This is a genomic window from Hydrogenophaga sp. (genome assembly GCF_026125825.1).
Lineage (GTDB): Bacteria > Pseudomonadota > Gammaproteobacteria > Burkholderiales > Burkholderiaceae_C > Hydrogenophaga.
Map to the genome: position 1 here is coordinate 1 of NZ_JAHCKK010000035.1, position 41,573 is coordinate 41,573.

39 protein-coding genes are annotated in these 41,573 nt (G+C 67.3%); 10 read left to right on the forward strand and 29 right to left on the reverse strand.

Annotated features, from left to right (window positions below; genetic code table 11):
* Window positions 1–230 (forward strand): hypothetical protein (locus tag KIT86_RS12980; RefSeq protein ID WP_297398970.1); only part of this gene is annotated, 230 nt, incomplete at its 5' end.
* Window positions 227–1,549: a fumarylacetoacetase gene (gene fahA, locus KIT86_RS12985; protein ID WP_297398971.1), complete on the forward strand. Its 1,323-nt coding sequence runs from the start codon at window positions 227–229 to the stop codon at window positions 1,547–1,549. The genes KIT86_RS12980 and fahA, both read left to right, overlap by 4 nt.
* 33 nt (window positions 1,550–1,582) lie before the next feature.
* Here the strand turns inward: fahA and KIT86_RS12990 are convergent, their stop codons facing one another.
* Window positions 1,583–2,272 (reverse strand): TerC family protein, encoded by a 690-nt coding sequence (locus KIT86_RS12990; RefSeq protein ID WP_297398972.1) that lies wholly within the window; start codon window positions 2,270–2,272, stop codon window positions 1,583–1,585.
* 209 nt (window positions 2,273–2,481) lie between these two features.
* Between KIT86_RS12990 and KIT86_RS12995 the strand changes: the two genes are divergently transcribed.
* Window positions 2,482–3,783 (forward strand): solute carrier family 23 protein, encoded by a 1,302-nt coding sequence (locus KIT86_RS12995; protein ID WP_297398975.1) that lies wholly within the window; start codon window positions 2,482–2,484, stop codon window positions 3,781–3,783.
* Between the two features lie 6 nt (window positions 3,784–3,789).
* On the opposite strand, the gene KIT86_RS13000 is transcribed toward KIT86_RS12995, so the two are convergent.
* Window positions 3,790–5,079, reverse strand: coding sequence for an AsmA-like C-terminal region-containing protein (locus KIT86_RS13000; protein WP_297398977.1), 1,290 nt, complete (start codon window positions 5,077–5,079; stop codon window positions 3,790–3,792).
* A 123-nt stretch (window positions 5,080–5,202) separates the two neighbouring features.
* Here KIT86_RS13000 and KIT86_RS13005 point away from each other — a divergent pair, with 123 nt between their 5' ends.
* Window positions 5,203–5,625: a hotdog fold thioesterase gene (locus tag KIT86_RS13005; RefSeq protein WP_297398979.1), complete on the forward strand. Its 423-nt coding sequence runs from the start codon at window positions 5,203–5,205 to the stop codon at window positions 5,623–5,625.
* A 12-nt stretch (window positions 5,626–5,637) separates the two neighbouring features.
* On the opposite strand, the gene KIT86_RS13010 is transcribed toward KIT86_RS13005, so the two are convergent.
* The 3 genes from KIT86_RS13010 to KIT86_RS13020 form a co-directional block, all read right to left on the reverse strand.
* Window positions 5,638–5,997, reverse strand: coding sequence for a hypothetical protein (locus KIT86_RS13010; RefSeq protein ID WP_297398981.1), 360 nt, complete (start codon window positions 5,995–5,997; stop codon window positions 5,638–5,640).
* Entirely contained in the window at window positions 5,994–6,560 is a 567-nt protein-coding gene (locus KIT86_RS13015; RefSeq protein WP_297398983.1) for a cob(I)yrinic acid a,c-diamide adenosyltransferase, read from the reverse strand. Before KIT86_RS13015 ends, KIT86_RS13010 begins: the two co-directional genes overlap by 4 nt.
* A gap of 279 nt (window positions 6,561–6,839) precedes the next feature.
* Window positions 6,840–8,687: a hypothetical protein gene (locus KIT86_RS13020; RefSeq protein ID WP_297398985.1), complete on the reverse strand. Its 1,848-nt coding sequence runs from the start codon at window positions 8,685–8,687 to the stop codon at window positions 6,840–6,842.
* Between the two features lie 239 nt (window positions 8,688–8,926).
* On the opposite strand from KIT86_RS13020, the gene KIT86_RS13025 reads away from it, so the two are divergent.
* Together KIT86_RS13025 and KIT86_RS13030 are read left to right on the forward strand one after the other, a co-directional pair.
* Window positions 8,927–9,154 (forward strand): hypothetical protein, encoded by a 228-nt coding sequence (locus KIT86_RS13025; protein ID WP_297398987.1) that lies wholly within the window; start codon window positions 8,927–8,929, stop codon window positions 9,152–9,154.
* A gap of 83 nt (window positions 9,155–9,237) precedes the next feature.
* Complete coding sequence (locus KIT86_RS13030) at window positions 9,238–10,662, forward strand: FAD-linked oxidase C-terminal domain-containing protein (protein WP_297398989.1); 1,425 nt, start codon at window positions 9,238–9,240, stop codon at window positions 10,660–10,662.
* Here KIT86_RS13030 and KIT86_RS13035 read toward each other — a convergent pair.
* From KIT86_RS13035 to mnmG, 10 genes are all read right to left on the reverse strand, one after another.
* Window positions 10,631–12,493, reverse strand: a complete 1,863-nt coding sequence (locus KIT86_RS13035; protein WP_297398991.1) for an ATP-binding protein — start codon at window positions 12,491–12,493, stop codon at window positions 10,631–10,633. The genes KIT86_RS13030 and KIT86_RS13035 overlap by 32 nt on opposite strands.
* 52 nt (window positions 12,494–12,545) lie before the next feature.
* On the reverse strand, window positions 12,546–13,232 hold the full coding sequence (locus KIT86_RS13040) for a response regulator transcription factor (protein ID WP_297398993.1): 687 nt from the start codon (window positions 13,230–13,232) through the stop codon (window positions 12,546–12,548).
* Window positions 13,233–13,444: 212 nt separating this feature from the next.
* A complete protein-coding gene (locus KIT86_RS13045) occupies window positions 13,445–14,263 on the reverse strand; it encodes a YbaY family lipoprotein (protein WP_297398995.1) in 819 nt (272 codons plus the stop codon).
* Between the two features lie 92 nt (window positions 14,264–14,355).
* Window positions 14,356–15,909, reverse strand: coding sequence for a methyl-accepting chemotaxis protein (locus KIT86_RS13050; RefSeq protein WP_297398997.1), 1,554 nt, complete (start codon window positions 15,907–15,909; stop codon window positions 14,356–14,358).
* 166 nt (window positions 15,910–16,075) lie between these two features.
* Window positions 16,076–17,005 (reverse strand): ParB/RepB/Spo0J family partition protein, encoded by a 930-nt coding sequence (locus KIT86_RS13055; RefSeq protein WP_297398999.1) that lies wholly within the window; start codon window positions 17,003–17,005, stop codon window positions 16,076–16,078.
* A 20-nt stretch (window positions 17,006–17,025) separates the two neighbouring features.
* Entirely contained in the window at window positions 17,026–17,565 is a 540-nt protein-coding gene (locus KIT86_RS13060; RefSeq protein ID WP_297399000.1) for an alpha/beta hydrolase, read from the reverse strand.
* Between the two features lie 17 nt (window positions 17,566–17,582).
* Window positions 17,583–18,353: an AAA family ATPase gene (locus tag KIT86_RS13065; protein WP_297399002.1), complete on the reverse strand. Its 771-nt coding sequence runs from the start codon at window positions 18,351–18,353 to the stop codon at window positions 17,583–17,585.
* Window positions 18,354–18,364: 11 nt separating this feature from the next.
* Window positions 18,365–18,979 carry a LysE family translocator gene (locus KIT86_RS13070; RefSeq protein ID WP_297399004.1) on the reverse strand — a complete coding sequence of 205 codons (615 nt, stop codon included), beginning with the start codon at window positions 18,977–18,979 and terminating at the stop codon, window positions 18,365–18,367.
* A gap of 61 nt (window positions 18,980–19,040) precedes the next feature.
* On the reverse strand, window positions 19,041–19,715 hold the full coding sequence (gene rsmG, locus KIT86_RS13075) for a 16S rRNA (guanine(527)-N(7))-methyltransferase RsmG (RefSeq protein ID WP_297399006.1): 675 nt from the start codon (window positions 19,713–19,715) through the stop codon (window positions 19,041–19,043).
* A complete protein-coding gene (mnmG, locus tag KIT86_RS13080) occupies window positions 19,712–21,694 on the reverse strand; it encodes a tRNA uridine-5-carboxymethylaminomethyl(34) synthesis enzyme MnmG (protein WP_297399008.1) in 1,983 nt (660 codons plus the stop codon). Before mnmG ends, rsmG begins: the two co-directional genes overlap by 4 nt.
* Before the next feature lie 137 nt (window positions 21,695–21,831).
* Here mnmG and KIT86_RS13085 point away from each other — a divergent pair, with 137 nt between their 5' ends.
* Window positions 21,832–22,419: an NADPH-dependent FMN reductase gene (locus KIT86_RS13085; protein WP_297399010.1), complete on the forward strand. Its 588-nt coding sequence runs from the start codon at window positions 21,832–21,834 to the stop codon at window positions 22,417–22,419.
* 31 nt (window positions 22,420–22,450) lie between these two features.
* Here the strand turns inward: KIT86_RS13085 and KIT86_RS13090 are convergent, their stop codons facing one another.
* From KIT86_RS13090 to mprF, 4 genes are all read right to left on the reverse strand, one after another.
* A complete protein-coding gene (locus KIT86_RS13090) occupies window positions 22,451–22,810 on the reverse strand; it encodes a hypothetical protein (protein ID WP_297399012.1) in 360 nt (119 codons plus the stop codon).
* A complete protein-coding gene (locus tag KIT86_RS13095; protein WP_297399014.1) occupies window positions 22,794–23,138 on the reverse strand; it encodes a hypothetical protein in 345 nt (114 codons plus the stop codon). Before KIT86_RS13095 ends, KIT86_RS13090 begins: the two co-directional genes overlap by 17 nt.
* Before the next feature lie 88 nt (window positions 23,139–23,226).
* Entirely contained in the window at window positions 23,227–24,621 is a 1,395-nt protein-coding gene (locus KIT86_RS13100) for an AcvB/VirJ family lysyl-phosphatidylglycerol hydrolase (RefSeq protein WP_297399016.1), read from the reverse strand.
* On the reverse strand, window positions 24,618–27,182 hold the full coding sequence (gene mprF, locus KIT86_RS13105; RefSeq protein ID WP_297399018.1) for a bifunctional lysylphosphatidylglycerol flippase/synthetase MprF: 2,565 nt from the start codon (window positions 27,180–27,182) through the stop codon (window positions 24,618–24,620). The genes KIT86_RS13100 and mprF overlap by 4 nt, the downstream gene beginning before the upstream one ends.
* A gap of 101 nt (window positions 27,183–27,283) precedes the next feature.
* Here mprF and KIT86_RS13110 point away from each other — a divergent pair, with 101 nt between their 5' ends.
* The 3 genes from KIT86_RS13110 (at window position 27,284) to KIT86_RS13120 (ending at window position 29,116) form a co-directional block, all read left to right on the forward strand.
* Entirely contained in the window at window positions 27,284–27,562 is a 279-nt protein-coding gene (locus KIT86_RS13110) for a YkgJ family cysteine cluster protein (RefSeq protein WP_297399020.1), read from the forward strand.
* Between the two features lie 79 nt (window positions 27,563–27,641).
* The gene (locus KIT86_RS13115; protein ID WP_297399022.1) at window positions 27,642–28,412 is read left to right on the forward strand and encodes a class II aldolase/adducin family protein; all 771 of its coding nucleotides are present in this window, start codon (window positions 27,642–27,644) and stop codon (window positions 28,410–28,412) included.
* A gap of 257 nt (window positions 28,413–28,669) precedes the next feature.
* Entirely contained in the window at window positions 28,670–29,116 is a 447-nt protein-coding gene (locus KIT86_RS13120; RefSeq protein WP_297399024.1) for an NYN domain-containing protein, read from the forward strand.
* Window positions 29,117–29,126: 10 nt separating this feature from the next.
* Here the strand turns inward: KIT86_RS13120 and KIT86_RS13125 are convergent, their stop codons facing one another.
* From KIT86_RS13125 to KIT86_RS13170, 10 genes are all read right to left on the reverse strand, one after another.
* Window positions 29,127–29,870 (reverse strand): hypothetical protein, encoded by a 744-nt coding sequence (locus tag KIT86_RS13125; protein WP_297399026.1) that lies wholly within the window; start codon window positions 29,868–29,870, stop codon window positions 29,127–29,129.
* Window positions 29,871–29,904: 34 nt separating this feature from the next.
* Window positions 29,905–31,248 carry a type III glutamate--ammonia ligase gene (gene glnT / locus KIT86_RS13130; protein WP_297399028.1) on the reverse strand — a complete coding sequence of 448 codons (1,344 nt, stop codon included), beginning with the start codon at window positions 31,246–31,248 and terminating at the stop codon, window positions 29,905–29,907.
* On the reverse strand, window positions 31,245–32,555 hold the full coding sequence (gabT, locus tag KIT86_RS13135) for a 4-aminobutyrate--2-oxoglutarate transaminase (protein ID WP_297399030.1): 1,311 nt from the start codon (window positions 32,553–32,555) through the stop codon (window positions 31,245–31,247). Before gabT ends, glnT begins: the two co-directional genes overlap by 4 nt.
* Window positions 32,556–32,566: 11 nt before the next feature.
* Window positions 32,567–34,036, reverse strand: coding sequence for an aldehyde dehydrogenase (locus tag KIT86_RS13140; RefSeq protein ID WP_297399031.1), 1,470 nt, complete (start codon window positions 34,034–34,036; stop codon window positions 32,567–32,569).
* 156 nt (window positions 34,037–34,192) lie between these two features.
* Window positions 34,193–35,029 carry an ABC transporter permease gene (locus KIT86_RS13145; protein WP_297399033.1) on the reverse strand — a complete coding sequence of 279 codons (837 nt, stop codon included), beginning with the start codon at window positions 35,027–35,029 and terminating at the stop codon, window positions 34,193–34,195.
* 13 nt (window positions 35,030–35,042) lie between these two features.
* Window positions 35,043–35,954 carry an ABC transporter permease gene (locus KIT86_RS13150; RefSeq protein ID WP_297399035.1) on the reverse strand — a complete coding sequence of 304 codons (912 nt, stop codon included), beginning with the start codon at window positions 35,952–35,954 and terminating at the stop codon, window positions 35,043–35,045.
* A 2-nt stretch (window positions 35,955–35,956) separates the two neighbouring features.
* Window positions 35,957–37,051 (reverse strand): polyamine ABC transporter ATP-binding protein, encoded by a 1,095-nt coding sequence (locus KIT86_RS13155; RefSeq protein ID WP_297399038.1) that lies wholly within the window; start codon window positions 37,049–37,051, stop codon window positions 35,957–35,959.
* A 98-nt stretch (window positions 37,052–37,149) separates the two neighbouring features.
* A complete protein-coding gene (locus KIT86_RS13160; RefSeq protein WP_297399040.1) occupies window positions 37,150–38,319 on the reverse strand; it encodes an extracellular solute-binding protein in 1,170 nt (389 codons plus the stop codon).
* 153 nt (window positions 38,320–38,472) lie between these two features.
* Window positions 38,473–39,912, reverse strand: a complete 1,440-nt coding sequence (locus KIT86_RS13165) for an aspartate aminotransferase family protein (RefSeq protein ID WP_297399042.1) — start codon at window positions 39,910–39,912, stop codon at window positions 38,473–38,475.
* A 20-nt stretch (window positions 39,913–39,932) separates the two neighbouring features.
* The gene (locus tag KIT86_RS13170) at window positions 39,933–41,300 is read right to left on the reverse strand and encodes a glutamine synthetase family protein (RefSeq protein ID WP_297399043.1); all 1,368 of its coding nucleotides are present in this window, start codon (window positions 41,298–41,300) and stop codon (window positions 39,933–39,935) included.
* Window positions 41,301–41,573: the final 273 nt, after the last annotated feature.

Here is a 41,573-nt window from a genome sequence, read left to right on the forward strand (position 1 = left end):
TGTTTCTCTACGCCGGATACTCCGCTGAGGCGGTGCGTCCGTTGCTTGACGAGCGTGATCCGGACGCGTTCTTCACCATCGGTGACGACGTGCTCTGGCGCGGACTGCGTCTGGACGCCGACACCATCCGCGAGACGCGGCTGCACTTCGTGGGCTCGTTCGGCTCCTGTTCGTTCGAGGAGCCGTCGCGGGAGCTCTCGCATCTCACGCTCCTGCCGTTCCTCTCTTGACGTTCGACGCGACGCTCGACCCGGCGCTCCGCAGCTGGCTCGAATCGGCCAACGCCCCGGGCACGGATTTCCCGATCCAGAACCTGCCCTTCGGCGTCTTTCGCCGCAAGGGCTCCGCCGAAGCCTTCCGGGGTGGCGTGGCCATCGGCGACCAGGTGATCGACCTGGCCGCCATCGCACGCGACAACGCGGTCTCCGGCCCGGCCTCCCAGGCCGTCAACGCCTGCACCAGCGACGCGCTCAATGACTTCCTGGCCTTGGGCCCGGGCGCCTGGCGCGCGCTGCGCCACGCGCTGTTCGACCTGCTCAAGACCGGCGCCAGCGGCCCCGGCGTGAACGCGTTGCGCGCCAGCCTCGTGCCGCAGGCCGAGGTGGAGATGCGCGTGCCCACGCGCATCGGCGACTACACCGACTTCTACACCTCCATCCACCACGCGCGCAACGTGGGCCGCGTGATGCGCCCGGACGACCCGCTCACGCCCAACTTCCAGTGGCTGCCGATCGCCTACCACGGCCGCGCCTCCAGTGTCGTGGTCAGCGGCACGGCGTTCCGCCGCCCGATGGGCCAGGCGATGGCGCCGGGCGCCACCGCGCCGGTCTACGGCCCGTGCCGCCGGCTCGACTACGAACTGGAAATGGGCTTCTACATCGGCCCGGGCAACGCCATGGGCCAGCCCATTCCGCTGGCCGAGGCAGAGCAGCACATCTTTGGCATGTGCCTGCTCAACGACTGGTCGGCGCGCGACCACCAGTTCTGGGAGATGGCGCCACTGGGCCCTTTCCTGGGCAAGAATTTCTGCACCACGGTCTCCCCCTGGATCGTCACGCTGGAAGCGCTCGCGCCCTACCGCGTGCCCTTCGCGCACCCGGCCGACGAGCCCCAGCCCCTGGCCTACCTGGACAGCGCGGCCAACAGCGAGCGCGGCGGTGTGGACGTGCAGCTCGAAGTGCGGCTGGAATCGCGCGAACACCGCGAACGCGGCATCGCCCCCGATCGCCTCTCGGCCACGAGCTTTCGCCATCAGTACTGGACCATCGCGCAGATGGTCGCGCAGCACAGCGTAGGCGGCTGCAACCTTCAGCCGGGCGACCTGCTGGGCACGGGCACCATCTCGGGCCCGACGCAGGCCGAGGCCGGCGCCATCGTGGAACTCAGCGTGGGTGGCACGCGCGACGTGCCGCTGCCGGGCATCGGCGCGCAGCGCCGCTTCCTGGAAGACGGCGACACCGTCATCCTGCGCGGCTGGTGCGAGAAGCCGGGCGCGGCGCGCATCGGCTTTGGCGAGAGCCGCGGCGAGGTTCTCCCCGCGATCGGTTGAGGCACCGCCGGGGCCGGGGCCTCAGCCCCCGGCTCAGGCCTGGGCCCTGCTGGCGGCGCGGGCCTGCATGAACTTGCCCAGACCCACCACCAGCACCGCACCCGTGGCCGCCGCCACGTAGTGCAGCCAGGGGTGGGCCATGGTGTAGCCCTGCATCAGGTGGTCGTTGACGACGGTTTCACCGCCAACCCAGCCGATCAGGGCGGCGCCCAGCGTCACGATGACGGGGAAACGCCCCATGAGCTTGATCATCAGCGTCGAGCCGAAGACCACCAGCGGAATGCTGATCGCCAGGCCCAGGATCAGCAGCACCATGTTGCCCTGCGCCGTCGCGGCCACGGCGATGACGTTGTCCAGGCTCATCACGAGGTCGGCGATCAGGATGGTGCGGATCGCAGCCATCATCGTGCCCGTGCCCTTGTGGTGCCCATCCTCGCCGTCTTCGTCGCCGCTGAGCAGCTGGTAGCCGATCCACAGCAGCAGCACGCCGCCGATGACCTGCAGGAACGACAGTTCCAGCAGCTTGGCGGCCACCACGGTGAGCACGATGCGCAGCACCACGGCCGCACCCGAGCCGAACAGGATGGCTTTGCGTTGCTGTTCGGCCGGCAGCGAGCGCGCCGCCAGGGCGATGACCACGGCGTTGTCGCCCGAGAGGATGATGTTGATCCAGATGATCTTCACCAGACCGACCCAGAAGTCGGCGGTGCTGAGGAATTCCATGGTGTCTCCAGCGTTTCAGGATTGAACGGTGAAGGCACTTTAGGAGCGAAAAACGGCCTGCGTCATTCGTGGTTCTGCGTAAAAGCCGCGCGCTTCGGGCTTGAAACTTAAGCGTGTTAAGTCTGGTGCGGCTGCGCGGCTTTGCGGGCACAATGCCTGCGGCGCGAGGGGCGCCTTTTTTCACAACACGACAACGAGGAGACCGTGCCATGGGCATGTTCAACTGGACGGAGAAATCAGCTTCCACGCTCAACCAGGGCGGCGTGATCGCGCCCGACGAGCGCCTGCCCTGGCCGCAGACGGCGGTGATGGGCGTGCAGCACCTGATCGCCATGTTCGGCGCCACGGTGCTCGCCCCCATCCTGATGGGCTTCGACCCCAACGTGGCCATCCTCATGAGTGGCATCGGCACGCTGATCTTCTTCCTCATCACCGGCGGCAAGGTGCCCAGCTACCTGGGCTCGAGCTTCGCCTTCATCGGCGTGGTGATCGCCGCCAGCGGCTACGCCGGCCCCGGTCCCAACGCCAACATCGGCGTGGCGCTGGGCGGCATCATCGCCTGCGGCCTGGTCTACACCCTCATCGGCGCCATCGTGCAGGCCGTGGGCACCGGCTGGATCGAGCGTTTCATGCCACCCGTGGTCACGGGCGCCGTGGTGGCGGTGATCGGCTTGAACCTGGCTGGCATCCCCATCAAGAACATGGCGCCCACCGGCTTCGACGCCTGGATGCAAGGCATCACCTTCGTCTGCGTGGCGCTGGTGGCCGTGTTCACCAGCGGCATGGTCCAGCGCCTGCTGATCCTCATGGGCCTGATCATCGCCAGCGTCATCTACGCGGTGCTCACCAATGGGCTGGGCATGGGCAAGCCGCTGGACCTCTCGGGCATCGCCAACGCCGCCTGGTTCGGCATGCCCGGCTTCAGCGCGCCCGTGTTCCAGATGAACGCCATGCTGCTGATCGCGCCCGTGGCCATCATCCTCGTGGCGGAGAACCTGGGCCACATCAAGGCCGTGACCGCCATGACCGGCCGCAACCTGGACAAGTACATGGGCCGCGCCTTCATCGGCGACGGCGTGGCCACCATGGTGGCCGGCAGCGCGGGGGGCACCGGCGTGACGACCTATGCCGAGAACATCGGCGTGATGGCCGCGACCAAGATCTATTCCACCGCGATCTTCCTGGTGGCCGGCCTCATGGCCGTGCTGCTGGGCTTCAGCCCCAAGTTCGGCGCGCTGATCCAGGCCATTCCCCTGGCTGTCATGGGTGGCGTGTCCATCGTGGTGTTCGGCCTCATCGCCATCGCCGGGGCGAAGATCTGGGTCGACAACAAGGTCGACTTCTCCGACAACAAGAACCTGCTGGTGGCGGCCATCACCCTCATCCTGGGCACGGGCGACTACACGCTGAAGTTCGGCGGCTTTGCGCTGGGGGGCATCGGAACGGCCACCTTCGGCGCGATCATCCTGTACGCCCTGCTCAACCGCGGCCGCGCCACGCCCAAGGCCTGAAGCCCGTCACCGGCGCGTGCGCTCGGGGGCGGCCTTGTCCGCCCCGACCTTCGGCGGCCCGCTCACGGCGCCGCCGATCTTCGAGCCGATGACCGTGCCGATGCCTGGCAGGATGGCCGTGCCGACCGCAGCACCGGCCAGCGACCCCCAGGCGATCTCCACCGCCGGCTCGCGCGTCGGGCCCTTTGCGGCAAAGGGGACGCTCACGATCCCGCCCCCGATGTCCAGCTGCCCCTGCGCATCGATCTGCTTGCGGTACAGCGTGGCCTTGCCCGTGGCGCTGTAATTGCCCGCCACGGCCTTGACCTCGGTGAACTCGGTCTTCATGCCCTGCTCGGTGTTGCGCGTGGCCATGACGCCGCTCAGACTGTCCAGCGGCGTCTGCCCGGCGCGGTCCTGGCCCAGGGTCTTGATGGCCTTGTCCAGGTCCAGACGCAGGATGCGGGCGCGCTCCACCTCCAGCACGCTGCGCGTGCGCAGCGAGCGAAACAGCTCGCCTGCCGTCTCCCCTTCAGCGCGCAGTTCCGTCTCGCCCGAGGCCAGGCCGCCGACGAAGGAGCGCCGGTGGAAGGCCGCCATCAGCGAAGCCACGTCCACCCCGCGCGGCGCGAGCTCACCCTGGAGCACCATGCGGCCATCGTCCGAGGTGGCCAGCCGCGCCTGGCCATTCGCCGATCCACCGCCAGCGCGCAGGCGCAGCTGGTAGCGGTGCGCTGCGCCGTCGGTCCGGCCATCGCGCCTGGCGTCCAGCGAGACCGGCGGCTCCACGCCGGGCCGACGGACCTGCACGCGGCCCGGCAGGCGGTCCTCGTCCAGATCGATCTCGCCCTCGTACACCACCGGCACACCGCTGTAGGAGATGTAGGTCACGTCGGTGAACACCACCGAACGCAGCACCACAGCGCCGCCCGCGCCACCTGCGCCACCGGGCGACCGGCCCCGGAAGGCGGTCAGCGCGTCGCGCGGCACCACGGCGCCGTCCACCTCCAGCCGGTCGATGACGAGCTGCCTGCGCAGCAAGGGCATGAGCTGGGGGCGGATCGCCAAGCGCCGCACCTCGATGGCCGGCGCTTGCCGGGTGCGTGCATCGAGCACCTCGACCTCCGGCACGCCAAGCACACGCCAGCGCACCGCGCCGACCGCCAGCTTCTGGCCCAGGCGGGCCTCGAATTCGGCCTCCAGCCGGCGCGCCAGCTCGGCATCGCTGGGCACGAGGGCCCACCCGACCACGCAGGCGGCCACCAGCAGCGCCGCGAGGGCGGCTGCGGCGAGGGCCCAGCGGCGTGCGAGAGTCATGAAGGGGTGTGCTCCAGCCTGCATGGTGTGGCCCCGCGCGGCCGCCGTCTGTAGGCATTCGCCGCCTTCTGCGCAGGAGCCGGCTGTCTCCTATAGTGACGCCACCATCACAGGAGCACGACCTTGCCCATCTGGAAAAAACCCATCTCCGTCGCCGAACTCACCGCCATCCACAAGGACACCGCCGTGCAGCACCTGGGCGTGGAGTTCCTGGAAGTCGGCGACGACTTCATCCGCGCCCGCGTGCCGGTGGACACCCGCACCCGCCAGCCTTATGGCCTGCTGCACGGCGGTGTGAGCGTGGTGCTGGCGGAAACGCTGGGCTCGTGCGGCGCGGCCTACAGCTGCCCCGAGGGACACCGCGCGGTCGGCCTGGACATCAACGCCAACCACCTCAAGGGCGCCACCAGCGGCTGGGTGAGCGGCATCACACGGCCGGTCCATATCGGCCGCACCACGCAGGTCTGGCAGATCGACCTGACGAACGACGCGGGCGAACTCACCTGCGTCTCGCGCATCACGATGGCGGTGCTGGCGCCGCGCTGAACCGCGCGCCGTTCAGCCGCGTTCGCAACGCCCCTGCGCCGTGGCCTGGCCCCGGAAATCGCTGGTCCAGGTCTGGGCGGCGGTGTCGATCTGGATGCGCTCGTTGTCGACCGCGGTGAGGATCACGGTCTCGCGCACCGCGAAGGTGTAGACCGGCACGCCGTCAATGTGCACCGAGCGCACGCGCTTCTTGTCGTAGCCAATGCGCACGGTGCGCGTCCAGGTGGTGCGCGCGGGCTGATAGGCCGCTTCGCACACCAGCGTCACCTCGGTCACCGTGTCGGCCTTCTTGCCCTTGCCCTGCGCAAGGGCGGGACCTGCCGCCGTGCAGGCCCAAGCCAGCGCCAGCCCCAGGCCCAAGGCGGCTCTCATGATGCGTCGGCCTTGGCCAGACGCTCACTTTTCCAGTAGACGTCGTCGCCGCCGTTCATGCGGTTGAGCACGCGCGCGAGCACGAACATCAGATCGCTCAGGCGGTTGAGGTACTGGCGCGGCGTTTCCTTCAATGTTTCGGCATGGCCCAGCGCGACCACGGCGCGTTCGGCGCGGCGCGCCACGGTGCGGCACACGTGGGCCTGGCTGGCCGCGCGGTTGCCGGCGGGCAGGATGAACTCCTGCAGCCGCGGCAGCGCCTCGTTGTGCGTGGCCAGCGCCTCGTCCAGCGCAAGCACGGCCTCGGGCTTGAGCAATTCGAAGCCTGGGATGGAAAGCTCGCCGCCCAGGTTGAAGAGCTGGTGCTGGATCTCCACCAACAGCTGGCGCACGCCGTCAGGCATGTCCTCGCACAGCAGCACGCCGATGTGCGAATTGAGCTCGTCCACGTCGCCCATGGCGTGCACGCGCAGGCTGTCCTTGGAAACGCGGGTGTTGTCGCCCAGCCCGGTGGTGCCGGCATCGCCGGTGCGGGTGGCGATCTGGGTGAGTCGGTTGCCCATGAAATGCCCTCTGAAACGAAGGGCAAAGCGCCCTTCCCATCGCCGATTGTGGGGGATTGACGGCGACCTGGTTGACCCGTGTTCGGGCGCGGTTCGGGCTCGTGATCACTTTGTCCAACTTGCGCCCGCTCGGCAGCTCATCTGAAAACGCTGCTCGCAAGAGCCGCCATCAATGGCTTGTACCTCTTAGCAAAATCCGACCCCAATACCTTTTTGAAACTTTCGAATTGAGGCGATTTTTCAAAAGACTTAAAACCTTCGAGCCAATACCTGCGGGTTTCAGGGCCGAATTTTTTTTGCCACCGCATCAACGAGTTCCAAATAACCCAAGAAAGCGGGCTTCATGTCCTTCTTGCCGCAATTTTTAGATGCATCTTGAAGCATTGCAAAAATGGCACTCGGATGGCTCATGACGTCCGAGCCAAAAACCCAATTTCTCATTTCTTCAGGATCAATCTCTGTATTGCCACCCTTTGTCAGGTGCGCTATGTTTTTATTGAGATTCTGAAGGGTGGCGGCGTCACCCTGAACCAGGGCCGTGTAGACATCATCCCCAGTGAACTCGGTCTTGCGTTGGCCGCAAAGGCTCTCAAGCACACCCGCTTTGCGCTTCACCTCGCCAAGACACGCCGGATAGGATTTGAGACACGCCAGCTCAGAGACATGCTTCAAGAACGCGGCTCCCTCGTCCAGGTCATCCAGGAAATCTTCCGGCCGCCTCAGCAACGCACCACATATCAGACCGTAGTCTCCTGTCGCAAGCTCCTGCTGCATTTTCCACAGCTCTTCGCCTCTCAACGGGTCTGTATTGAACACATAGTCGCTTTCCACGCGGTTGACAATCTCCTCCCAGGTGGTGGCGCTGTCAAGCACTTGGGTCAAATACCGCACATCCTCATCAGTGAATGAGAAATTTCGAAAAGCGGCTCTGATGGCTTCATCCTCAGGGGGAACGTGGAACACGTGGGAACGATTCACTCTATGGATGGCATTCAGCACCTGTTCGCTGTAGGTGATCTGTTTTTCCGGCAACTCCTTTACCACCATGTCCAACCCAGGTTGTTTTTCGTCGCTGTGGGGTACGACAGTGCTTTGAGGTGCCGTCTGTCTCCCCTCATCAACGGAAAACATGGCATGGCTTGCGTCAGCCAACTGCTGCAACAGATCACTTCGCATGTTGTTGACGCAACTCGCCTGCGTCTCTTCAGACAGATCGAGAAAGTCGTCGACAAACGCTTCCATGCGATCTTCAGGGAATGCTTCGTCTGGCTGGGCCATGCAATGCTCCAGCATCAACATCGTCAAGGCGCCGCATGCCTGCACCAAGTGGGCATGATCCTCCTGCAACCTCCGTTTCAAGATGGAGCCCTCGTAGCCCAGGCCTTCCATCACCGACGTCACGTTCTTCAGATACTCAGGGTTCGGCTGGGTATCCAGCAGCTTCACAGACACGGAGCCCCCACCCGTCGGGCGGGCAAAACCTCCAATGTAGTGACCGTTCAGATTGATGATGAGCGGTCGAACCTCTGTCAGGTTGTTCAGTTCCCGCGATAGTTGGTTCTTGAGTTCGTCACCTTCAATGGCATACACCACGATGGGCGCCGCATAGCTGCCCACGCCCTGATCCACAGCGACACCCCGACGGCAAAGAACGGAGGTGGACTGATTCATCTCTTCTTGAAGGATGGGTCTTTTGGGGTCCAACGGCGCATCGTCGGAGTCGAGTACCCCAGGTGGAAATTTGCCGCGAACCACAGCATCCAGGTCGCGCGCCGCGTCGCTATTTTTTCTTAGCAGCGCCTCGTCGCGCGCTAGACGAAGCAAAAACACAGGCGCGTTGTTGATCTGATCAGTGCTGCTATTCATCCACCAGTTGAAGGCCGCCGAACCGATTACCCTCCTCTGGTCTTGGCTGGTGTTGTCGTCATCCAGAGCCCGTCGCAGCGCCTGAGCGGCGGCATTCCCTTCTTCGCCACCACGGGCAACACTCGACACAACGGGTTTCCAAGCTTCTTCCGATGACCAGTAGTCCATTACTTCTCTCAATCCGGAAGTCAAAAGCGAGAGTATTCCGTGATCGTCGATTGTCAAATGGGACCTAGAAGACGCAGACATAGAGATGGTCATGAAGTGGCTTTCAAGGAAGGGGAAACGGTCATCTTGAAGGGCATGCGGGCCGCGCCGGGCACAGATTCACATGCCACGTGAACCACGGCACCAAGAACGAACATCGGCAACCGAATGCTGGGAAATGTGTCTGAGGCAAAGGTGTTTGGCAGAGCGAAACGGCAGGCAAAAGCGCTTGGCCTGGGCCGGTGATGCGGGCGTAATGCGGCTTCGTTCCCCGTTTCAAAGGAGTCACACCGATGTCCCGTTTTCGTCTCCAGTCCCCGCTCTCCATCTCGGACTTCGAGAAGCGCAGCGTGCAGCTGATGGCCGCCTGCGCCCTGGGGCTGGCCGGTCTCTCCAGCGTGCAGGTCGCGCCGCCCACGCGCCACGCCCTCAGTGTCTTCACCCCGTCCTTGCGCCAGGCCGAGGCACCGCGTCCCGTGAGGCTCAACCACAGCACCGCGCTGCTGCCCATCCGCCGCTGAGGGCGGGGCGCCGGGGGCCGCACAAGGCGGCTCCCAAGGCTTAAACTGGCCGGCTGCACACCCCGCCGCCGGAGACAAGCCCCATGAACGCCCCCACCGCCCTGAGCCACCTCACGCCCGAAGTCCACCAGCGCACCGCACCGGCCGAATTCCTCACGGACCTGCAGGCCCGTTTTGGCGCGCAATGCTCGACCGCCCTGGTGGTGCGCGAGCAGCATGGGCGCGACGAGTCGGTGTACGAGGTGCCGCCCCCCGTGGCGGTGGTGTTCGCCGAAAGCACGCAGGACGTGGCCGATGCCGTGAAACTGGCCGCGCGGCACCGCATGCCGGTGATTCCGTTCGGCGTGGGCTCTTCGCTCGAAGGCCACCTGCTGGCCGTGCAAGGCGGCATCAGCATCGATGTGAGTCGCATGAACGCGGTGCTGTCCATCAACGCCGAAGACCTCACCGTGACCGTGCAACCCGGCGTGACGCGTAAGGCGCTCAACGAGGCGGTGAAAAGCGAAGGCCTGTTCTTCCCGATCGACCCGGGCGCCGACGCCTCCATCGGCGGCATGTCGGCCACGCGCGCCTCCGGAACCAACGCGGTGCGCTACGGCACCATGCGCGAGAACGTGCTGGCACTCGAGGTGGTCACCGCCAGCGGCGAGGTCATCCGCACCGGCACGCGCGCAAAAAAGAGCAGCGCCGGCTACGACCTCACGCGCCTGATGGTCGGCAGCGAAGGCACGCTGGGCGTGATGACCGAGATCACGCTCAGGCTCTACCCGCTGCCCGAGGCCATCTCGGCCGCGACCTGCTCATTCCCCACCATTGAAGCCGCGGTGCGCACCGTGATCCAGGTGATCCAGCTGGGCGTGCCGATCGCGCGCTGCGAGCTGATCGACCACAACACCGTCCGCATGGTCAACGCGCACAGCAAGCTGGGCCTGCGCGAGGAAAACATGCTGCTCATGGAATTCCACGGATCGCCCGCGAGCGTGAAGGAGCAGGCCGAGACGGTGCAGGAGATTGCAAGCGAATTTGGTGGCAACGCCTTTGAATGGGCCGACACGCCCGAGGAGCGCACACGCCTGTGGACCGCGCGGCACAACGCCTATTTCGCGGCGATCCAGAGCAAGCCGGGCTGCCGCGCGATCTCCACCGACACCTGCGTGCCCATCAGCCGGCTGGCCGACTGCCTGCTCGACTCCGTGGCCGAAGCCGACGCGGCCGGCCTGCCCTACTTCCTGGTTGGCCACGTGGGCGACGGCAACTTCCACTTCGGCTACCTGATCGACCCCAGCAAACCCGAAGAACACACGCTGGCCGAGGAACTCAACCACAAGCTGGTGGCGCGCGCGCTGAGCCTCGAAGGCACCTGCACCGGCGAACACGGCGTCGGCCTGCACAAGATGGACTTTCTGTTGACCGAGGCCGGCGCCGGTGCGGTCGACATGATGCGCACCATCAAGCGCGCGCTCGACCCGGACAACATCATGAACCCGGGGAAGATTTTCGCGCTCTGACGGGGGTCCCTCGATAGCGCGCCGCACACGCCTCGGTGCGCTCTGTCAGCGACACCCCCACCGCCGTCCCCTTGCCGAACACGCTTGTGAGCACGGTCGATTGCCCCAACAGGGTGGCGATGCGCTTGACGCTGTACAGGCCCAGGCCCATCCCTTCGGGCACGCGCTCCAGCTCGCCACCGCGCTGGAAGGCCTCGAAGCAGCGCGCGGCGTCGGCCTCGCTCATGCCGATGCCGGTGTCGATCACCATGAGCCACAGTCGCCCCTGCCGGCGCCGGTAGCCGATGAGGATGCGACCGCCTTCGTCGGTGTAGCGCAAGGCATTGGACAGCAGGTTGCGCGCCATGCGCTGCAGCAGCTGAACATCGGTGCGCACGAACCGCTCCACCCGCTGGTACCGCAGGGTGATGAGCCTGGACTTCGTCCACTGCCGGAATTCGTGCACCACCGGATCGATGACCGCATCGAGGCGCACCACCTTGAGGTCGGGCGTGGGTTGTTTGCTCAAGCTCAACTGCTGCATGCTGAGCATGAAGTCGTTGACGCAGCGCATCGCCTCGTCGATGCCCTGCAGGAGCCGCTCGTGCTCGCGCAAGGGCGCGTGGCGCAGGGCCTGCGCATACAGATTCACACTTTGCAGCGGTTGCAGCAGATCGTGCTGCGCGGCGGCGTAGAGCAGGCTTCGATCCCGCGCCCGCACAACGCTGGCGCGCAGCAGGTTGCGCTTGCGCAGAATCTGCACGCTGACAGCGCAGCCCAGCAAGGAAGCCACCAGCGAGCCCTGCACGAAGTTCGAGATCAGGGTGACGTGAATGGGCAGTTCGATCAGCCGGTAGAGCACGTACAGCAGGCCCGAGAACGCGTAGACCCCCCACACGCCCAAGAACAGCAGGCGGTGCACCTCCGGGCGACGCAGGGCATGGCGCAAGGCCAGGACCATCATGGCGAAGGCATAGAGGGTCCCGCCCATCACGAGCATCCGGCGCGAGGTGTGGGGCCACAGGAAGGCCAGCAAAGGCACGATCACCAGCCAGAGCCACGCGCCCACCCGAAGCAGGCGGTCGGCCACCGGGTCATCGGCAGGCGTGTCCAGGAACACCCGGGCATGCAGCGCACTCAGCCCGAGCAGGCCGACGTACCCGGCCCAGCCCAGCCAGCCGGCCTGCCATCGGTCGAGCCAGGGCAGCAGGTGATGCATCGCGCCCGAGACCCACATGGCCCCCAGCATCTCGCAGGCGGCCATGGCCAGGAACAGGGGCAGCGAGCGGTCCGCCGCCACCGGGATCAGCGTCAGCACGTACAGCACCACGACGAGGGGCACGGCCAGCACCAGGCCAATCCACAAGTGCAGCCTTCCCTGCGTCAGCAAGAAGGCGTCGTTGCGCACCGCGAACAGCGGGAAGCGCATCAGGTTGTAGCCATCGAGCCGCAGCATCGCGTTGACCGCCTGCCCTCCCTGCAGCTTCAGGCGCCACGCCGGGTAGAGCAGCCCTGCAGAGGGCGCGAGGGGCGGCCGGTTTTCAAGCTGCGGTACCTCCACCCATTGCCCCTGGTCGTCCTGAATCCACAAGCGCACTTCGTCCTGCGTCGGCACTTCGTAGGTGAGCAGCCAGGCCTGGGGCTGGGGGTCGGGGTTGCTGAGGGTGAGTCTGGCCCAGTAGGGGTAGGGCAGCCACTTGCCAAAGGCATGGTTGGCATGCGGCAGCGGGGCCGCCTCGCCCGCCGCGACGCGCCCGTCCACCTGCGCGGGGGTGAGCTCGCCGTTCGGGTCGGCCACGGTCTGCAGGGCCGCCCACAGGGGCACGCGATCCGCGCCAGGGTCCAGAGGCATCGCCGCCAAAGGCGCGTGCGCCCCCAGCCAGACCACCAGGAGGGCAAGCCGTTTAAACCAGCGTGCCATTGGCTCTGGCCCAGGCGATGTACACGCTCGACGCCTGGGTCCGGTTCTGCACCCCCAGTCGCAGAAAGATGACCCTCAAATGGCTGCGGACCGTGTGTGCGCCAATCTTCAGCCGCAAGCCGATCTCTCGATCGCGGTATCCGCTGGCCGCTTCCGCCAGCACGTCCCGCTGGCGCCTCGTGAGCTGTGCAATGGGATGCGGAGCGCCGGGCGGCGATACGAGGGCGGTTGTCCGCCCCTTTTTCAGCGGCAGCAGGAAGGGCTTGATGGCCTGGGTGAAGTTCTGCGGCAGCGCCGACTTGGAAACGAAGGCGTGCGCGCCCAGCGCCAGGGCAGCCCGCTCGGTCGCGTGGTCGTCACAGGCGCTGAACACCACGATGGGCGTGCCGGGCACCGCGTCGCGCAGGGCACGCAAGGTGTCCAGCCCCTTCGAGTCCGGCAAATGAAGGTCCGTGATGATCAAGCCGGGCGGCTCGCTTCGACGCAGCCGTTGTTTCGCCTGCATCAGGGAGCTCACGGTCGCGATGCAATCGACCGCATGGGCATGCGTGTGCAAGGCGGCCAAGCCGGCCTTGATCGACCGGATCATCATCGGATGGTCCTCGACCACGAGAATTTCAAAGAGAGCCGACTTGCAGGCTCGTGTATCGGGCGTGAATGGCGAACCCATGGTGGATGTCCTCCCTCGGTTCTTGAATGGTTCGTCGCGGCACACCAACGAAGGCGTGCCGGCGCTCAAGAACGGTCAACCGCGCAATCTATTTCGGAGCGCGCAAGGCAGAGCACATGACGCACGAACTTGCTTCCTGCATCACCGAAGGACTTTGTTCAGGGCACGAATCAACGCACCGGCGCACCGAGTGCGTACCCCCGGGGGTTCGATCAGGGGCTTGAGGGCGCCGCGCGCGCCTCCAGCACCGCCACCTGCGCGCCCAGCCGGTCGAGCAGGCGCAGGCGCGGGCCTTGCATCGCCCACTGTTCGGTGGTCGCCAGCGCGAACATGAAAGCGCGTTCGCGCTCCATGTCGGCGGAGCACACCTGCAACTCGCGGCGCGGGCCACGCATCATCTGCAGGGCCTGCCCGTTCAGGGTGTAGGTGCCGATGAGTTCGTTGCAACCGCCCGAGCCGGTCACGCGGTGGCCGTCGCTGTTCAAGACGAAGTACGGCGCCTTGCCCGGGTCTTGCGCGGGCAGCGGCTGGCCGTCGAGCGACACCAGCACCCAGCGCACGTTCTCGATCCGGGGCGCGGCGGGCTGAGCGCGGTTGTCGACCGGGCGCAGCAGCACGTCGGCATGGGTCTGGCCTGAATGGCCGAGCACGAGGTAGGCACTGTCGGTGACGTACAAGGCCTTGCCGTCCACCAGGATCTCGGCGCGCACCGAGTAGCTGCCCTTCTCCTGCACCCGCCGCTTCTCCACCGGCAGGCTGAAGCGCAGAGGCTGCGGGCCACTGGCGGGGCCGGCGAAGTGGGCCAGCGTGACGGAGCTGCCATCGGCGCGGGACACATCGGCCACCGACACGTCAAGCAGTGCGTTCGGCGGCAAGGCGACCGTCCCTTCAAAGCGGGCCGTGCCGGTGACGATGTGGGACGGCGGGTTGGTGACGGGCGTGCCGCAGGCCGAGAGCAGCAGGCCAGAGGCCAAGGCGCCCAGCAAGGGGCGGCGGGACACGCACTGGCCAAGGGGGTTCGGAATCGTCATCGGGAAGCTCCTGGAAATGGGGAGGTGTGGGGGACAGCCACCCCATTGTCCCCAGAAGTGCCCGCTGTGCCTGTGAAAGCCTGCAACCGGGCTCAGGCCGCGCCCAGGCGGAACACCGCCACCGCCCTCACCAAATCTTCGGCCTGTTGCCGCAGACTCGTGGCCGAGGCGGACATCTGCTCGACCAGCGCGGCGTTCTGCTGCGTGGTCTGGTCCATCTGCAGCACGGCCTCGCCCACCTGAGACACCCCGGCGCTCTGCTCGGTGCTGGCGCTGCTGATCTCGCCCACCAGGTCCGAGACGCGGCGGATGCCGCCCACCACCTCCTTCATGGTGGTGCCGGCCTGGTCGGCCAGCCTGACGCCGCGCTCCACGCGCTCCACGCTCTCGCCGATCAGACCCTTGATTTCTTTCGCCGCCTGCGCCGAACGCTGGGCCAGGCTGCGCACCTCGCCCGCCACCACCGCGAAGCCCCGGCCCTGCTCGCCGGCGCGTGCCGCTTCCACCGCCGCGTTCAGCGCCAGGATGTTGGTCTGGAAGGCGATGCCGTCGATCACGGCGATGATGTCGGCAATCTTGCGCGAGCTGTTCTCGATGCCTTTCATGGTGTCGACCACCTGATCCACCACCTCGCCGCCCTGCTGGGCCACCGTGGAGGCGCCCTGCGCGAGTTGGTTGGCGGTGCGCGCATGTTCCGCGTTCTGGGTCACGGTGCTGCCCAGCTGCTCCATCGACGCCGAGGTCTGCTCCAGCGCGCTGGCCTGGCTTTCGGTGCGGTGCGACAGATCGCTGTTGCCCGAGGCAATCTCCGCGCTGCCGCTGGACACGGCCTCCGCTGCTTGGCGCACCGCGCGCACGGACAGCGCCAGCCGCTCGGTCATGGCGCGCAGCTTGGCCAGGGCGCTGTGCGTGTCGCCCTCGCGCACCCGCATCGTCACGCCCAGATCGCCCGACGCCACAGCGTCGGCGATGCGCTTGAGTTCATCGGGATCCGCGCCCAGGGAACGCACCACTTTTCTCAGGTAGGCCGCCAGACCGGCCAGCCCCAGTGCGACCAGCACCACGCTGACCACCACGATGTGGCGATCGAGCGTTGAAAGGCTCTCGATCTCGTTGATGCGATACGCCAGCCGCTCGCCCTGGCGCCTCTTCTCCTGGGCCAGTGGCGCCAGCAGGGCATTGCGCGCGGGAATGGTTTGGTCCACGAGGAAGGCGAAGGCCTCTTCCTTCCGGCCCTCCTGGATGAGCTTCACGTTGGCCTCGCCGATGCGCCAGAACTCGGTCATCAGCGCCGGCAGGGGCGCAAAGGCCTGTCGCCCCGCGTCGTCGATCATGCCCTCGCCGAACACCTTGAGGGCATCGAGCAGCAGGCGCTTCTTCTCGCCGATGTCGGCCAGCGTGGCGCTGAGCTCCTGGGCGTTGCGCGAGAGGATCGCGTGGCGCACCTGCAACGAGGTGCGCGTGACGTTGAGCTCCAGCTCGGCGATGAGCTGCAGCTGGGGCACGTTGGTCTCGTTGATGCGGTTGGCCGCTGTGACCACCCGGCCCATCATGACCCAGACCGTGGCCGCCACGGTCAGCAGCAACACCACGAGCGTGGCGTTGATGAGCAGCAACCGCTGCCCCAGATTCAAGCGTTGCGACATGGGTACCTCCTCAGATAGCCCAGATCGAGAGGCCACTTCCAAAGCAAGGCGCCAACGCCGCCAGACCGGGCTTGCTCAGGTTATGCGGCTGTCAAGCAGCGCAGTGCGGCGAAAAGCCGGGGAAAACGGGGCCGTTTCTCCCCGCGCAGAGCCCCGGGCGCCGGGGTCAGTGCGCCGTCGAGCCGCGCAGGCGGTCGATGATGCCGTTGAGGGCTTCCAGCGAGCCGAACTGGATCACCACCTCGCCCATGTCCTCGAAGCGGCCGTGGCGCTTGACGCGCTTCTTGACCCGGACCTCGACGTCCGCCGTCAGCAGGTCGGCCAGCTCCTCCTCCACCCGGCGGATGTCGCGCGACTTTTCCTTCTTGAGCTTCTGCGGCGCCAGCGCGAATTCGGCGCCCAGCTTCTTCACCAGGCCCTCGGCCTCGCGCACCGACATCTTCCTCGCCGCGATCTGGTTGCCCGCGGTGATCTGGTGCGCCTTGTCCAGGGCCAGCAGCGCGCGCGCGTGGCCCATGTCAAGGTCGCCCGCCATCAGCATCGTCTGCACCGGCTCGGCCAGCTGCAGCAGGCGCAGCAGGTTGCTCGCGGCACTCCGCGAACGCCCCACGGCCTGGGCAGCCTGCTCGTGAGTGAGTCCAAACTCCTTCACCAGACGTTGCAGGCCATGCGCCTCTTCCAAGGGGTTGAGGTCCTCGCGCTGGATGTTCTCGATCAGCGCCATGGCGGCGGCGGACTCGTTGGGCACGTCGCGCACCAGCACCGGCACGCTGTCCAGCCCGGCCAGCTTGGAAGCGCGAAAGCGCCGCTCGCCGGCAATGATTTCGTATTTGCCGGCATTCGGGCCGTCGGCCAGCTGACGCACGAGGATGGGCTGCATCACACCCTGGACCTTGATGGACTCCGCCAACTCGTACAGCGCGCCCTCGTCCATGCGCGTGCGCGGCTGGTACATGCCCGCCACCAGCTCCGTCACGGGCAGGTTGCTCGGTGCGCCCTCGGCAGCCGCCGGAGCAGGGGCACCGCCCTCTTCCACTTTGGGGCCCAGCAGGGCTTCGAGTCCGCGGCCGAGGCCCTTGGGTTTCTTGGTGACCATGGGTCTTCTTCTTTCGGAAATCAGAGGTTCATGAGTTCGGCCAGCACGGCATGGCCAGCCGGCCAGTCGCCCAGGCCGGATTCGGCGTTGATGTGGCCGGCTTCGCCCAGGTCGACGAAGCGCGAGCCCCAGGCCAGGGCAAAGGCCTGGGCCCGCTCGAAACTGCAATAAGGGTCGTTGCGGCTGCCCACCAGCACGCTGGGGAACGGCAGGCGCTGCATCGCAATGGGCGACCAGCTCGGCAACACCGGGCGCATCTCTTCCCGCTCGGCATCACCCGGCGCCACCAGCAACGCGGCCTTCACGCGATCGGTGTTCTTCGAATGCGATGCCCAGGCCGCCGTGTGCAGGCAGCCCAGGCTGTGGGCCACCAGCACGGCGGGCTCGTCGCAACCGAGCAGCACCTCTTCCAGGCGGGCGATCCAGTCGCCGCGCTTGGGGTGCATCCAATCGTGCTGCTCCACCCGACGGTAGCCATGGCTGGCCTCCCAGCGGCTCTGCCAATGCCCGGGGCCGCTGTTCTGCCAACCGGGCAGGAGGAGGATGTGATGTGGTTTCACGTGAAACATCCCTCCGTTCAGAGCTTGCCGATGCGCGCAACCATCTCCTGCGCAAAGGCCACGAAGGCCTGGCTCCCGCGCGCGGCCGGATCGAACACCACCCCGGGCAACCCGTAGCTCGGGGCCTCCGCCAGGCGCACGTTGCGTGGGATCACGGTGTCGAACACCTTGTCGCCAAAGTGCGCCTTGAGCTGGTCGCTCACCTGCTGCTGCAGTGTGATGCGGGGGTCGAACATCACGCGCAACAGCCCGATGATGGCCAGGTCCTTGTTCAGGTTGGCATGCACCTGCTTGATGGTATTGACGAGGTCGGTCAGGCCCTCCAGCGCGAAGTACTCGCACTGCATGGGCACGATCACCCCGTGCGCCGCGCACAGACCGTTGAGGGTGAGCATGGACAGGCTGGGCGGGCAATCGATCAGCACGAAATCGTAGGCGTCGCCCACCTCGGCCAGGGCGGTCTTCAGGCGCTTCTCGCGCCGCTCCACCTCCACCAGCTCGACCTCGGCCCCGGCCAGCTCGCGGTTGGCGCCGAGCACGTGGTAGCCGCACTTCTCCGAATACACCGCCGCCTCGGCCACCGAGGCCGACTCCAGCAGCACGTCGTACACCGAGAGCGCCATCTGCCGTTTGTCCACGCCCGAGCCCATGGTCGCGTTGCCCTGGGGGTCCAGGTCCACCATCAGCACCCGCTGGCCCACCTTGGCCAGGCCGGCGGCGAGGTTGACGGTGGTGGTGGTCTTGCCCACCCCACCCTTCTGATTCGCCACACAAAAGATTTTCGCCATGGTGCTGCTTCTTATTTGGAGAGGGCCAGCTTGATGCCAAAGCCGATGAGGAAGACACCCGCCAGCTTCTCCAGCGTGCGACCGATGACGGGGTTGGCGCGCAGGCGCGCGGCCAGGAAGTGGGTCAGCAGCACGGCCACCAGGCCATACAGGAAGGTCAGAACGGCCACGGTGGCCGCCATGGCGCCGAAGGTGACCAGCCCCTGGTGCCGGACCGGATCCACGAACAGCGGGAAGAAGGCCATGTAGAACACGATGGCCTTGGGATTGAGCAGGGTGATGAAGGCAGCCTGCTGGAAGTATTGTCGCGGGCGGATATGAAGCACCGGGGCGTCGCCCGGTTGGGCGGTCAGCATCTTCCAGCCCAGCCACGCCAGGTAGGCCGCGCCCACCCACTGCACCGCACTGAACGCCGCCGGGTAGGCGGCCAGCAAGGCCGCCACGCCGGCCACGGCCAGCCACATCAGCACCTGGTCACCCGCGATCACGCCGAAGGTGGCGGCCAGCCCTCCACGCACCCCACCCTTGCTGGTGGACGTGATCAGCGCCAGGTTCCCCGGCCCGGGAATGAGCAAGAAAAGGACGATGGCGGCCACGAAAGCGCCGTAATCTGCGATGCCGAACATGGAAGAACCCCGAGAAGTGGAGGGTCGAGTTTAAGCGCCCGCCACGCGCTCGCTGTGATGTTCAGGCAACAGCGGCAGGGCCGGGGCGCATCCAGACAATGCAGCGCTCGGCGTCCAGCCCGGGCACCTGCAACTGTTCCACGTGAAACACATCCACGCCGGGGGTGGCCAGGCTCAGGGCTTCGAGCTCATCCGCCGGGTGCTTGCCCTTCATGGCCATCCAGAGCCCCCCTTCGACCAGGGCGCCCCGCGACCAGTTGGTGAAATCGACCAGCGAGGCAAAGGCACGCGAACACACCACGTCGTAGCCCTGGCCCGAGAGCGCATTGAGGCGCTCCACCCGCGCGTGCAGACCCCGCAGGTTGGGCAGCTTGAGGGTGGCCGCCGCCTGCTGGATGAAGGCGGCCTTCTTGGCCACCGTGTCCACACAGGTCACCTCAATCTGCGGGCAGGCGATGGCAATGACCACACCCGGCAGGCCGCCGCCCGACCCCACGTCCAGCAGCTGAAGCGCCCTGCCCTGCGTCTGCCGTTGCAGCGGGCCGATGGCCGCCAGGCTGTCGAGCAGGTGGTGCGTCATCATCTCGGCCGGGTCGCGCACCGCCGTGAGGTTGTAGACCTTGTTCCACTTCTGGAGCAGGCCCAGGTAGTCCAGCAGCAGGTCGACCTGGCGCGCATCCAGGTCGAGGCGAAGCGTCTGCAGGCCAGCCTGCAAGGTGGTGCGCAAGTCGCTCATGCCGCTGCGTCGGCCGAAGAGGTGTTGGCGGGCAGCGTGGCAAAGCCCTTGAAGCCGCCCTTTTTCAGGTGGATCAGCAGCAGCGAGATGCTGGCCGGCGTGATGCCCGAGATGCGGGATGCCTGGCCCAGGGTTTCGGGCCGGTGCTTGGCCAACTTCTGCCGCGCCTCGAACGACAGCGCCGTCACCTGCAGGTAGTCCAGGTCGGCCGGCAGACGCAGGCCCTCGTAGTGGGCAGCCCGCTCCACCTCGTTCTTCTGGCGGTCGATGTAGCCCGAGTACTTGGCCGCGATCTCCAGCTGCTCCACCACCGGCTCCAGCAACTCGGCCAGTGTTTCACGTGAAACCTCGGCCGCCGCGTACTTGCCGCCATCCATGCCCACGAGGTCCGTGTAGGCCACACCGGGCCGGCGCAGCAGGTCAAACAGGTTGTGCTCGTGCTCGATGGCCTTGCCCAGCACCCGCTCGCTCTCCTCGGCCGGCAGGTTGCGTGGGTTCACCCAGGTGGTCTTCAGGCGCTCTGTTTCACGTGAAACCGCGTCGCGCTTGCGGCAGAAGGCGTCCCACTGCGCGTCGCCCACCAGGCCCAGGCGGCGGCCGGCTTCGGTCAGGCGCATGTCGGCGTTGTCCTCGCGCAGCTGCAGGCGGAACTCGGCGCGGCTCGTGAACATGCGGTAGGGCTCGGTCACGCCCTGCGTCACCAGATCGTCCACCAGCACGCCCAGGTAAGCCTCGTCGCGCCGCGGCAGCCAGGCCGCTTCGCCCCGGCATTGCAGCGCGGCGTTGAGCCCGGCGAACAGGCCCTGTGCCGCGGCCTCCTCGTAGCCCGTGGTGCCGTTGATCTGGCCGGCGAAAAACAGGCCCTGGATCTGCTTGGTCTCGAAGCTGTTTTTGAGCGAGCGAGGGTCGAAGTAGTCGTACTCGATGGCGTAGCCCGGGCGCAGAATGTGCGCGTTCTCCAGCCCCGGCATGCTGCGCACCAGCGCGTACTGGATGTCGAAGGGCAGACTGGTCGAGATGCCGTTGGGGTAGACCTCGTGCGTGGTCAGGCCCTCGGGCTCCAGGAAAATCTGGTGGCTGTCCTTGTCCGCGAAGCGGTTGATCTTGTCTTCCACGCTCGGGCAGTAGCGCGGGCCCACGCCCTCGATCTTCCCGGTGAACATGGGGCTGCGGTCGAAGCCCGAGCGGATGATGTCGTGCGTGCGCTCGTTGGTGTGCGTGATCCAGCACGGCACCTGCTGCGGGTGCATCGCCGTGCTGCCCATGAAGCTGAACACCGGCACCGGGCGGTCCGCGTTCATGCCGCCGGGCACGCCGTCGCCAGGCTGCTCGGTGCACTTGGTGTAGTCGATGCTGCGGCCGTCCAGGCGCGGCGGCGTGCCGGTCTTCAGGCGGCCTTGGGGCAGTTGCAACTCTTTCAGGCGGGCCGAGAGCGACACCGCCGGTGGGTCGCCCGCCCGGCCAGCCGCGTAGTTGTTCAGGCCAACATGGATCTTGCCGTCCAGAAAGGTGCCCGCCGTCAACACCACCGTGCGGCCCCGGAAGCGGATGCCCACTTGCGTCACCGCCCCCACCACCCGGTCACCCTCGACCATGAGGTCATCCACCGCCTGCTGGAACAGCCAGAGGTTGGGCTGGTTTTCCAACGTGCGGCGGATCGCGGCCTTGTAGAGCACCCGATCGGCCTGGGCCCGGGTGGCGCGCACGGCCGGGCCTTTGGAACTGTTGAGAATGCGGAACTGGATGCCGCCCTCGTCGGTGGCCAGCGCCATCGCGCCGCCCAATGCATCCACCTCTTTCACCAGATGCCCCTTGCCGATGCCGCCGATCGACGGGTTGCAGCTCATCTGGCCCAGGGTCTCGATGTTGTGCGTGAGCAGCAGCGTGGCGCAGCCCATGCGCGCGGCGGCCAGCGCGGCTTCGGTGCCGGCGTGCCCGCCGCCAACGACGATCACATCAAATTCCTGTGGGTACAACATGGTGCTTCTTCCGGAGAAATGCAGGCCCGGTGCGCCCGGGCAACCTGCGATTGTCCCACCGTTGAGGATTTCCTGCCCCCGCCACCCTCGCCCAGAACGCAGGAATGCTGCGCGGTGCCGGTGCCAGAATCCGGGCCATGAGCACCCTCCCTCCCCTCCTCGTCTTCGCGGGCAGCACCCGCGCCCAGTCCCACAACCGCCGCCTGGCGCAAGTCGCCGCCGACATCGCGCGCGCGGCCGGCGCGCCGGTCACCCACATCGAGCTGGCCGACTTCGACCTGCCGATCTACAACGCCGACCTGGAGGCGCGCGGCACGCCCGCCGCCGCGATCCGCCTCAAGGAACTCTTCCACGCCCACCCAGCCTGGGTGATCTGCTCGCCCGAGTACAACGGCAGCTACACCGGCCTGCTCAAGAACACCATCGACTGGGTCTCCAGCCCCGTCAAGGCCGACCCCGCGTGGAGCGACGGCCTCACGCCCTTTGCGGGCAAGGTTGTGGGCCTGCTGAGCGCGTCTCCGGGCGGCCTGGGTGGGCTCAGAAGCTTGTCCCACCTCAGTCCGTTGCTATTGAATCTGCAGTGCTGGTTGACCCCGAAGCAGTTTGCGCTGGCGCGCGCGGGCGAGGCGTTTGACGCGAATGGGCAGCTGGACGGACCAGCCCGCCAAGGCGTGCAGGCGGTGGTCGACCAGGCCATCTGGGCAGCGCAGCGCCTGGCGACCTGAACGGAGGACACCTGCGCGGTCAACGGGGCATTCAACGCCCGCGTTTGCGCCCAAGGAAGTGGTCGCCCTCACTGCGGTCAGCCGTGCCCCTGGCCAAGCCCTGCGCATCCTGAGGCCAGACCACGCCCAGCCGCGCCATCAGCACCTCGGCGTGTTGAAGACAGTGGCAGGCCCGCGCCACCGGCAGCAAAGTGAGCAGCACGCCGGCGATGTGCACCAACACGCTGTTGAAGTACGGCGCATTGCGCGTGCTGTGCACTCGGTCCACCAGCCCGATCGCACGGTGCAGCGCGAGCCCTTCCATGTCGGCGGCCCTGGCGGTCGACACCAGACGCCGCGGTTGCGCGATGGGATCACCTTGCGGGTCCCCCGCATCAACGACCGCCAACATGCCGTCCAACTGCCCGCGCCCCGGTGAGGGGTGAGGGCACGTCTTCGCGCCGGCGCAGAAAGTTCAACCTCGGTGCGAACGCCGTCAGCGTCGTCAAGACATGGGGACGCATCCGCCGGATGACGTGACCTCTGAGTTGCGCCATGCAACGGTCCACGCCCTCCTGGTCCGCCGTGTTCAGCCTGTCCTGCACGGCCTCCAACACCTGGGTCAGCGGCGTCAATGGCGGAAAAGACGCCTCGAGAATGCGGCACTGGATGGCGATGCCTCTCACAGCGTCACCCGCGTTCACCCGCTCCTTGGCCACAAGCCTGGGCAGCTGCGACACGGACTCCCTCCAAAAAGGGGGCGTGGAATTCACGGCCAGCTCCTTTCGAAAAGGAGCTCAGTGACCCGAGCGAGCCCAGGGGTTCGACTCAGCGCGTGCGCCGCAAAATCTCGTCGGCCAGCTTCTGGTACTCGCCGTTGAAGTGGTGATCGCCCGGCAGCGGCACCGGCGTCACCTGCGTGGCGGGCACGCGCGGGCAAATGGTGTCGCGGTCGTTGGTGCCGTAGACGCACAGCGTGTCGGCCGCCGCGAGCTTCTGCAATTCGGGCTTGAGCGGCAGGCCACCGCTGTCGCGCTTGACCCAGTTGCTCAGGCGGAATTCAAACGACGCCTTCTCGCCCGGTCCGATCAGCACCGTGTGCGCCACCAGCCCGCGCGAACTCGCCGGCAGGCGCGACACCGCGAACGGGAGCACGTCCGCCCCTTGCGAATAGCCGATCAGCAGCGCCCGGCTCTTCTTCCATTGCACGGCGAAGCTGCGCAGCACACGGTCCAGATCCTTGGCCAGGCCCTCGGGCGTGCGCGCCGTCCAGAAGTAGCGCAGCGAGTCCAGCCCCACCACCGGCACGCCCGCCGCAGCGAACTTCGCGGCCAGGTCCTTGTCGATGCCGGCCCAGCCGCCGTCGCCCGAGAGCAGCACGGCAAAGGTGTCGGAGGTGCCGCTGGAGGGCACAGGCACCAGGGGCAGGTCGGCCACACCCGTGTCCGGCGCGAGCGTCGCCACGGCGGGCGCGCGGCTGAGCTGCCGCTGCGCCTCCAGCAGCGCCGGCGTGGCATCCGCACCCACCACGTTCACCAGCTGGGCACCCCGCACCTGCGCCACAAAATCCTGTGCCGTCGCCAGCGTGCAGGCTTTGTCTTCACCGTCCCGCAGCACCGTCCAGGGCGCGTGCAGCTGCGGCGACGGCAGCAGCGTCAGTGCCGCCTTGTCGGCCCGGCGCGTGAAGTGCACGCCCTCGCCCTTGCACAGCGGCCGCTTCACCGCCAGCGTCGGGCAAAAACCCATCGAAACCGCACCGCCGAAGGTCTGGTCCGGCGCCTGCGCGAGCATCGCGTAGGCCAGCGTGCCGCCCTGCCCCTCGCCCACCAGCAGCGGCGGGAAATAGGCCGGCAGGCGCGCGTAGCCCTGCAGGAAGTGCGAAAGGTTTTCCAGGTCGCCGTCGGGCAGCAGGCAGTCGCCGCCGTCCTTGGTGAGCGCGGCCAGCAGGCGCGGCGTGTGGATGCCGGCCACCAGCGCGCCCTGCGCGGCCAGGGCCTGCGCTTGGGCGGCCAGCGCGGGCGTCCAGCCGCCCTCGCCCGAGAGGAACAGCACGAAGGACTTCGCCTCGCCGGGCGGCCGGTACAGCGTGAGGTTCTTGAAGCTGCCGTGCGACAAGGTCTCGGCGGAGGAGGCTTTGGCCGGGGCCTGTGCGAGCGCCACCGCGCCCGGCCCTGCGAGGGCCGCCAGCAGGCAGGCCATGAAAATCGAGCTCTTGGTCTTCATTTGGAAATCACCCGGCGCAAACCCCCCGCGATCAGCGCGGCCACGTCGGCAAGGATGAAAAATGGCGCGAACCCGCCCGGCGACGCCAGGTAGCGCGGCTCCCACACCGGATCGAACTTCTCCTTGAACGCCCGCAGGCCCTGGAAGTTGTAGAAGTTCTCGCCGTGGTTGAACAGCAGCCGCCCCAGGCGGTGCCAGTTGGGCGCCAGCGGGTGCTGCGCCATGCCTGAGAGCGGCACCATGCCCAGGTTGAACCGCTGGTAACTCTGCGCCTGGAAATGCAGGATCGTCTGCGCGAACAGGAAATCCATCGCGCTGCGGGGCGCGTCCGGCAACTGGCGCATCAGGTCCACGCTGGCCTCCAGCTTCAGGTCGGTGCGCAGCAGCGTGGCGAAAGCCACGATGCGCTCGCCCTGGCGCACCACCGCCACCGGCTGGCGCAGCACATAGTCGCGCCGGAACGCCCCCAGCGAAAACGCCTTCTCCGCTGTGTTGTGCTCACTCAGCCAGGCGTCCGAGATCGCCTGCAGCTCGGGGTACACCTCCAGCACCCGTTCCGGCACCAGCACCTCGAAGCTCAGGCCATCGCGCTGCGCGCGCGACACCCCATGGCGCAGGTTCGCGCGCGCCTTGCCCTGCAGGCTGAACGTGGGCAGGTCCACCAGCGCGCACTCACCCAGCTTGTGCACGCGCAGGCCCGCGTCCAGGTACACCGGCAGGCCCTCGGGGCGCACCTGGTAAAACGCCGCGCGCCCACCCGATTCGCGCGCCTGCTCCACGAAGCGCCACACCAGCTCGGCCCACTCGCTCACCGGCCCCACCGGGTCGTACAGCGCCACCCACGAGCGACCGCGCCGGCCGAACATGATGAAGGTGCGCTGCGTGTCCGACACCATCAGGCTCTTGTCACCCATCATCACCAGCCCGGCACCCGCCGAGGGCTGGGCGCGCACGATGCGCGCGGCCTGCTCCAGCGCGCCGCTGTCGGGTTTCACCAGCACCGCCTGCGGCCGGCGCAGCAGCTGGCTCAGCGCCACCGCCAGCGTGATCAGGCACACGGCCACCAGGGCGCGCAGCGAACGCGGCGCGTAGCCGTCGAACTCGAACTGCCACCAGACCTGGTTCACGTAGTCCACGTCGCGGTACACGAAAAACAGCAGCGCCGTGACCGCCAGCACCACGGCCGCCACCGCCGCCAGCCAGCCCCAGGTGAAGGCCTGGGAGAACAGCGCCGCGCGCCGGTTGAACTGCTTGCGCGACAAGGCCAGTGCGCTCGCCAGCACCACCAGCAGCACCGCCTCCGACACCGCGATCCCCTTGGGCAGGCACAGCACCAGGCTTACCAGGGCCAGCCCCAGACCGGCCCACCAGGAGGCGTCCAGCCGCAGGAACATGCCGCGCGCCACGAACAGCAGCGCCAGCCCCGCAATGCTGCCCAGGAAGTGCGCCGCCTCCACCACCGGCAGCGGCATGTACCGCGAGAGCAATTCGGTCGCGTCGTCCGTGGCTGGCGTCACGCCCGAGACCAGCAGCACCACGCCCACCACCCAGGTGAAGGCCGACAGCAGCAAGGGCGAGAGGCTCGCCGCGGCCTTCACCACCGGCGTGGCCGCACCGCGCTGCCACTCCGACGCGGCCAGCATCGCGACCGCCAGCGCCAGCGGCACCAGGTGGTAGACCACCCGGAACATCACCAGCGCGGCCGCCAGCTGGTGGGGAGGCACGTGGTGGCCCAGCGCCAGCAGCATCACCGCCTCGAACACGCCCAGGCCCGCCGGCACATGGCTGATCACACCCAGCGCGATCGCCAGCGCAAAGAAACCCACGAAGGCCGGAAACGCGATCGCACCCGCCGGCAGCAGAAACCACAGCGCGGCCGCAGCGGCCACCACATCCGCGGCCGAAATCAGCAACTGCTGCAGCGCCAGCGAAGCGCTTGGCAGGCGCAGCACCACGCCGCGCAGCACCGTCTCGCCACCCCGCTGACAAAACCCGATGAACGCCCCCGCCGCCAGCAACACCGCCACCGCCACCCCGCGCAACAGGCCCGGCGGCGTACCGAACACCGCCTGCACCGTGCCCGCGCCCCACACCAGCGCGCCCGCGCCCACCACCACGATGCCGATGCCGAAACCGAAGGCGTTGAACACGATGGCGCGCGAGACCAGCCCCGCCTCCAGCCCCGCCGCCCCGTACAGCCGCATGCGCACCGCGCCACCGGTCAGCACGCCCAGACCGATGGTGTTGGACAGCGCGTAGGCGATGAACGCCGTCTTGGCCACCACGCGCTGGGGCAGCTGCGCGCCCGCGTAGGCCAGGGCCGTGCGGTCGTAGAAAGTCAGCGCGAAATAGCTGGCCGCCGTGGCCAGCATCGACAGCCCGAGCGCCGTGGCCGGTGTGGCCCGCACCGCGTCCACAATCTCGCCATAGCTCAGCTCCGTCATGAGCTTGTGGCTCGCCTGCACCAGCAGCGTGCCCAGCAGCACGGCCAGCGCCGCATACACCCAAAAGCGCCACTGGCTCAGGCGGGAAACCAGGGTTTCGGGAGTGGCGGTGGTCACAGGCATGAAGGGGATGAACGCGTTCCAGTCACAAGGCAGCGCCACAGGCGCCATGCCAGTGAACCAGTGTAAGCCCCGACGCCAAGGCGACAATCACCGCCATGCGCTCCCCTGACTCCGCCATGGCCTGCCGGCCTGGCTGCGCCGCCTGCTGCACCGCGCCTTCCATCAGCAGCCCCATGCCCGGCCTGCCCCATGGCAAGCCGGCGGGCATGCCCTGCCCGCACCTCGACGCCGCGCTGCGCTGCCGCCTCTTCGGCCTGCCCGAGCGCCCGGCCGTCTGCGGCTCGCTCGCGCCGGCGGCCGACATGTGCGGCGATGGCCGCGAACACGCCATGGCCTGGCTCACGCGGCTGGAGCGCGCCACGCAGCCTGTCTGATGCGCCTGTCCTCGCAGCGACAAGCGCCGCCGGCGCCTCGGGCCTACAGTGGGGCAGACGCATCACCGGAGACCCCACCATGCACATCCCCTCCCTGAAAGAAGTCGTCAGCGCCGAGGAATGGGCCCTGCGCTGCGACCTGGCCGCCTGCTACCGCCTCGTTGCCGCCTACGGCTGGAGCGACCTCGTCTTCACCCACATCAGCGCCAAGCTGCCCGACAGCGTCACCGGGGGCGAACACCAGTTCCTCATCAACCCCTACGGCCTCATGTTCGACGAGATCACCGCCAGCAGCCTGGTCAAGGTCGACATGGCCTGCAACAAGCTGCACGACTCGCCCTTCCCCGTCAACCCGGCCGGCTTCGTGATCCACAGCGCCGTGCACGAAGCGCGGCCCGAGGCCGGTTGCGTGCTGCACACCCACACGCGCGCCGGCGTGGGCGTGAGCGCGCAGAAGGCCGGCATCCTGCCCATCAGCCAGCAGAGCACTTTCGTGCTGGCCTCGCTGGCGTACCACGACTACGAGGGCGTGGCCTTCCGCCCCGAAGAGAAACCGCGCCTGCAGGCCGACCTGGGCACGGCCAACTACCTCGTCCTGCGCAACCACGGCCTGCTCACCGTGGGCCGCACCATCGCCGATGCCTTCCTCGCGATGTACACCTTCGAGAACACCTGCCGCATCCAGATCGACGCGCTGGCCGGCGGCAGTGAACTCACGCAGGTCGACCCGCGCATCCTCGCCGGCATGGCCGACGTGATGCGCATCGCCACCGCCGGCCAGGGCGCACAGCTCGCGTGGCCGGCGCTGCTGCGCAAAGTCGAAAAGCTCGACCCCAGTTACAAGACCTGAAGCTCGCCTATACTGCCTTCTTCGTACATTTGTGCGAACAGGATTGGCGTCCTGCAAGAGTTACTCTGTGAGAGGCTGCAACGCAAACGCGTTGCGGCTTTTCGCTCGTCTGTGCTGCCTGTTTCTATGGTGGTCCAGGCGGGGAGACGCGAGTCTCGCCGGCATTGAGTAACTCTTCCGGTACGCCAACCTGCTTGGGCCACCGCCACCCCACAAGGGAGGCGGTGACATCACCAGCCAAAGCAACAGGAAGGCACATGCAAACAGCTCCCTTCGTGGCCACGCGGCGACCTCGCCTGGCCCTGCTCATCGACGCCGAGAACTTCAGCGCCCGCAAGGCCCTGCGGCTCATGGGCCACGTCGCCGACCGCGGCGACGCCATCATCCGCCGCGCTTACGCCGACTGGACCAGCCCCCGGCAACTGGCCTGGCGCAAGATGCTGCACGTGCTGGCCATCCGCCCCATGCAGCAGTTCCACTACGCCCACCAGAAGAACGCCTCGGACGCCGCGCTCATCATGGATGCCATGGAACTCAAGACACAGAGCCCCCGGCTGGACGGCATCTGCATCGCCTCGTGCGACAGCGACTTCACCGGCATCGCCGGGCGGCTCCGCGAAGCCGGCATCGCGGTCTACGGCTTTGGCCAACGCGATGCGTCACCGGCCTTCGTATCCGCTTGCAACCACTTCGTGTTTCTGTAGGGCAGCGCGTTCAGGCGGAAGCGACGAAGGCGGCCATGCCCTCCAGCACCGTGCGCAGGCGCATCAGTTCACGCGAGCCATCCAGCCGTTTTGACCACGCCGCCATGCGCGAGACGCGCTGCAGGCGCGGCAGCAGGTGGGCGATGAAGGCGCGCAGCGCCGGCCCACCCGTGCCGCCCTGCTCGTACGCCCGCAGCACGGCCAGCACCGCGCCCGGCCCCAGCGGTTGCAGGTAGCGCGCCAGCGAGAGCAGCATCTGCAGCACGTCGTAGACCTGCACCGTCTCCAGCGCCATGCCCGGGCGCAGGCGCTCCTCGAAGTCCAGCCGCGCAAAGCGCTGTCCGTCCCAGGTGGTGTTGCGCAGCTGGGCGCCACCGTGCCAGTGGCCCCGCGCGTGGAAGGCCGCGAGGTCGGCGCTGGCCGCGCCCATCAGCGGCAGGCGCTCGGCCTCGGGCAGGCGGTGCAGCTGCAAGTCCACCGTCTCGCCAATGTCGCCGGTGGTGAGCGCAAAGCCGTCGAAAGCCAGCACCGGGGGCACGTGCTCGCCGGCCGCCGCGAGGGCCACGAGGCGCTCGTGCTCGTAGGCGAGCAGCGCCCGGGCGTCGGTCTGGCGCACCGCGCGCCAGGGCACGGGCACGTCCACGAAATGCGCGAACACCCAGATGCCCAGCGACTTGGACCAGCTGCGCAGCGGCCGGTCAGCGGTCTTGGTCCAGGTCTTGGCGGGGGGGGTGGTCGGTTCGGGCAGGCTCACAAGGGCGCGATTATCCCGAAACCGGTCGCGCCGGCTAGGGCGCGTCGGCGTAGCGCTGCCGTTCCCAGTCGGTCACCTGCTGGCTCCAGGCGGCCCATTCGTCGTGCTTGAGCGCCAGGAACTCGGCGCAGAAGGCCGGGCCCACGGCCTCGCGCAGGGCCGCGTCTGCCGCCAGGGCATCGAGCGCGGCCAGCAGGTCGCGCGGTAGGCGCTGGGGCAACGGGTTACCCACGGCGTGGCGCTCGTACAGGTCGTCCTCGCAGGGTGCCACCGGTGGCAGCGCCCGATCGATGCCCGAGAGGCCTGCAGCCAGCGTGGCGGCGATGGCCACATAGACGTTGCACGCCGGGTCGGGCAGGCGCCATTCCATGCGCCCGGCCACACCGCGCACGAGGCAGGTGCGGTTGTTGTCGCCCAGCGCCTTCCACACCGGCGACCAGGTGGTGCCCGAGGCACTGCGGCTCGCCGCCAGGCGTTTGTAGCTGTTGACGGTGGGTGCGCAGAGCGCGGCCAGCGCATCGGCGTGGTGCAGCAGGCCGGCGGCAAAGCGCTGCCCGGTCTCGCTCAGGCCGAGCGTGCCGGCCGGGTCGGCCATCACGGGCCGGCCTTGCGCGTCGGTCAGGCTCAGGTGGAAATGCAAGCCGCTGCCAGGGGCGTGCGCCAGCGGCTTGGGCATGGTGGAAAACACCGCGCCATGCTGGCGCGCCACGGCTTGCGCGGCGAGCTTGAAGAGCTGGTAGCGGTCGGCGGCGGCGAGCGCGTCGTCGTGCCGGTAGTTGATCTCGTATTGCCCGCTGGCGTCTTCGTGGTCGATCTGCTCGAGCTGGAAGCCCAGGGCGTCCAGCGTCTGGCGCATGTCGTTCAGAAAGCCGAAGTTGCGGCCGATGGCCTGCAGGTCGTAGGAGGGCTTGGCGAGCCTGTCCTCGCCGTCGGCCACGCGCCACTGGCCCTGTGCGTCGCGGTTCAGCAGAAAGAACTCGGGCTCGATGCCGACCCACAGCGTCCAGCCCCGCTCGGCCTGGAGGCGCGCGACCTGGCGCTGCAACACCTGGCGCGGGCAGGTGTCCAGCGGCGCGCCGCCGGCAAAGCCATCGCACACCGCGTGCGCCACACCGGGCATGAAGGGCAAGGGCCGCAGGCTTTCAGGCCGCACGCGGCCCATGTACTCGCTGCGCGCGCCCATGCGCGGCAGGCCGGTGCCGGCGATGCTGGGGCCGGAGAAACCGGCGCCCTGCTCCACCGCCTGCGCCAGGCGCTCCAGCGGCACGAGCTTGCCCTTGGGCGCGCCCAGGAGGTCGGTGAAGGTGGCGAGCACCGAGTGGATGCCCTGCGCGCGCAGGACCGCCACGCGCTCGTCCAGCGTGGCCGCCTGGCTCAAGCGAGCACCTCGGCGAGCGCGGCATCGAACGCGGCCAGGCCCTCGGCGAACACGCTGTCTTCGATGGTGAGCGGAAACAGGAAGCGGATCACGTTGCCGTACACGCCGCAGGTGAGCAGCAGCAGGCCGCGCTTCAAGGCCGCCATCTGCACTTTCTTCGTGGTGTCGGCGTCGGGCGCGCCGGTGGCCGGGTCGATGAATTCGCAGGCCACCATGGCGCCCAGGCCGCGCACGTCGCCCATGCGCGTGGGGTGGGCCTGGCGCTGCGCGAGCAGGTGGTCCATGAGCTGGTCGCCGAGTTTGCGCGCGCGCGCGGGCAGCTGCTCCTCTTCCATCACGTCCAGCACGGCGAGCGAGGCCGCGATGGCCAGCGGGTTGCCCGCATAGGTGCCGCCCAGGCCGCCGGGTGCCGGGCCGTCCATGACGGCGGCCTTGCCGCTGACGGCCGAGAGCGTGGTGCCGCCAGCCATGCTCTTGGCCATGGTCATGAGGTCGGGGCTCACACCGAAATGCTCCATGGCGAACATCCTGCCGGTGCGCGCAAAGCCGGTCTGCACCTCGTCGGCCACCAGCAGGATGCCGTGCTGGTCGCACAGCGCGCGCAGCCACTGCACGGCCTCTTTCTGGATCACGTTGAACCCGCCCTCGCCCTGCACCGGCTCGAACACAATGGCCGCCACGCGCGAGGGCTCGATGTCGCACTTGAAGAGCTGCTCCATGGCGTGCTGTGTGTCGGCGAGCGAGGCGCCCTGGGCCGGGAATGGCACGTGGTAGATCTCGGGCGGGAACGGGCCGAAGCCGGCCTTGTAGGGCTGGACCTTGCCGGTGAGTGCCACCGAGAACATGCTGCGGCCATGGAACGCGCCGCCAAAGGCGATGACGCCGCTGCGCCCGGTGGCCGAGCGCGCGATCTTCATCGCGTTCTCGATCGCCTCGGCGCCGGTGGAGAAGAAGGCGGTCTTCACCGGCCCGTCGATCGGCACCAGCGCGTTGATGCGCTCGGCCAGTGCCACGTATTCGGTGTAGGGCACGACCTGGTAGCAGCTGTGCGTGAAGCGCTGCAGCTGTGCGGCGATGGCGGCCTGCACCTTGGGATGCACATGGCCGGTGTTGAGCACCGCGATGCCGCCGGCGAAATCGATGAAGCGGCGGCCCTCGATGTCCCAGAACTCGGCGTTCTTGGCCTTCTGAATGAAGAAATCGCCGAACACGCCCACGCCGCGCGGCGTGGCGGCCTGGCGGCGCGCGTGCCAGCTGGCGTTGGTGTGCGGGGCGTTCAGGTTCTCGGCTTTCTGCGGTGCGTTCATGTCGGGTCTCCTCAGAGGGGGCTGTCGATCCGGATCCAGGTCGTCTTGGTTTCGGTGTACTTGTCGAAAGCGTGCAGCGACTTGTCGCGGCCCACGCCGCTTTGCTTGAAGCCGCCGAAGGGCACGGTGATGTCGTCCTCGTCGTACTGGTTCACGTGCACCGTGCCTGCGCGCAGCGCGCGGGCCACGCCGTGCGCCTTGTTGATGTCGCGCGTCCACACCGCCGCCTGCAGGCCGTAGATGTTGCTGTTGGCCTGCCTGACCACGTCGGCCGCGTCGGTGAACGACAGCACCGAGAGCACCGGGCCGAAGATTTCCTCGCGCGCGATGGTCATGGTGTTGGTCACGCCGTCGAAGATGGTGGGCTGCACGTACAGCCCGCCCTTCACCGGCTCCACCGCCGCGCCCCCCGCGATCAGCTTGGCGCCCTCCTGCTGGCCGCTGTCGATGTAGCGCAGCACGGTGTCGAGCTGCGTGCGGTCCACGATGGCGCCCATCACGGTGCTTTTCTCCAGCGGGTTGCCCGGCTGGTACTGCGGCACCAGCTTGAGCGCCTTCTCCAGGAAGGCCTCCTTGATGGAGGCCTCGACAAACAGGCGCGAGGGCGCGTTGCAACTCTCGCCCTGGTTGAAGAAGATGCTGCCCACAGCGGCCTCCACCGCCTTGTCGAGATCGGGGCAATCGGCGAACACGATGTTGGGCGACTTGCCGCCCAGCTCGGTCCAGGCGCGCTTCAAGTTGCTCTGCCCGGCCATCACATGGATCTGCTTGCCCACGCGCGTGCTGCCGGTGAAAGCGATGCAATCCACGTCCATGTGCAACGCCAGGGGGCTGCCGGCCTCGGCGCCGTAGCCTGGCACCACGTTGAACACCCCGGGCGGGATGCCGGCGGCCAGCGCCAGCTCGGCCAGGCGCAGCGCGGTCAGGGGCGATTTTTCGCTCGGCTTGAGCACCACCGAATTGCCCGCCGCGAGCGCGGGCGCGATCTTCCAGGCCGCCATGATCATGGGGTAGTTCCAGGGCACGATCACGCCCACCACGCCCACCGGCTCGCGCGTGATCAGCGCCAGCGCCGTGCTGGCCGTGGGCGCGATCTCGTCGTACACCTTGTCCACCGCCTCGCCGTACCAGCGGATGCAGTTGGCCGCGCTGTTCACGTCCACGCTGCGCGCGTACTTCACCGGCTTGCCCATGTCCAGGGTTTCGGTCAGCGCCAGTTCGTCGGCGTGGGCGATGAGCTGTTCGGCGAACTTGATCATCACGCGCTTGCGCTGCGCGGGCGCCATGCCGCTCCAGCGGCGGTCCTCGAAGGCCGCGCGGGCGGCGGCCACGGCGGCGTCGATGTCGGCCTCGCCGCAGCGCGCCACGGCGGTGAGCAGGCGGCCGTCCACGGGGGAGAGGCAGTCAAAGGTCTGGCCATCGCGCGCGGCGATGCGCTCGCCGTTGATGAAGGCGCGGCCGTCGAAAGAAAGGTCGGTCATGGGGTGGGTTCCGGAGTCACAGAGCCAAAGATTGGCCCCATGCTACGCCCGAAACGCGGCGGATTGCGTATCCACTTTCCCGAAGCGGCAACGATCCACCCCCCTCGGGCAAGGCAGGAACACCGAGCAACGGCAGGAGGCCCGGTGCCCGCCCGATCAGCTCTTGAGCGCCGCCGCGATCTCCCGCTCGCGCCGCCGCGTGGAGCGCGCCACCCAGATCGCGTAGCTCACGATCACGAGGGTCACCGTCACGATCAGCAGCGTGGCCGCGGCGTAGATGGTCGGGTTGATGCCGCGCCGCGCGTAGCCGAAGATCACCTGCGGCAGCGTGTTCACGCCGGGGCCGGAGAGGAATTCGGAGATCACCACGTCGTCGAACGAGAGCGTGAAGGCCAGCAGGAAGGCCGCGAGCAGGGCCTGGAAGATGTTGGGCAGCGTGATGAGGAAGAACACCTGGTGCGGCCTGGCGCCCAGGTCCATGGCGGCGTCCTCGATCGAGCGGTCCATCTCCAGCAGGCGCGACTGGATCACCACCACCCCGTAGGCCATGCCCAGCAGCGTGTGGCCCAGGATGATGGTGAGCATGCCGCGCTGGGGCCAGCCAAACAGGTTCTGCGCGCCCACGGCCAGCAGCAGCAGCGACAGGCCGATGATCACCTCGGGCATCACCAGGGGCGCATTCACCATGCCGCTGAAGATGGTGCGGCCCAGGAAGCGCCGGTAGCGCACCAGCACGAAGGCCGCGAAGGTGGCCAGCACGGCCGAGAGCAGGCCGGTGATGGCCGCCACCTTGAGCGAGAGCCAGAAGCCCTCGACGATCTTGGTGTCGCGCGTGAGCGCCTCGTACCAGCGCAGCGAGAAGCCGGTGAAGCGCGCGTCCTGGCGGGTGCTGTTGAACGAGAACACGATCATGAACACCAGCGGCAGGTAGAGGAACGCGTAGACCAGCGTGAGCCAGAACTTGCCAAAGTGCTTTTCAAGGACTTGTTTCATGGTCCGGCCTCCTTCAGCGCTTCTCGGCGGAATCGGCACTGTAGTGGTAGTACAGCGCCAGCGGGATCACGATCAACGCGATCATCACCACGGCCAGCGCGGTCGCGCGTGGCCAGTCGTTGGCGGTGAACATCTCGTCCCACACCACGCGCCCGATCATGAGGTTCTCCGGGCCGCCCAGCAGCGAGGGAATCACGAACTCACCCACGCAGGGGATGAACACCAGCATGAAGCCGGCGATGATGCCGGCCTTGGACAGCGGCACCGTGATCAGCCAGAAGGCCTTGAACGGCGAGGTGCCGAGGTCGTAGGCGGCCTCCAGCAGGCGGAAGTCCATCTTCACCAGGTTGGCGTAGAGCGGCAGGATCATGAACGGCAGGTACACGTAGGTCATGCCGATCAGCATGGACACGTTGGTGTACAGCATGGGAATGGGCTCGCTGGTCAGGCCGATCGACATCAGCAGCCGGTTGAGCACGCCCTGGTCGGCCAGGATGCCTTTCCACGCATAGACGCGCAGCAAAAACGAGGTCCAGAACGGCAGCATCACCATCAGCAGCAGCGCCGGGCGCACGCTGGCGGGCGAGCGCGCGATGAAATAGGCGAAGGGGTAGCCGATGACCAGGCACAGAATCGCGGTGCACAGCGCGTACCAGATCGACCGCAGGTAGGCGTCGATGTAGAGCGTGCGAAACAGCGGTGCGCCCTCTTCCGTGCGGAAGATGGCGAGGTAGTTCTCGTACTTCAGGCTCAAGATGCCGCTCACGGGGTCCCAGATGGGCTTGAACGGGCTGATGTCGCCGCCCATGTCCACGAAGCTGATGTACAGCAGGATCAGGAAGGGCAGGAAGAAGAACAGGATCAGCCAGCCATAGGGCACGCCGATCACGAAGCGCTTGCCGGGGACGGGGATGTTCGTGGCCATGGTCAGTCCCTCAGCACCACGCCGGCGCGGTCGTCCCACCAGAAGTACACGTCGTCTTCCCAGGTGATGTCGGAGAGGTCGTGGCGCGAGGTGTTGGCCTCGGTCACCTTGACCTTGGTGCCATCGGTGGCGAGCACGATGTAGGTGTTGTAGGAGCCGAAGTAGGCGATTTCCTTGACCTTGCCGGTGAAGAGGTTGGGCCCGGCGCCTTCGGGACGGCGCTTGCCGATCTCGATCTTCTCGGGCCGCACCGCGATGGCCACCGGCATGTTGAGCGTCCCGCTCACGCCGTGGCCGACCTGGATCTCGCCGATGCCGGTGGTGGCCGCGCAGCGGTCGGCCTCGTCCACGCTGAGCCGGCCTTCGAACAGGTTGACGTTGCCGATGAAGTCGGCCACGAAACGGTTGCTCGGGTGTTCGTAGATTTCTTCGGGTGTGCCGACCTGCAGCACACGGCCCTTGCTCATGATGGCGATGCGGCTGGCCATGGTCATGGCCTCTTCCTGGTCGTGCGTGACCATCACCACCGTCACGCCCACCTTCTCGATGATGTTGACCAGCTCGAACTGCGTCTGCTCGCGCAGCTTCTTGTCCAGCGCGCCCAGCGGCTCGTCGAGCAGCAGCAGCTTGGGCCGCTTGGCCAGGCTGCGCGCCAGCGCCACGCGCTGCTGCTGGCCGCCCGAGAGCTGGTGCGGCTTGCGCTTGGCGTAGGGCGTGAGCTGCACCAGGGCGAGCATCTCGTCGGTGCGCTGCTGCACCTCGGCTCTGGGCAGGCCCTCGCGCTTGAGGCCAAAGGCCACGTTCTCCCAGATGTCCAGGTGCGGGAACAGCGCGTAGGACTGGAACATCATGTTGACCGGGCGGTCGTAGGGCGGCATGGCCGCCACGTCCTGGCCGCCGAGCAGGATGCGCCCGGAGGTGGGCTTCTCGAAGCCCGCGAGCATGCGCAGCAGGGTGGACTTGCCGCAGCCCGAACTGCCCAGCAGCGCGAAGATCTCGCCCTTGCCGATCGATAGCGACACCTCGTCGACCGCGACCGCTTCGTCAAAGCGTTTGACCAGTTTCTCGGTCACCAGAAAACCCGTTGTGTCTGCCATGTGAATGTCCGTTTCTTCTTCGCTGGACCAACAAAAAAAGAGCCGCTCAACCGGTGAGGATGAGCGGCCCTTCTACCTGAGTAAGGGAACGGTGGTGCTTACTTGCCGCGTTTGAAGGCGTTGTAGGTTTCGTTGACGACGCCGGAGACATCGTTGGAGAAACCGCCGGTGGGGATCAGGCGCGCGGTGTCTTCCGGACCCAGGAAGATGGTCTTGTTGCCCTTGACCTCGTCCTTGATGTCGGCCAGCGCGGCCTTGTTGCCGGTGGGGTAGTTCAGCTCGTTGGCCATGGCGGCGGCGTTGGCCGCGCGCAGGTAGAAGTCCATGAAGACGTGCGCGTTGTTCACGTGCTTGGCGTCCTTGGGGATGGCCATGGTGTCGATGAAGACCAGGCCACCGCCGGTGGGCAGCAGGGGCACGATCTCGTCCTTGCCACCGGTTTCCTTCACGCGGCCCGCAGCGATGTTGATGTCGCCCGACCAGCCGATGAAGGCGCAGGCCTTGCCGCCGGCGATGTCGTCGATCATGGTGCTGGAGAACAGGCGCACGTCCTTGCGCACCTTCTTGAGCATCTCACCGGCGAGCTTGAAGTCTTCCGGGTTCTCGCTGTAGGCCGGCTTGCCGACATAGTGCAGCGCCACCGGCAGGATCTCGCTGGGCGAATCCAGGTAGGCAATGCCGCAGGACTTGAGCTTGCTGGAGTACTCGGGCTTGAAGACCAGGTCCCAGGCGTTCTCGGGCATGGGCATGCCGCCCAGCGCCTTCTCGACCTTCTGCTTGTTGATGCCCACGGTGGTGAAGCCCCAGGCCCAGGGCACCAGGAACTTGTTGTCCGGGTCCACGCCAGCGATCTTGGCCATGAAGTCGGTGTCGAGGTTGCCGTAGTTCTTCAGCTTGCTCTTGTCGATCGGCTGGTACAGGCCGCCGTCGATCTGCTTCTTGGCGAAACCGGCGGTGGGGATCACGATGTCGTAACCCGAATTGCCGGCCACCAGCTTGGCGTGCAGCGCCTCGTTGTTCTCGAAGGTGTCGTAGTTCACCTTGACGCCATATTCCTTCTCGAAGTCGGCGATCAGGCTCTCGGTGATGTAGTCGGGCCAGTTGTAGACGTTGAGAACCTTCTCATCGTCCAGCACCGGGCCGGCCGGCGCAGCGGGGGCGGCGGCCACCGGCGCGGGCGCCGCAGGAGCGGCCACGGGCTCCTCTTTCTTGCCACAGGCGGCCAGCAGAATCGCCGACATCGCCAGAACCAGGACTTGCTTTTTCATGGTGTTGCTCACTCCAAGGAGGTAATTGACCGAAAGAACTCAACCGGGTGGGGCTGCAAAGTGCCTGAAAGCGCTAGCAATTTCCAGACCCGACACCGAACGGCGCCACCAGGCGGAGGCTGGCGGAATATCCGGAAAACATTCTAGGGCCTGTCAAGCCAGCAGGCCCTCGGCGCGCAACTCTTCCAGCGTCGCGTCCAGGCAGCGGTGGATAAGGTCCATCATCTCGTCGACCTGGGCGCGCGTCATCACCAGCGGCGGCGCGATGATCATGCGGTCGCCCACGGCGCGCATGATGAGGCCGTTGCGGAAGCAGTGCGCCCGGCAGCGCATGCCCACGCCCAGCGCCTCGTCGAACATCTGCTTCTTGCCCTTGTCTTTCACCAATACCAGGCCGGCGACAAAACCGCAGGTCTGGGCCGCGCCCACCAGCGGGTGGTCTTCCAGCGCCTCGAAGCGCTCGGCCAGGTAGGGGCCGGTGTCGTCGCGCACGCGCTCGACCAGTTTTTCGCGCTCCATGAGCTCGATGTTGGCCAGTGCCACCGCGCAGGCCACGGGATGGCCGCTGTAGGTGTAGCCGTGGTTGAACTCGCCGCCCTTGTCGATCAGCACCTTGGCCACGCGGTCACCCACCATCACGCCGCCCAGCGGGATGTAGCCGCTGGTCACGCCCTTGGCAAAGGTGATCAGGTCGGGCCGGTAGCCGAATTTCTCGTAGGCGAACCAGTGGCCCAGCCGGCCAAAGGCGCAGATCACTTCGTCGGAAATCAGCAGGATGCCGTGCTTGTCCACGATGCGCTGGATCTCGGGCCAGTAGGTGGAAGGCGGGATGATCACGCCGCCCGCGCCCTGCACCGGCTCGGCGATGAAGGCCGCCACCTTGTCGGCGCCGATGGAGAGGATCTTCTCTTCCAGCCAGCGCGCCGCGCGCAGGCCGAAGTCGGCCTCGGTCTCGCCGGGGTTGGCGTTCTCGAAGAAGTGCGGCTGCTCGATGTGCACGATGTCGGGGATCGGCAGGTCCCCCTGGGCGTGCATGCCGCTCATGCCGCCGAGCGAGGCGCCGGCCATGGTGCTGCCGTGGTACGCGTTATGGCGGCTGATGATCACCTTGCGCTGCGGCTGGCCCAGCAGGTCCCAGTAGCGGCGCACCATGCGCACGTTGGTGTCGTTGCTCTCGCTGCCGCTGCTGGAGAAGAAGACGTGCTCGAACTTGCGGCCCCGCACCTCGGGGGCGAGCTGCGCCAGCTTGGCCGCCAGCTGCACCGCCGGCACGTTGGTGGTCTGGAAGAAGCTGTTGTAGAAGGGCAGCGTCATCATCTGCTGGTAGGCGGCGTCGGCCAGCTCCTTGCGGCCGTAGCCGGCGTTGACGCACCACAGCCCGCTCATGGCGTCGAGGATCTTCGCGCCCTCGGAGTCCCAGATGTAGATGTTGTCGGCGCGCGTGATCACGCGCGAGCCGCGCGTGGCCAGATCGCCGTGGTCGGTGAAGGGGTGGATGAAGTGCGCGCTGTCCAGCGCCTGAAGGGCCTTGGTGTCCAGCTGCTCGGCGCGGCGGACCAGGGCGGGCGGGGCGATGAGGGTCGAGGTGTTCATGCGGATCTCTTCTTTCAAACTCAGACGTGCAGCAACAGGTGTTCACGTTCCCAAGGCGAAATCACCTTCATGAACTCGTCGAACTCCAGCTCCTTGATCTCGGTGTAGATGGTGATGAACTCCTTGCCCAGCACGTCGTGCAAGTCGGTCTCGCGGCGCAGCCAGTCCAGGGCTTCGCCCAGGCTGCGCGGCAGCGAGTAGGGCGAGAGGTAGGCGTCGCCCTTCATCTCGGGCTTGGGCTTGATCTTGTTTTTCAGGCCGAGGTAGCCGCAGGCCAGCGTCATGGCCATCGCCACATAGGGGTTGGCGTCGGCTCCGATCACGCGGTTTTCCACGCGCCGCGCCTCGGGGCTGGAGATCGGCGAACGGATGCCCACCGTGCGGTTGTCGTGGCCCCATTCGATGTTGATCGGCGCGGCCGTGTGGCGCGAGAGGCGGCGGTAGCTGTTCACGTAGGGCGCCACCAGCACCATGGCCGCCGGGATGTAGCGCTGCAGGCCGCCGATGTAGTGGAAGAACGATTCCGAGGGCGTGCCGTCCGGGTTGCTGAAGATGTTCTTGCCCGTGGCCTTGTTCAGGATGCTCTGGTGCACGTGCATGGCCGAGCCGGGCTCGCCCGCGATCGGCTTGGCCATGAAGGTGGCGTACATGTCGTGCCGCAGCGCGGACTCGCGCACCGTGCGCTTGAAGAAGAACACCTCGTCGGCCAGGCCCAGCGGGTGGGCGTGGAAGAAGTTGATCTCCATCTGGCCCGCGCCGGCCTCGTGGATCAGCGTGTCCACGTTGAGTTTCATCTTGTCGCAGTAGTCGTAGATCTCCTCGAACAGCGGGTCGAACTCGTTGACCGCGTCGATGCTGTACGACTGGCGCGAGGTCTCGGCCCGGCCGCTGCGCCCGATGGGGGCCTTGAGCAGCGTGTTCGGGTCGGTGTTGCGCGCGGTCAGGTAGAACTCCAGTTCGGGCGCCACCACCGGGTCCAGGCCCTCGGCGTCGAAGAGGTCGCACACATGGCGCAGCACGCTGCGCGGCGCAAACGGCACCAGCTTGCCGGCATGGTCGAAGCAGTCGTGGATGACCTGCGCCGTCGGGTCGGTGGCCCAGGGCACGATGCGCGCGGTGGTCGGGTCCGGGCGCAGCTGCATGTCGCGGTCGGTCGGCTCGATCACGTCGTAGTACGGCCCGCTGGCCGGAAACTCCCCCGTCACCCCCATGGCCACGATGCCCTGGGGCAGTCGCATGCCCCGGTCTTCGGTGAACTTCTCACGCGGCAGGATCTTGCCGCGCGCCACGCCGGTGAGGTCGGGCACGAGGCACTCGATCTCCGTCACGCGTCGTTCGTCGAACCACTGTTCCAGGTCGGCGAATGTAAATTTGCTCTTGTCCACGATGGTCTGCCTGTGTGAGTCTCTCGGGTGTCTCTCGGGTGTCTGGGGTGCGGCCACCTTGCGGTGGCCTGGCGCCGGCGCGCGGCCAGGCGCGAGCTTCGACCCGATCAATCCGGGACTCTCTCCGGCACCCGGCGCTGGTCCCGAAAGCGCCGGCACGCCGCGCCGAACGCGCGCAACAGCTTCATCGACAGCGGGTTCTCCGCGGCTTTCCACTCGGGGTGCCATTGCAGGCACAGGTTGAAGCCGATCGCCTCGGGCATCGAGAAGGCCTCG

Coding starts and splice junctions, on each gene's coding strand:
- KIT86_RS12990 (WP_297398972.1), bottom strand. CDS start 2,272: ATGGAATTCCTCAGCACCGCCGACTTCTGGGTCGGTCTGGTGAAGATC.
- KIT86_RS12995 (WP_297398975.1), top strand. CDS start 2,482: ATGGGCATGTTCAACTGGACGGAGAAATCAGCTTCCACGCTCAACCAG.
- KIT86_RS13000 (WP_297398977.1), bottom strand. CDS start 5,079: ATGACTCTCGCACGCCGCTGGGCCCTCGCCGCAGCCGCCCTCGCGGCG.
- KIT86_RS13010 (WP_297398981.1), bottom strand. CDS start 5,997: ATGAGAGCCGCCTTGGGCCTGGGGCTGGCGCTGGCTTGGGCCTGCACG.
- KIT86_RS13015 (WP_297398983.1), bottom strand. CDS start 6,560: ATGGGCAACCGACTCACCCAGATCGCCACCCGCACCGGCGATGCCGGC.
- KIT86_RS13020 (WP_297398985.1), bottom strand. CDS start 8,687: ATGACCATCTCTATGTCTGCGTCTTCTAGGTCCCATTTGACAATCGAC.
- KIT86_RS13025 (WP_297398987.1), top strand. CDS start 8,927: ATGTCCCGTTTTCGTCTCCAGTCCCCGCTCTCCATCTCGGACTTCGAG.
- KIT86_RS13030 (WP_297398989.1), top strand. CDS start 9,238: ATGAACGCCCCCACCGCCCTGAGCCACCTCACGCCCGAAGTCCACCAG.
- KIT86_RS13035 (WP_297398991.1), bottom strand. CDS start 12,493: ATGCCTCTGGACCCTGGCGCGGATCGCGTGCCCCTGTGGGCGGCCCTG.
- KIT86_RS13040 (WP_297398993.1), bottom strand. CDS start 13,232: ATGGGTTCGCCATTCACGCCCGATACACGAGCCTGCAAGTCGGCTCTC.
- KIT86_RS13045 (WP_297398995.1), bottom strand. CDS start 14,263: ATGACGATTCCGAACCCCCTTGGCCAGTGCGTGTCCCGCCGCCCCTTG.
- KIT86_RS13050 (WP_297398997.1), bottom strand. CDS start 15,909: ATGTCGCAACGCTTGAATCTGGGGCAGCGGTTGCTGCTCATCAACGCC.
- KIT86_RS13055 (WP_297398999.1), bottom strand. CDS start 17,005: ATGGTCACCAAGAAACCCAAGGGCCTCGGCCGCGGACTCGAAGCCCTG.
- KIT86_RS13065 (WP_297399002.1), bottom strand. CDS start 18,353: ATGGCGAAAATCTTTTGTGTGGCGAATCAGAAGGGTGGGGTGGGCAAG.
- KIT86_RS13070 (WP_297399004.1), bottom strand. CDS start 18,979: ATGTTCGGCATCGCAGATTACGGCGCTTTCGTGGCCGCCATCGTCCTT.
- rsmG (WP_297399006.1), bottom strand. CDS start 19,715: ATGAGCGACTTGCGCACCACCTTGCAGGCTGGCCTGCAGACGCTTCGC.
- mnmG (WP_297399008.1), bottom strand. CDS start 21,694: ATGTTGTACCCACAGGAATTTGATGTGATCGTCGTTGGCGGCGGGCAC.
- KIT86_RS13085 (WP_297399010.1), top strand. CDS start 21,832: ATGAGCACCCTCCCTCCCCTCCTCGTCTTCGCGGGCAGCACCCGCGCC.
- KIT86_RS13090 (WP_297399012.1), bottom strand. CDS start 22,810: ATGTTGGCGGTCGTTGATGCGGGGGACCCGCAAGGTGATCCCATCGCG.
- KIT86_RS13100 (WP_297399016.1), bottom strand. CDS start 24,621: ATGAAGACCAAGAGCTCGATTTTCATGGCCTGCCTGCTGGCGGCCCTC.
- KIT86_RS13110 (WP_297399020.1), top strand. CDS start 27,284: ATGCGCTCCCCTGACTCCGCCATGGCCTGCCGGCCTGGCTGCGCCGCC.
- KIT86_RS13115 (WP_297399022.1), top strand. CDS start 27,642: ATGCACATCCCCTCCCTGAAAGAAGTCGTCAGCGCCGAGGAATGGGCC.
- KIT86_RS13120 (WP_297399024.1), top strand. CDS start 28,670: ATGCAAACAGCTCCCTTCGTGGCCACGCGGCGACCTCGCCTGGCCCTG.
- gabT (WP_297399030.1), bottom strand. CDS start 32,555: ATGAACGCACCGCAGAAAGCCGAGAACCTGAACGCCCCGCACACCAAC.
- KIT86_RS13140 (WP_297399031.1), bottom strand. CDS start 34,036: ATGACCGACCTTTCTTTCGACGGCCGCGCCTTCATCAACGGCGAGCGC.
- KIT86_RS13145 (WP_297399033.1), bottom strand. CDS start 35,029: ATGAAACAAGTCCTTGAAAAGCACTTTGGCAAGTTCTGGCTCACGCTG.
- KIT86_RS13150 (WP_297399035.1), bottom strand. CDS start 35,954: ATGGCCACGAACATCCCCGTCCCCGGCAAGCGCTTCGTGATCGGCGTG.
- KIT86_RS13155 (WP_297399038.1), bottom strand. CDS start 37,051: ATGGCAGACACAACGGGTTTTCTGGTGACCGAGAAACTGGTCAAACGC.
- KIT86_RS13160 (WP_297399040.1), bottom strand. CDS start 38,319: ATGAAAAAGCAAGTCCTGGTTCTGGCGATGTCGGCGATTCTGCTGGCC.
- KIT86_RS13165 (WP_297399042.1), bottom strand. CDS start 39,912: ATGAACACCTCGACCCTCATCGCCCCGCCCGCCCTGGTCCGCCGCGCC.